This is a genomic window from Glaciihabitans sp. dw_435 (assembly GCF_018449675.1).
GTDB lineage: Bacteria > Actinomycetota > Actinomycetes > Actinomycetales > Microbacteriaceae > Glaciihabitans.
The window spans coordinates 54,939-108,387 of record NZ_JAAVUZ010000010.1; the positions used below are offsets into that span (position 1 = coordinate 54,939).

Below are 53,449 nucleotides of genomic sequence, written 5' to 3' on the forward strand. Positions count from 1 at the left end.
TACCCGCGGTACACCTGTGAGGTGATGGTCGCGTTGACGGGGGCTGTGCCACCGAGGATGTCTTGCAGAGTGGAGAGATTTACGGTGGCCATCGGGGATCCTTACTGGCAGCTATCGCATTGCAGGTCGTCCATCGGATCTACCGGGACGTCGTACTCTTCGGTGGGATCCACCAGGTGTTACTCGTCGAGGTCGTTCGGGAGGGTGGATACGTCGACGGGGACTCCAGCGGTTGCGGTGCCCGCGTCGATGGGCTTCGAGGTCGCGCTCTCCACCGCGGCCGCGGTCTTCTTCGTGACGAGGGTGTAGGACGCCTGGCTGACAACGAGGCCGAGCAGCAGCAGCGCCCACCACGCGGGGATCGGATCGCCGGAGGCTGCGTAGTAGATCACCAGGGCGATCGCGCTGATGAGCAGCGAGACCACCACGGAGACGATCTTGCGCTGCGGGACCGTCCATCGCGGCTGGTTCACAACGGCGATCGCATACGGCGCGAAGAGGCCGAGCAGCGCGATGATCGCGACGGGGACGGTGGGGATATCAATGTTCACGGTGTTACTCCTTGATGTTGGCCGCGGCACGCAGGGCTGCGAGCTCGTCGGCTGGGATGGTGGCCTCGTTGGGATCGAGGTCGAGACGGTCCATGTCCATCACGGACGGCAGCGGCATCTCGCCGTGCCGGCCGATTCGGTCCCACCTGAGCAGCTCGTGGAACCAACGGCGGACAATGGCCTTCGTGGTGCGGTCGCTGCTCTTCAGCGTCGCGATCTCTTTGTCTTGCTCGTCGAGTCGGAGGTACACGCGCTCGAGCTCTTTGGCCATGCGTGCGTCGATGCGTGCGTCGACGGCGTTCTTGTTCTCCCCGCGACCCTTCACGAATACGAACACAAGGCCAATGAAGGTGACGCAGGTACCGATCAGACCAAGCCATGTTTGAGCGGTCATCAGTCACCCGCCCGCTCATCGAGGGCGGCCCGCCGGGCGACGTGCTCAGCCCGGCGGGTGCGACGCTCCGCACCCAACATGCCGAGCCGCCACGCGGGCAGAAGACAGAACCCGATGGCGATCGTGGAGACGAAGCCTCGCGTGGGGTCACCGTTGGCGGTGAGTGAAATAAGTGCACCCACGTATGACGAGAGCAACCCGATAATCGCTGCCTTGGCGATGACTTCGGGGAGCCACAGGCTCGGGAAGGCGATGCCCAGCAGTGCGAGTAACCCAGCGAGTGCGAACAGCTGCGAGACGGTGTCGATCATCGAGCTCGGGTAGAACTCTTCGACTGCGGGGACGCCGAAGCGGGCGCCAAGGATCCCGCCGATGATGATGAGGACGTCGTAGAGCGGGAGCACGACGCGTTTCAGGCTGCGGTACTTCCATTCATCGGGAGGGATTGCGCCCTTCGCCCAGATGGAAGCGGCCCACACCCGCGCGATGGGGTTCGTCACGGCGGCTAGACCGGGATGCCGTAGGTGGCCCAGACGGCTTTGCCGTCCGCATCTTTGACGACCAGGTGCGCGTCAGCCTGGAACTGAAAGACCCCGTCGGCGGTGTTGGGTATGCGGTTCGTTCCCGACACAAAGGCGGGGATTATCTTGCCTTTTTTATTGGTAACGAACACGGCGAAGTTGCCGTCGCCGATCTTCTTGATGAAGGCCTTGGAGCCGAACTGCTTGGTGCCGAGCTTGGCGATCGGGACGCCCTTGTACTTGATGACTGTCTCACCATCGAACTGGGGCGAAAGGGTGCAATCGCCAGACACCATCGTGCCGCCGGTCGGTATGACTTCGCCAGCACGCAGAACTGCCGCGGCCGCGCCCTTCTTCGGGGCGACGACGGTGCGCACGGGCTTCTTCACGGGTGCGACATAGCCGCCCACATACATGAAGTGATTGGGATCCGCCGCGCCGAACTCCCGTGTAAGGCGGAATCGGGAAGCGTTTTTCAGCACCCATGCGGCGCGCGCGCCGGTGAAGTCGGAGATGTCGACGCGCGTTCCCCAGCCATGGGTGGAAAATCCAGCGTCAGCGAGACCGATCGTTGAGGCCTTGCTGAGGTTGTGCGCTCCGGGGTGGACGTGCATGTCGACCTGAGTCTTGTAGTTCCGGTACCCGCCATCCGGTTTCACGAAACTGATGGTGATGTTTGCCTCTGCTTTTGCTGCGGCGATCAGGGCTTTCAACGCGGGTGCTGCACTCCGGGCGACTTTCACACCGCCCACTTTGGTTACTTCGAAGATGGTCAGTTTTCCGTTGGCACTCACGGGTGTCTCCTTAAATGACGAAGCCGCCCGGAGGCGGCGGAAGGGGGTTGAGCGAGGGAGGTTATGCGGCCGGGTACGTGGCGGTGAGGCTGACCTGAACGTTGCCGGTTGTGGCGCCGTACCCGGTGATGAGCCCGGTGGCCTGGGCGAGGGTGGCCGCGAATGTTCCGGGTGCGCCTCCGTTGCCCTGCCATGCAGCGAACCGGACGTCGAACGGGGGGCGGTAGGGGGCTGCGATCGTCGCGATGCTGTCGTTGCTGTTCCACGCTGACGTCTTTGCGAAGTTGAGGTTCAGGATGATTGCGCCGGCGGCAACCGACGCGGAAGATCCGATGTCACTCCAGTTGGGCGCCGCGGTCCAGAAGGCCGTCGTTACCCGGGTGAGGTTCCAGAGCTTCCACCCGGCAGTGGTGCTGATGTACTTCCACGTTGCCTGGGTATCGGCCTGCATCACCTCGAGGCCGGGGAACACATCGCCGGCCGTAACCAGGGCTTGGCGCCCAGCCGCGTCCGCGACGTATGCGGTTCCGGATCCGCCCATCTTGGCCATGCGAGAAGCGAGCGCGAGGAATGCCCCCGGGCCGTCGGGGATGTCCGATCCGTTCGGGTAAGGGAGTTGCGGGGCACCGGTGTTGGGCATCAGGTTCCAATCGGGATGATGAGCGGGAGTGCGGGCGGCTGCCAGATGGCGAGCGCGGGGCCGAGGGTGTAGAAAGCGCCGGGGATGCTGACGCCTTTGAGGTCGTCGGTGCCGTCGAGGGCGACGAGGATCGGTGTGAGCTGCGTGACGGTGCACAGTTTGAGTTGTGCGAATGGTCCCGACATCTCGCGTATGGCGGCGACGCGGTTGGATCTAGCCATCGAATTCCTCCTGGCTGCGCGTGGCTGCGGTCATGTCTCCGGTGAGGAGGTCGAAGCTGAGGGAGTCGATGAAGTGCTGGAAGATCACGGCGGGCTGGGTGTTGATCTTCGGCGTGATGGCACGGATGACGTCTCCGCCGTCCAACGCGGGGTTTGCCACGGCGCCGATGGAGAGGGTCTCGGTCGTTCCGAGTACTCGATCGAGAAGGCGGAACGCGGCCGCCAGTGCTTCGGGGCCGGTAGCGATCGTGGGTGATGCCCACGTGTATGGGATGACGCCGACCTTGGAGGGGTGTCGCGGGTGGGTGGGGTCGGTGACTTGGGCGATCTGCTGGGTCCAGAACTGGGATCCGTCGCTGGCGGAGGGACGGACGACAACCGTGTTGTACATCCGGTCCTGGGTTCGTTTACGCGTGGCGGCTTTCATCGTTCCGCCGTCGCCGGCTGCGATCGTCCACACCGACTGATCAGTGGTGGAGGGAGCATCCCTGATGGTGAAGGTGCCGTCTCCGTCGAACCGTGCGACCGTTCCTCCGTCTCGGCAGAGATCCTTGATGGCGGCGACGCGGTCGGTGTCCCAAACGACGTTGCCGACTTTGCCGGTGTCGGTCGAGATGTCGACCACGAGCGTGTTGGGTTTGGAGTCGAGGACGATCGCGCGGATGACGTCGACGCGACGCATTGTCGGAGGTGGGGAGTAGGGGCTGAGGAAGTTGGTTCGCGCCAGCCATGCTCCGTCGTCGGCGAGGGTGCAGCTCACTGTGCCGTCCCCGAAGCTCTGTGATCCGTCGACGAGTCCGCCGGAGAACATGGGCACGAGCTCGGAGGCACCGCCGAAGTCGATGCCGTGGGTGATCTTCACGTTGGCGCCCGGGGTGATCAGCGAATCGAACTGTGCTGGCGTGGAGGTCAGGGTCAGCGTTGACGTGCGCCGCGGCGAGGTACCGTCCGCGACCGACACGGAGCCGGCGGTGATCGGGATCTCTCGCGAGTCGTCACCTGGTGGCGTCACGGTGACGACGGTGACGAGGGTCTGAGGCTTGCGGAGCGCCTCTTGGAATCGATCAGATATCGGATACATCAGAACCCCGGTCTGCGTTTGTTGATCGCCATGTCGTTCCATGTGGCGAAGGCGGCTTTTACCTGGTTCCAGGTGGGGAAGTCGGCGGCGAGCTGCGCCCACGACCATCCGTTGTTGGCGACGTCGACGACGGGTGCCTCCACCTCGACGTAAGGAAGATCGATGTCGCGGTGCGGGTAACGGACGCCGGGCTTCAGCCGCCGCGGTGCGACGTCTCCGATCTGGTAGAAGGCGTACTTGAAATACGTCATCCAGTCGGCGGGAATGTTGACCAGGATGGGCACCTGATCACGGAGCAGCTCGAGCACGTCGACCTCTGCTTGCCGCGTGTAGGTGCGGATCTTCAGCACACCCTCGTCGGATCCGCGGTTGCCGGGGATCGTGGTGAGTGGCTTGGATGAACCGAGGATGTCGTGCCGCGTGGCCGTGGCTTTGTTGACGATCGGGTCGAAGTCCGTTAGCGATGCGTAGTCCGTTGAAGCGGATGCGATCCGAACGGAGCGCGCGGGCGTAGCAGGATGGATCAGCCAGGCGTCGACGGGGCGGAGCCAGACCGTGGCGGACTGTTCCTCGAGCGTGGCGATCGTGGCGTACGCCTGGACGCGGATCGCGCCCACGACCATGGCGCCTGCCGGAACTGGGGCTGGGAGAGGCGCCAGCTGCACTTTTGTCAGGGTGAGCGGCGAGGGCACTGACAGGCTGCCTCCCGTGCCCTTGATGGTGACGGAGCTCTCTCCGATGTCGATGGTGAAGGGCTGTGCCGGATTGATGGTCGTGACGTAGAGGGTGTTCCCCGACGTCGCTGTTGCCAGCGACGTGACCGACAGTTTCCCGCTGGTGTCGACGTACACAGCGACGGAGTACCCGCCAACGTCTGTGAGCATCACCTGTCGCCCAACCAGCGACGCGATCGTCACCCGGTACTTGCCCGGAGCGACGTCGCGCGCGATCCACTGGTTGCCGCCGTTGCGTGCTGTGCCGCCAGACACGGTCCACGGCGCGCTCACGGCGGGTCCGTCGGTAGCGGCGGTCCACGCCGCCGTCGACGCCCACGTCTCGTTCCACAGGTCGGTGACCGCGGTGGAGTAGGTTGCCGACCACCCGTAGGTGACTGGCACTCCGTAGGGGCATTCAAAGTCGTCGACAGGGCGCGAGTCGAACCCCGCCTGCGGCTGTTCCCGCAGCGGGATCTGTTCGCCGTCGACGTTGCGCCACACCGACAGCGTCGACATGACGCTGCCGGCGGGCGTCGCGACGACGATCCGGGTTCGGGGTGGTGCGTTGGTGGGATCTGCGGTGACGGTGATCGTCATTAGTTGTCCTCTCCGCCCTGCAGCTCGACGGTTTCCCACACGCCGTCGACCTGGATTCGCGCGTCGACGAACTCTTTGAGTCCCACGCCGGTTTTGTTGATGATCTGGACGACGACCTTGCCGTCGTCCCCCGTCGTCGGCCGCGCGGGCGTGGTGTCTTCGGCGAGGCGCTTGTTGAGGAGCCCGGTGTCGACGACTGACTCCGCGTGGCCAGCCTCTGCAACGCGCACCAGGGTGCCGCCGGCGCGCGGAAGCACGGTGGCGCCGGCCGCCAGTCCGGGTACGTGAGGGATCTTGCCGATGTGGACATCGATCACGCCGGCCGTGATGGTCTTCACGTTTGCGGCGAGCTCGTTTATGCCACCGATCGCCCCGTTTATCAGGTCGATGATTCCGTTGATGATGCTGCCAATGAAGCTGACAACTCCAGTGAAGGCACCCTTGATGACCTTGCCGACACCGTTCTTGCCGAACACCACCCCGAAGGCATCGCCGACGTCACCGATTCGGTCAGAAATGAACTTCGAGACCGGCTTGACTGTGCTGGTCCAGAAGTCAGCGAAGATGCTGCCGACGGCCGACATAGCGGGGGCGATGTAGGTGTGCCAGAGGATGTTGAAGCCGGCACCCATGTTGGAAATCGCGCCATTCACGAAGTCAGCGATGGGCTTGATAAATCCGGTCCAGAACCCATTGACGATTACCCCGATGGCGGCGATTGCCGGAGCCACGTAGGTATGCCAGAGGATGTTGAACCCGGCACCCATATTGGTAATCGCCCCACCGATGAAGTCAGTGATCGGCTTCACGTAGGTGTTCCACAGCCCCTGCACGACCTGGGCGATACCGGCGATCGCCGGAGCCACGTAGGTATGCCACAAGCCACTGAAGACGTCGCCAACGACCGTTATCGCGGCAGATATCCAGTCAGCCACTGGCTTGATGACGTTTGACCAGAGCCAGTTGAATACCACACCAATGCCCTGGCCCACCGTGGTGAAAAGTGCACCGAATTCGTTCAGCGCCTTGCTGCTGTCACCAGTCATCACTCCGATCAGCAGATCGATGATGGGGAGCAGGATGGCGGAGATGACATTGGCCAGCCCAGCTATCACGGTGCCGACCACATCGAACACGGGAGCCAGGGCAGCGAGCACCGGACCGAGCGGAGCGAGCACGGCAGCCAGCAGACCGAAGACGGGTGTTAGCAGGCCGATCAGGGGGGTGGCGATCGCGACCACCGCGCCAAGCAGGGACGACAGAGGCGGAAGCACCGACGAAATGAGCGGCATCAGTGCTTTCACCAGCGCGAGGGCCGGTGGCACTAGCGAGATGATCAGGTCCATCAAGGGCGGCAGGAACTTGGTCGCGACATCGGAGATGATCGGGCCGAGCTCGTCGAAGATCGAGATAAGCGCGTCGCCGAGGATGGGCAGCAGTGGCTGCACGGCGCCAAGGATCGACGACAGGATCGGCGCGAGGATCGATAGGGCGGATCCCAGTACCGGGCCGATCGTGGCGGCCAGGGTCCCGACGAAGGAACCGAGCGTGCCGAGCGCCGCGGCGATCGCCGGCAGGGCCGGTTCGATACCAGCAAGGCCGGCTTGCAGCCCGGTGAAAAGCGCATCGAGACCTGTGGCGAACGCGGGTGAGGAAAGCGCGGAGGCGATGCTGCCGAGCAGAGATCCCACGGCCGAGCCCGCGGTGCCGAGCACGGAGGCGATAGTGGGAGCCAGGGCGGAGAACATCCCACCGATCGGGCCGAGCGCCGAGCTCAGGCCCTTCACCCCGTCGACGGCTCCACCGAAGATCGTGCCAAGTGCCTTCTGGAACGTGGGGCTGTTGACGATTGTCGCGACGGAGCCGAGCGCGCCGGCGAGGATCCCGAGGGCGGTAGAGCCTGAGGACGCGATCCCGCCGAACAGCCCACCGATGATGCTGCCGGCGGCGATCGCGATGTTGCCGAGATCTCGGAACCCGTCGAGAGCCAGCTGGATCCAGCCCTGCAGCTGGCCATTCCCGGCCGTCGTCTGGATGAAGGCATTGAAGTCGCCGGCGACTGTGGAGATCGCCGAAGACAGCTGAGGAAGGAACCCGACTCCGACCGAACTCAGCGTGACCAGACTGGCCACGATGGGAGCGATCGCCGGCTTCAGTGCGTCAAGCGCGGAGGCGAAGGTGATGAGGAACGACTGCAGAGCTCCGCCGCTGAGCGACGTCTTGATCGAGTCGAAGGTCTCGCGCACGAGGCCGCCGAGCGACGTGGCCACGGCACCGAGTCCACCCTGCAGCTGAGGCAGGAGAACACCGCTCACGGCGAGAAGCGAGGTGGCGAATCCAGCGAAGAAGTTCTCCTGGATGGTTTTGCGAACCTCGGTGAGGCCGTCCCGGACCAGCAGCAACGCGACGACGGCCGCGCGGGCGTTTGGGGTGAGGCCGGCCATGGCGGCGGCGTAGGCGTCGACGGCGCCGGCACCGCCGGAGCTGGCGGTGTTCACGCCTTCCTGCGCCTGGCGAACCGCATTCTTCGACGCGATGACCTTGGCCTGTGCGTCGACGACGGCCTGCTGCGACGCGACGAAGTCCTTTTGGGAATCGGTGACGCGCTGCTGGGCTAGTGCCTGGTCGAGTTTCGCGTCGACGACCCCCTGCACGGCATCCTTGACGGCGTCCTGAGCGTCGGCGATGTCACGCTGGCCACGGATGACCGCGGCCGCGGCATCGGCCGCGGCCTGCTGTGCGTCGGTGATGCCATCCTGCGAGGCGGCGACCTGGTCGTTGGCCCGCACGATGTTCTGCTGCGCGGCCACAACAGCGTCAGAACCCTCGACACCTGCGGCGTCAGAGGCGGCTTTCGCGCTGGTCAGGTCGTTGACGTGGGTGGTCTGTTCGGCCAGAGACTGCTTGGCCTTATCCAGCTGCAGCTGCGCGAGCTCGATCTGCTTCTGCGGTGCCTCCGGGTTACCGGCGAGCTTGTCGTACGCGGCCTGCGCGTCGGTAAGGTCGATGACACCCTGCCGCTGCGCCAGCTGCGCGTCGACCAGGTTGTCGGACAGATCCCGCATAGCCTTCGCGCCGTCGACGCGAGCCTGGGTGAGCGAAAGCTCGGCAGCTTTCGCGGTGTCCTGCGCGGCGGTGAGAGCTTTCTGGGCAGAGGCAAGCGAGGCAACCGCTTGTGTGTAAGTGCGGGTCGTGGCGACGAGCTGCTGCTGCTCGTCACCGACGTTCCGCTGCGCGAGGGCGACGCCATCCTGCGCGTCTGTTACGTCGCGTGCGGCGTCCGCTGCGGCGCGCTGAGCGGCCGTCACAGCCCGTGAGGACTGCACGACGGCGTCCTGGGCGGAGACGACGTCCTTCTGCGCCTGGACGACACCCTGCTGCGCGGCTTCCACCGCGGCCGCGGACTGCGTGACGCCGGCGGCGGACGCTGCAGCGCCTGAGGTGATCCCCGACGCTTTGAGGGCGTCACCAACGCCGGCGAAGGCACCCGCGAAGGTGCCAATGGTGGCACCCAGCCCACCCAGCAAGGAAGGGATGAGCGCCGCGGCCGCGCCGAGCTGAGACACGGCGACAACCAGCGCCCCGATACCGCCGATGCTGCCGATCGCGACAGAGCCCAGCGATGCGATGCCGAGAGACATCGCGGTGATGCGCGGCAGCGATTGGTCCAACTTGGACAGTTGGGTGGCGAGTCCCTGGACCATGTTGCCCGCCAGGCGCGCTCCGGAGAACGTGGCAAAGAACGCGAGCAGCTTCACCTGCGCTTCGCGAGTGTCGATCGCGACCCGGACGGTCATAGAGCGGATTCGGGAGAACGCTGAGATGTGGGCGGACGCCTCGATGGTGCTGGCGTCGACGTCGATTTCCGCTGTCTTGTTGTTGACCTCGTCGACGAGCTTCTCGATCTTGGATCGGAACTCGGCCGCTGCGCCGACGTCGACAGGGATCGTTGCTTTCAGCTGTGTCTGCAGCGCGGTGAGCTTCGCGTCGAGATCTCGGCGGAGGTTCTCGCCATCGATCGTCGCGGGGATGTCCGCCTCGAGCGCCTTCGTTGCCGCTTTGACCTGGGCGCGGATTCGCGCCTGCCACTGCTTGTCGAGGTCGCTGACGACGGTCGGGATCTTGACCGGATTCTTCTTGGACTTTTCGTTCTGCTCGTCGGTGGTCTTCTCGGTGTCTTCGGGCAGCGAGCTGTCGTCGATGACGACGCGGAGGAGTAGCCGCAGTTTTGCCTCGAGCTCGTCGAGCATCGGCTTGAGCTCTGCGCTGAAACGGGAGACGTCGGGCACGCCACGAATTGCGACGCGCCCGACTTCCTGCCCACCTGGAGATTTCGCCATGCTGGTGCCTCCTAGGGCTGAGCGATCACCTGCATAAAGGCGTCGATGCTGAATTCCGCGATCGTCGGAGCGAACAGCTGGGAGCCGTCGTCAGCGGGCGCTGCGGGTGAACCCGCCTCGCGCTGAGCGGCCGGATGGCTGGCTCGCTTTGGCAGGGGGTAGAGATCTTCGGTTGACGCCTCGAGGCCGAGCATTTTGGTGACGAGGACGAGCCGGTCGTGCATCGCGGCCATGAGGTATTCCGCGTTTCCCCAGCCAGCGAACTGGCTGCCGCCGCGGCGAAGCGCGCCGTAGCGGGAATCGGTGATGGAGACGAGCTGCTCCGCGAGAACGCGCGCGCGGCGGACAGAGAGAGTGCCTCGCCACAGGTCGGCCAGGTCGATCCCGTAGAACTGTTGAAAGTCCGCGAGAAGGACCTGACCGTGCTCGTCGATTAGGTCGCGGAGCTGTCGGCTTCCCCCAGGGCAGCCATGTACGCCCCGGCGAGCATGATGACCTTCTCGTACCGATCAGCGAACGGGAACGACTTGATCCACGTGCGGAAGGCGGTGGCGTTGACCGCGAGCTCGGTCTGCATCGTCTTCACGAGCACACCGTGCATTTCAAGCATCTGGGAGGCCGTCATTCGGGTCTCGCCGCTGAGGCTCATCACCGCGGCGGTGAGTGCGGCCGTCTCCCACTCTTCAGTGTCGACAGGATCGCGCAGCAGCTCCCAGCCGTCGGGGTGCTGTTCCGGCTTGACGTGCACCGACTGGTGGTCTTTCGGCGCCTTTGCGCCTTCAGGGATTTCAGGCATTGCGGACCTTTCGTATTCGCGGACCTAGGAGGGGTGAGCCCCCGGCTGGGCGGTCCGCATGTCCTGACCCAGCCGGGGACGTGTGGGAACGCGCGCGGGTTAGACGACGCGCGTGTAGGCCTTGGCAGCCGAGGCGCCAAGGGGCGTGGTGACGATGAACGGGGTGGAGCCCGCGGCACCGGCCGGCAGAGTCACGTAGATCAACGTGTCGTTGACGATAGTGTAAGCCGACGCCGGAAGTGCCGATCCGCCAACCGATACGGCCGTCGCCTGGGCGAAACCAGTACCGACGAGGGAGACGATGTCGCCGGCGCCCTTGCTGGCCGGGAGGATCGTGGTGATCGTCGCGGCAGTTCCGGTGAGGTTCGTCTTGTAGAGCTTCATGATTCCGGGGAGGCCGGTGGGGCCGACCGGAATCGCGGTCGTCGACGGGGCGAGGATCGTGGCAACGAGGGGTGCTTCCACGAACTTCTTCGAGTCGATCGACAGGGCGTCGCCGATGGTGACGGTGTTGTTCGGGATGTAGAACCCGAGCGCACCGGTGCCGTCGGTGAGGTAGACGAACAGGGCGCGGCTGATGCCGTTGTTCGACGCCGGGATGATGTAGCCACCATCGGTGTCGAAGTACCCGTTGAACGCGAGGTTCAGGGTGTTCGCGTCGAGCTGCACCGAGTTAACGTTCAGCGACCAGTGCACGGCGTCGTAGATAACGCTGACGCCGTCGACGAGGTAGGTGTCGAGCGTGGTCGGAGCGCCGCCGTCGCGCTTGAAGCTGAAGAGGTTGTCCTTCGACGTGTGGCCGAGGTTCTCCCAGTTGGCGGGAGGGGTGCCCATGAGCGAGAACGCGCTCAGACCGCCGGCGGGCATTGCCGTGTTGGCGGGGGCCTGGAAAATGGATCCGTGACCGGGAACGATCAAGGCGCCTGTGTTGACTGACATGTTTCCTCCGTTGGGTTTGCGGACCCACCGGGATTCCGGTGCAGGAGGATTTACTTTCTGAGCGCCAGGGTGAAAGACCCCGCGTATTGGGTCACGGTCCGGCTGGGTACTTCCAGCTGATTGGTCCGTGAGATTCCGGTTTCCCGGAGTAGTGAGTTCACCCAGCCGAGATTCGGAAGGTTGTAGCCCACGGGGGCAAGGAAGCCTGTGTTGTTGTCATCCCACGCGTGTACCAGGTCGTAGAACGCGGAGACGATTTCGAAGCCGTCTCCCTCGACGAGGAACGTGAGATCGAGGTCGGCGGTGTAGAGCCCGGGTCCGTTCCCGTCTTGGACGGCGGTCACGGAATACAGGACCAGGGGCAGCTCGCCGAGCACTTCGATGTCCGCGTCCTGTTGCAGCCGCACCTCAGCCGGCTTGTCGCGGACCATGAGCTGATAAAGGAGGGTTTCTGCGTCGATCACACTGACATCCGAGCTGCTCGAGTCATGGAGAACTGGCCCTTCACGTAGCCGATCTGGTCGCCGTTGCGGACGAGGATGTGGCCGAATTCCTTCGGGATTGCCAGGGGGTCGGTGTTGATGACGAGACGGTCGAGGCCGCCGCCGGCCGTGATGACCTTGATGCTGTCGGCGAAGCGGGGCGCACTGGGGTCAGACCAGCTGCGGCCGTTGTGAGCTCGCGCCAGGGAACGGGCGTTGTTGGCCACGCGCTCCATGATTTGTGTCATGGCCGATGAGGTGCCAACGATTTCGGCCGCGACGCGTTGAGCGGACACGTAGACCTCAGCCAAGGCGTGCACCTCTGACGATTCGCGTTTCCCAGTGCTCTGTGCGGGGCGACATTCCCATGTGGAGTGGGTCGCCGATGGTGTCCCACTCGTAGCCGTCGTAGATCACCAGACTGAGCGCTGCGCCGGGCCACGTGCGCGACGTGATCTTCGATACGGTGTCGGTCGTCTTCACCGCGCCGCCGAGAGCGATGCGGTCTTCTGACGAGAGGGGCTGGACCGAGACCCCTTTCATGGGTATCGGTTCACCGGTGGCTGTGAGGACGAGTTTCCCGCGGACTGGATCCGGCTCGTTCTTTCGCAACTGCACGATGACGTTGTGAGGCCCGTTGTCGAGGATCCCCATCAGTGCCACCCCCGGTCGAGGCCGATGCTGACGCTGCCGGGCATCATGGTTTGTTCGACGCCGCAGAGCGTGGCGATGTCATTGGGTGTGAACCACAGGTTTCCGGAGGCTACTTCGCCGCGGGTGGCGTACCCGTAGTTGCCTTCGTTTTCGCTTGCGAAACCATCGGGGTTTCGGATTACGCGCAGGACCGCGTCAGCGATCACCCGGCGGTAAAGGTTGGGGGTGAGGACGCCGGTGGAGAGGCGCATTTCGATCTGCGCTCTCCACCGGCTGTCCGCATAATCCACGGCATCCTCGATCTGTGAGTCCAGGTAGTCGGGCCTGAATCGAGTGTCAAGATCGCCCTCGTAGCGCTTGATCAGGTCGTTCCTGGTCACAGATACGGATGCCATCGGATTACTCCTGTTCTGCTGCGCGCTCGACGTCGTCGAGCGTCAGGCGCTCGATGAAATCGGGCTTGTTCCCGCTGACGGGGAGGTCGCGGTTGCGAAGCTCTTCCTGCAGCTGGGGGTTCGTCCACTCGGCATAGCCGCCGTTGGTGGGCAGTGCGCTTTCGGCCTCGTCTTCACCGATGACGTAGGCCTTCGGGTTGGTGACGAGCTCCTCGAGCTCCTTGGGCACGCGATCACCTGCGTGCAGCACGTGGATGACGTTGGCGGCATCCGTGACGTGGACATCGAACGCGAGAACGCCGCTCATCAGAGCACGTCCAGCGACACGGTCTTCTTCACGCCCGCGGTGCTGGGCACCGGGAGGAAGATGGCCGACGCGAGGATGTCGATGCCTTCGGGGTCGCTGCCATCGAATGCAGCGGCGAAGATTCCGGCGCGATCGCTCTCCGGGATGCCGTATTTCTCCTTGAAGGATTCCGCCGGCGCACCCCAGATCGTTTCGCCCAGAACACCACCGTCGCCGATGACGACATCATCCTGCGACGGGACCAGGATGAAGCGGTCCTGCGGGATGACGCGGCGGGTGACGCCGAACATGTCCTCGTACTGCTTGTCGTACCGAGTGATCTCGCGCACGTTGTAGTCCGAGAGAACCGACAGGACGTCTGCCTGACCGATGCGGGTCAGTCCCGAGCTCGATGTGCCGCGGAACGCGGTGATGAAGCTCGTGTTCGTCGACAGCGCCTGCAGCACCGCGGTGGAGAGGATGACTCCTCCCGCCTGGCCACCATTGACTCCGTCGAAGTACGCCTGCAGCGCGATGATGTCCGCGATGGCATCAGCCGCGGGGTTGGTCCACGGCGTCTGCGCGACGATCGAGTTCCCGGTGGGGCGGCCGAAGTCGATCGACACGGACAGGCCGTTCTCGGCCTGCAGGTCGACCTTGCCGTCGGCGATCGCGGCACCTCGAGCGAAGATCGCACGAATGGCAACCGACTGGCCGTTCTGGCGGGCCTTTCGCTCGTACGCATCGCCGAGCGCTTCGTCACTGGCACCGCGGAACAGAAGCTGGTCCAGCTCACCGATCCGCAGCTTGATGCTCGACGCCGGCAGGGAGCCCTTTCGGCTACCGACCGACTTCTCCTTGCCGTACGGCGCAGTGGCGTCGTACGCACGGAACGAGGCCGCGCGGGGCAAGCCCAGCGTGTCCGCATCGAGGTCGTAGTCGAGGGTCACGTCCTCCCGGCTGGGCAGGAAAGGGGTGAGCGCGTCCGCGAGCTCGACGGCGTCGGCCGCTCCGCGTGCAACGGCGGAAAGGTCCTCCGCGTTGCGGATCTTGTCTTCGTAATTTCCCATAGTGATCTAGTTCCTTTACGCGACGATGAAGGCGAATTTGCCGTTGGACGGGGTGAAGCGGTTGATGGACCGCTGTGCCGGAACCGGGAGGTTCGCGGGGATGACGACGGCGTCGACGATGCCGGCGAAGATGACTACCGGTGCGAGGGATCCCGATGCCTGCAGAAGCGGGATCGGGTAGGCGACGATGCGCTCGATGACGTCAGCACCGGAGGCGGATCCGCCGGCCGTGGTCGTCGCGTGAGCGATCGCCGGAGTGGTGCCGCCTGTGAGCGCCGGCGTCGACGTCAGCTGCGGGACGTTGCGTCCCGTGAAGGCGCCGCCGAAGGCGATCGTGTACACGGTGCCGGCGGTGCCGGTGACGATGATGTCGCCGGGGTTGATGTTGCTCAGCGCTTCGAGCGACGCCTGCACCGCGGCGGGGGTCGCGTTGTACGCGATCGCCGCTGTGGTCTGGCCGTCGTACGTCAGCTGGAAGGTGCCACCGGTGGGTGCGCCGGTAATTGTCACCGACTGCACCTCGCTGATGCCGGAGAAGGGAACGAAGTAGTTCCCCACCTTCGACACGACGAGGCCGGCGGGGATGACCTTGGTCACCGCGTCGTAGTGCACTCCGCTTGTCAGCGAAGCCGTCTGGATCGTGCCCGACTGCGCGGTGTCGAACGCGGAACTGTCACCGGCAAGCCAGGTGTGATCCGCGGTCGCGCGCGCAGGGATGGACTGGATCGAAAGATCAGTCATTGCGTTGCCCTTCTAGGCGTTGTTACTTCTTGGTTTTGGACATGGACTTACGGGTTTCTTCGCGCCTCTCGGCCATGGAGCTGCCTGTTCCGCCGTGAGCCTGGCGCCCACGAGCGAGAGCAGCTGCGACCGGGTCCGGGTTGGCACCCTTCGCGTCCTTCGTGCCGAAGGTCGCCGCGAACTTGGTGAGCTTGTCGGTGTCGATGACACCTTCTGCGTCGGTGAACGACTTGGCGTCGACGTGCGCGAACGCTGTCGCGACGTCGTCATCGCTCTTGCCGGTGAGGAACTGGAATTTCGCCGTGACGGCGTCGATCAAGTACTTGTCTCCGACCGAACTTTTTCCCTCGAGGACGCCCGCAGCGCGTGCGTCGTTGAGGTCTTTTTCCTGCTGGGTCAGCTGGTCCTTCTTCAACTGCGTGAGCTCGTCGGCCTGGGCCTTGAGCTCGTCGTAGTTGTCACGGGATTTGCTGACTTTCTCGTGCTTGTGTGCCTTGTGGCGCCAGTACTCCGAACGCTGCTCGGGCGTCATTTCCGCCGTTGCCGTGTTCGCGGGAAAGTCGAAACCTTCCTCCTGTGGGGTCTTCGGCGTGGCGCCGTCGCCCCCGGGGTTTTCGTCGCCTTCGAGGAATCGAAAGCTGGGCAGGCAGCGAAGACGCTGCCCAAATGCGTTGAAGTGGTTCATGGTGATTTCCTCCGTGTCGGTGGGATGCGTCCCGTGGCGGGACTAAACCGGTGTGGGAACCGGTGATCTATGACGCGGGCGACGCCGCGAGCTTCTTGTCGAGCACCGCGAGGTACTCGCGCATGTACTTCGCCGAACGGAAAAGAGCGATCGCCGCCGAGGTGGTCGACCCGTCTGCGCCGAATTTGACCGAGTCGGTCATCGCCGCGTAGCGGTCGTCGGCATCGGTGAGAGAAGCGGCGACCTTGGCGCGTTCGCGTTCGTAGCCGGCGCGGATAGTTGCTGGCGTGGGTGCGACATATTCCGGCCGGCCGGCCTCTTTAGCCGTCTTGAAATGGTTGCCCTGCTTGATGAGCACCGGGCCTAGTTCGCCGTGTTCCTCGATCGAGATACGGACGTTCTGAAGGTCGGCGGCCGCGGTGGAGCCGGCGGTCGCGTAGATCTTCTTGAGGTCCGCATCGTTGAGTCGATAGCCCGGGTCATCGCCGGCGACGATGCCCATCGTCGTGCAGTTGCAGGATGGCCCGTGCATCTGCATCAGGTCGTCGGTCGTGTACACCCGCTGTGCCGCGACGACGCACAGGCCACAGGTGCCGCTCTTGGACAGCTCGGGGTGGATGACGCGTCGCCAACGGTTGACTAGCGGATCCGCCTGGAAGATGCGGAGTGATTCCTCGCGGTCGGCGAGCTTCACGTCCTGAGTAGCGACCTCGGTCATTCGCTTCGTGAACGCGTCCATGGACTCGTCGAAAGTGAGGCCGCTGCGGCGAGCAAATACGAACTGCGTTGCTGGCCGCGAGTACACCTCCGTGGCTGTCACGTTCGCCCGCGGGTAAGAATTCAGAACTGCTGGCAATGCCTGCTTTGCCGCGCCGAGCTCACGGAGAACGGCGGTTTGGAATGACCTGGTGAGCAGCCGAGAGCTCATCGTGGACGAGTCGACCAGAGTGGCCGATCGCGCGGCCATTCCAAGAATGGTTTCGGGATCGTCCCAGCGGTCGAATCCGTCCCAGAGGCCCAGCAACAGCTTGAGCAGTTTGACGATAATGGCGTCTCGCTGCTGAGCCTGTCGTTCTGTCATACCTTGGATGCGGTCCAAGCTGGCCATGAGCGCCCCTAACTGAGAGCTGTTTCGAATGCCTCATCGGAGCGGGCTTGACGGGCTTGCGCGATCTCTGCCGGGGTGAGGCCCCAGATCTTTTCGTCAATGAGCAGCTGCGGCAGACCACCGGCTTTGGCTTGCGATGCGGAGCTGGACTTCTCTTGCGTGGAGGTACGGGCGACGGGGGCCCAGATCACTTCGATTTCTCCGACTGCTGACCGGACTGTGTCCCCCATTGCGGCGAATCCCGTGCTCAGTGACTGGACAATCGGGATCTCGCCGCGTTCCATCCACTCTTCGACCGAGTCCATGAACGCTTCGCCTCCGGCCTTGGCCCCTTCGGCCGATGCGTTGGCAGCGTCGGGCGAGAGGATGTAGATCGGTGTCGAGGTGACAGCGGCGACGTGCTTCGCGTCATCCTTCGTGGCGGTCAGGATCGGCGTGATGTCTGTGACGGCTGATTCCCACACCTTGGCGCCGAGCGGCAACATCCAAAGTGCGGCCGGGCCAGCCTTGTACATCTCGTTGTAGTCGATCTTCTGCCCGGCTTTTGCATGTCCCTCCGGGTAGAACTGTGGCAAGCTCCCCTCGATGCCACGCTGGCGGAACGCCTGCATCGCGCTGATTGTCAGACCGTCGCGGATCCTGTTGGTGAGCCGGTCGAGGCTGTCCGTGTGCTTCTCGAACATCCCCATACCGCCGGGGCCCGACAGTTTGAAGATCGGGTTGGTGTCGGTGTATCCCAGCTGCAGTGGATCCGACACCCACTGCCATCCGCGACCAGGCTGCCAGCGGCTACCGTTGGAGGGGATGCTGGAGCGCTTTTCTGCCTGGCGCATCGCTTGGCGCATCGTGCCATCGCGGAACAGTGTGAGAATGTCGACGCCGTTTACCGGATCGTGCCCGACCTGCATCGACGCTTCCGCCAACCAGGGGCGCAGGGCGTACTGACGGGTGACAGTCGTGAAGCCGTTGGACGGCAGGATGAGTGGCTCAGCCTGCGGAGACGGATTCTGCGGCCCGGTGGTCGTGAGGTATGCCGCACCGAGCACGCCGGCGTCAGTGAGGAAGTCACGGACGCCGACTTTCATGCTTGAGCGTTTCCACATTGCGTAGGCGGCTGCGTCACCGTCGGTGTCGCCGGGCGCCGCGGTGCGGAAGCCCTGCGGCTTCATCCTGGCCACCTTGGTGGAGACGATGAGGTCGGCCATGTTGAGCCGGGACATGTGAATGAAGCGGCGGTAGGCCTCCTTCATCCCGGCGTCGCCCTCGTCGGGAAGGGCGTTGGTCCCATCGGCGTATGACTGCAGCTTGTGGAGGCGAGGCAGGTCGTTACCGAAGTCGGTAGCGAGCTGCATCACCCACCAGTCGTCGGTGCCGGGGGTACTCGTTTGCGTGAGCATCATGACGGACACCACCTTCTTTATCGCGCGCGGAATGGGACGTACTCAGATGAGATGTCCCGCTCGGCAGGTTTGCTGCCGCGGTAGTCCGCTGCAGCTTCGAATGCGAGAGTTGCCGCCATCGCGGCGTCAATCTTTCGGACTGAGTTCTTGGCTTCTTTTTCAATGACGGTGCCGCCACGCCGGTTCTTGTTGCGAGCGTTCTGGAAGTGCCGCGTCATCTTCTTGCCAAGCAGGGTGTCGTCGTCGTGCGCTGCGTCGCCGTTGAGAATCGCGGTGTGCAGGCGCTCGAGCGCGGCGTCCATCATGATCGTGTTCTTCGTGTACCAAGCGATCGAGTGCTTCTTGCTCGAGTGCACTTTCAGCTGATCGCCGAAGTCGCGCGACCACTTGTCGAGGTACGTGCGCCAGTACGGCGGGTCGGCATAGAACCCGACCACTTTGTATTTCTCGAACGTGGCCGCCACGGCCGCGTCGAACTTCTCGAAGTCGACGATGTAACCATCTGCCTCCGGACCATCCGGAGTTTCTTCGATGAGGATCGGGAAGATGAAGTTGTCCCGGACCCGGCAGGCGACCAGGGCTGTGGCGTCGTTCGTTTCCGCGCCGTCGAAGCCGAGCGTGATCTCGTCGCCTCGCCATGGTTTGACGAAGCCGGAGTCGATGCCGGTTTCGCGTTCGACCGTTCGCAGGTAGCGGCGGCCGCGCGTGGTCCATTCCTCGACTTGGAACCACGCGTTTGCGGATGACACAAGTGCGTTGAAGAAGTACCGGCGGGTCTCGGCCTCGGATTGTCGAGTATCGAAAACACCGTCGATGAGGCCCTCGATCGAGTTCCACTCGATCGCGTCTCCGTAGGCTTCGCGGAACGCTTCCGCCAGCGCGAGCTCGTGGATGCGTTGCGACTCTTCCGTCGACGGGTTTGCCGGGTCGCGTAGTGACGGGATCTCGCCCCATCGGTGGTTGAACAGCATGCGCGGTCGGCGCACGAGCCCTTCCTCAACAGCGTCCGCGAGGCCGTAGGTTTCTTCTGCGATTGACGCCTCGCCTGGTGCGTACATCGTGGTTGTTTCGAGGTACCAGGTCTCCGCGATTTTCTTTCGCTTGCGGAGGTTCTTGGAGACGGTGCGGAACATCGCCTTCAGCTGAGGGGTGATGTACAGATGCGACTCGTCGAAGACGACGAACGTCTCGATACCGCCGTCCTTCGACGCGGATCCGGCTGTCGACGGTTGGATAACGCCACCGCCCGGGAGGGCGATCTTGCTGACGCCAGGATTCATCCCGTACGCCTGCAGGGCGAACAGCGGTGCGCTCGGAGACGTCAGGTTTAGGAAGATCGTGTCGAAGACGTTTCCGGTCTGGGTCTCTTCCGTCGCCATGATGCGGATGAAGGGCGACTTGACGCGGCGCCCCATCGGCTCGCCGGCCTTGTAGGTGTAGATCCGGCCGAGGAACTCGTAGGTTTCCCCACCCTTGGCGAAGCCAAGGAAGCGTGCGGGGCCGAGCGCCTCGAATAGTGCCAGCGCTGCAGCAACACCCGACTTGTCGCAACCCTTCGGTCGCGAGAAGAACGCTGAGTCGTACAGCCTGCGCCCGTTGCCGTCGAGCGCGTAGCTATCGACGATGAAGCCGGTGTACTCGTCGCCGTAGCGGACGGGTGTGCCGGCGACGTCACCCGGACCGTGGACGGTGAATGTTTCGATCCACCAGACCGCGAGCCACCCCAGTGACTGGATTCGGGAATGTCCGGGTGCGGTGATCACCCGGACGGGCATCAGCCCTCCAGGGCGAGCCGGGTGCGGCGATCGTCGATCGACGTGACGTTGCCAACCGTCGGAGCCTCTTCGCTTTCGCCAACTCGATCCGGCATCGTGGCCGCGACCTCGACGCCAAGGCTGGTGCGATCGGCCGGGGTGGCGCCGAACTTCTGGAGTCGCAACCGGAGTCCGGCCTCCAACCCCATATTTCCGGTGCTCCAGAATTCATGGTGAAGCCGCGCAGTGTCGAGCAGGTAGTCCCAATCGGGGCCCGTAATCATGCGAACGGCCTGCGGAGACTTACGCCAGTTGTTCCACCATTTCACGGTCATCGCGTGCCACTTCTGGGAGTTGCCCTCAGCGTCAAAGAGCACATTTGACGGCAATGGCTTTCCGCGCGTTTTTCCATCGGAAACGAGCTGGATCAGCTTTGTGTCGTTCCGCTTTCGCGTGTGCGTTACCGCCTTCGCTGGACCTCGCCCAGCCATCAGGAAATTCGCGCAAACACTGGGAACGACTGGGAAAACATGGCAACCTCCGTGACGGATGCGCTGGGCCGTGGCGGCCTCAGAGCGTGGTGTGAAAAAAGCCCCCAGACTCCTGCGCACCGCGAGCAGCAGAACGCGAAGCGGTCTGGAAAGGGGGGTGGGGGGAGGGTGGACCCCCCGTGTGCGGGTCAGACGGTGTCGGCCTCGGGCGCACTGTATTCGCCCTCGATGAGGCCGGAATGGAAGATCACGTCATCGAAGATGACGACGTCGGCCTGCAGCGTGAAGGTGACGAACGAGGGCGTCGACGGGTTCACGCTGATTTCGACCGGCCGGTGGTAGGCCAGGCGCAGCTCGGTACCGTCGACGGTGACTGTTCCGTTCTCCCTGTCGACGATGATGATGGATCTCTTGCGAGCCATGTGGACTCCTCAGAACGGGAACGGCCCTTCGCTGTCCCGCGAGGCAGGCAGAGGCGGGCGGCTCGGTGTGGATGGTGATGGTGCAGGTCGGGCCATCAGCCCGGGGTGGAGCGGCTTGGCTGCTGCAGCCTTGGCCGCACGCACACGGCCCGATGCGCGGCCGCCTTCGCCGCCGCTCTTCTTGTTGTGGTGGTAGTCACACAACGACTGGAGGTTCGCGTCCTCATCGCCTCCACCTTCGCCATGGCTGACGATGTGGTCGACTGCCCGTGCCGGCGCCAGGCACCGCTTGTCCGTGTCGTACCGGATCCACTGGCACCGGTGGAAGTCACGGTTGAGGATCCTCAGCTGTGTGGCTGGCCAGTTGGGCGGCAGCGTGTCTCGGCGATCGGAGCCGATCCAACCGCTGGGCACTAATCGTCCGGGTCGTCTGCACCGGCGATGGTGTCGCCGATGCGCGATGAGACCCATGCAGAGACCGAGCTGAGTGTGTTGGGGCTTGAGTCGGACGCGATGTAGTCGTTGGCATAACCGATGACCGCATCACCATCGACCTGCACGATGTTGGAGATCTCGTACCCGACCACCCATGCACTGATGACAGCCCTGAACCTCTCAGGCTTTTGGTCAGCGTCCGTCGTGTCGCGATGGTGAGCAGCGATCGCATCTTCGATCGCCTGCAGCGTGGCGGCGCTCACGAGGTTGCCTTGCAGTGGCTCGATGCCAGCGAGGGCACCACGCATGCTTGACCGCAGGACGGGCAGTGGTAGGCGTCAGCGGTCATCGAAGCCTCAGCCTCTCGACGAAGTTCCACCAACGTGGGACCACTGCGCAGGGACCAGCGTGCCGGAGCGGCCTGATGCAGCGCCATCCAAGCGGCGGGTGTGCATGGGATTTGAGCTTTGTCATCAACAGATCCTTCATTCTCGGGACTCGCGACCGTCCAACGAGTGGTGAACGACAACCCAGCCGTTCGACCCGTCGGGACGCATGCAGGCTTCCGTGGTCGGACCGCAGATGCAGTCGGTTGGTGCGTGAATGACGCGGTCGCGGTTCGGCACCACGTGAACCTCCCCGACCGTGTTGAGGGGTTCCAGCGTCATCCAGTAACGCTTGTGAATGCGGTGCTGCACGAAGAGGTGCAGCCATCGGCGCACTGACGCTCCTGTGCTCAGACGCGGGGTGGCCAAGACCAGTGGCCCGGTTTGGGCTCGACGCTGAAGGGGACGTTCTCGTCGAAGAACATGCCAGTCGGGTTCAGAACGCAGAGCGAAACGTTGACGATGTACTCCGGAACGTCTTCCTTGGTCGTCATCTCGTTGTGGTAGTTCGACCAGTACTCCTCGGCGTACTGGCGTCGATCGAGCCAGTCTTCGTCGTTCGGGGTGGTCGAGAGGTGGACCTCGGTGATGATCGCGGCGCGTGCCTGCGAGAGGTACTCGTGGCCGGGTGTGCCGTAGGACTGGTAGTGCACGGTGCGGCCGACGCTGGGCGCGGGGATGAGGCTCAGCGGATCGATGGGGCTGGTGTCGACTGACATGGGATCTCCTCCGGAAGCTTGGGGCGGGCGACGTGGGACCTTCGAGTACCGTCGTCGCCCGCCTGGTCGGCAGCCGTATTGGCTCAACCGAGTACCGAGCGGCGCGCAACATGTCGCTCGGTGGGATGCACTGCGATTCGCGGAGACCAGGCCGCGGGCCGTGTGCCGGCCCTATCCGACGCGCACCACCAGGGGCGTCGGAAGCGTGTTGTCGTGAGATGACAAAGGCCCCGACTGAGCGGGGCCTGCGTTCGGGTGAGCAGCACCAAGAACTTAGTGACAAAGAATCCACGCATTTGTCAAGGATGTTGGGAGGCGCGTTATCGGCGTGTCGGATTCAGTGCCCCTTGGGACGCGCTTAAGGCATGCACAGAGGGCCGAACGGTGCCTAGAGCGGGTCCGCACGTGCGGGTGCTGGTTTCCGCCTGTCTACTGGCAAGCAGGGGCATCCGCGGAATGGTGAAGTGAGGTTGCTCCACCGGCGGGTAAGCAGCCGGGGGAGCGCTCAGAACTAGGCCAAAAGTTTTTCTTTTTCTTCGGCGCGGCGGCGTGTTTCATCCGCGATTCGCTTAGCCACGAACGACTTCGAGCGACCGACGAGGCTCGCGACGGCCTGATACGAGTGGTGCTCGGCGTAGAGATCCATCAACTCGTCGTCCGTCGGGGCGGGGATGCCGGCGACGAGGCTGGCTGGACGCTCGACGGGGGCGATTTGCTGCGGCGAGCGCGGTATCTCTTGCGTCTGGGTGGTGTTTGCGGGTGTCGGTCGTGTGTGGGTGATGGCGAGGTGCGCGGCGATGAGGAGCGCTATGGGGGCGACGGTGTTGATGGCTAAGGCGAGCGCGGGTGCTGCTGTGTCGCCTGGGGCGGCTGCGGGGATTACGGGGTTGTGGAGTGCGTTCCCGGCGATGCTGATCGCTGAGAAGAGGGTGAAGGCTACCCATGGGTAGGTCTTCTGCCATCTGGAAGTTTGGGTGATGGTGAAGTCGTGGGTGTCACGGCGGGCTGGTCAGCTGACGAGCAAGGTGCTCTCCGCTGCGCTGATGCTGCGGAGCTCTGGCAGTCCTTCGACCGACATCCCCGGGCTGGTAATGAGGAGTTCGGTTCCGACTCGTTTGATGGATGCGCTGTAGTTCAGGTTGAAAGCGTATTGCGCGAAGTCCGGATATAGCTCCTGGATTTCGGGCGTGAAGTCGTAGGTAAGGACCCAGGGCTGCTCGAGGCCGGAAATGGTTCTCGCGAGAGCGGAGTGGTCTTCCGGAGTGTAGAAGTTTGTGTAAAGGCCTGATCCCTTTCGGAAATACGGTGGATCGATGAAGTACACGACCCGGTCATTCCGAGTGGACATGCCGGTGAGGAAATCGAGGCCATCTTCTTGGTGTATCGAAATCGAGTTCCGGTATCGAGCTATTCGCCGGATCTTCTCGACCAGGGAATCGGTGGGGTATCGACAGTCGAGAAGGTAGTCGCCGGACTGTTCGAGACCTCCGATAACGCCACCCTTGATGACACCAGAGCGGTTAGTGCGGTTCAGGAAGAAGGTGGCGAACCCGAGCTCAAGCGAGGGATCCTGCCCTGCAGTGCGGTAGACCTCGCGCTGTCGGTGCCACTCTGCCATCGTCACGGGCGTGTGCTCGATCATGTCCACGAACTGCTCGTTGTGATTCAGGACAGCGTCCCAGAACGAGTAAATACCGGCATCGATGTCATTGAGTACGATGCGCCGGACTGCGCCCTCGAACAGGAGCGAGAGCGCAAGCCCGCCGCCACCTGCGAAAGGTTCGGCATAGGTGGATTTACCGAGACCGTTCTTCTTCAGCAGCGAATCCGCGAGCTTGAACAGCGCAGTCTTTCCGCCCGGATATCGCAGCGGAGATGGTGTAACTGGCATAGGCGTCGACTAACTCCGATTCGGGTTCTCTTGGACTTTACCGGTGTCGATGCGTTTTGGCCAGCATGGCTATGAAGGCTCGATTGGGGGTTCCGAGTTGATCGCGACATAGCGGAGGATCGGCTCAATCTCGTCCCATTTTGAAGTGAGCGTTGACCATTCCGGGAACGCCGATCCGTGAGCCACCAGCCCGAGATAAGCCGCGCTGTAGACATACTCTTGTTGCGCAACCTGATTCTTCAATTGCGCCAATGCACCATTCTCCGCCTTGGTCAACACGACAAGGGATGCGGTGCGATCTATCTCTATTCTGGTGAGGACGCCATGGACCGTCATGTGGAGCTTGTCGTTGATCTTAACTACGACGCCGCGTGTCTCGAGATACGTGACACATACCGATTCGATGAAAACCCGGACGAGCAGGGCCGCCGCGATGGGAGTCACTTTCTGAACCGCTCTCAGCTCAGCCAGCACGCGCTTCAATCGCTCGGACCGGACGCTCGGCGTAAACGTTGACGGTACAAGGAATTTGCGGTCGTTTGGATGAACGGGTTTGCCACCCGTGCCGGCGCCGCCCCCACCTGGCGCAGCGCCTTGACCGCCACCGGTGCCCGTCCCTCCGCCGCTTCCACCGCCACCGGCCCCGGTCTCTCCGCCGCCGCTGGTCGGGGTACCAGTAGCACTCGTTTCCGGATTTTCAGTATCGGTTTCAGCTGACTCACTAATGGGCACGAGGAAGTCCTGCGCATACTTCGCCCGTTCCGCACTGTTGGTTCTCGATGTGGCCCCGTTCGTTCGGCCGACTATGTCCCCCATTAGCTGCCCAAGCCTCAGGTCGAACAGGGACTGCGTGCCGAGGAAAGCGAATTCGGGATCGGCGGCGCCAGTAGTAATCCCAAGCCCATATTGCCGAACGAACGGGTTCGAGATGAAACGAGTCACTGTGGTGATGACGCCTGAGACATCCTTTTTTCCAACCAGCTTGTTATCGACGGCGTATTCGATCAGCCTCAGCGCGAGAGCGTTCCCGGTCTTTTCGCGATAGTGACGCGCCTGCTGAGTTGCCGTCCAGGAGCGCGGGCCGATGCCTCCCCCCTGTCCGGAATGCTTTCTTTCAATCCACAAGTTCGCCTCGGTCGCGTCTTCGAAGACGGCAAGCTGAATATCGAGCACATCGGGATCAAAGGAGCTGGCGATCCGAGAAAAAGATTTCCGCTCCTTCGCAGGCGCCAGAGAGGGGTCATGAAGGAGGATGAGCGCGCAAAGACGGCGGTTGCCTTCCATGATCGTGTAGCCACCCTCTGGCGTGCGGATAGCACCAAACGCATCCAAAGGACTAAGCCCGACGTCGGCAATGTCCCGTGCCAGCCCGAGGACGCTTTCGTTGCCGACCAAGTAGTTGATGATGTCTCGTCGCAGCATCCCTGGCTCGTGACGCGGGTTGTCGGTATCGAAATCCAGATCCGCGAGGTCATCCCACCTGATTGGTACGCGCTCTGGCATGTTTCTCCCTTGAATGAAGTGATTCTGACTCACCATATCCGTTTGGAACTACCGCGCGCTATGACCTATCCGGGGCACGTCGTGCCGAATGAGCGACAGTGGCCTGCATAATGAACCTCCGGTCGATAGAGTCAGCGCCATGATCTCAGTTGAGGGCGCCTCACTCATCGCCCAAGTGTTCCCCGTCGGATTCATCGTGCTCGCGCTCGAGGCGAGGATCCTGCGTGTCGATCCGAGCGACATCCTCGGGTTGCGGATATCCAAGATCGTCACCGCGGCACTCGGATACGTGGGCTTAATCGGTGGTATCACCGTGGTGGGCTTTTGCGTGTACGCGGTAAGCGAGAGTCGGCCACTCAGCGAAGGTGAGTCCTGGGGGGCATGGATATTCGGTACTGCGCTGTCAATCGCAGTCTCGTCGCAGCTGGGGCTCATGTACTTGGACAAGGTCATTCCCCCTCGCCGCACGAAAGCAACCGATTCACAGAACTCCGCGAGCTGAAGTACTCGGCGAGCGCGTTGACTCGGGCTGCGGCGTGGATGGCGCGGAGTCCGTTGGTGTCGACCTGGTAGAGGGCGCTGGTCGACGCGGCGCCTTGGGCGTATTGGCGGTGGAGGCTTGCGTCGCTGGCGGTGACGACGGATGGTTCTGCGTGTCCGCTGATGACGCCGTCGGATTCGCCGGCGTCGGCTGCTGCGCGTTGGCGGATGGCTTCTTCGAAACCTTCGTTGAATGCGGCGAGAAGGTCTTCTGGGTCGCCGGTGTGGATGGTGATGGTGTGGCGCGGGTACCTAGGCTCCCTGCTTGGGGGTCCTTCGAGGAAGGCGCGGTGGGCGGGGTTGAGTTCGGTCATGATCGGCAGACCTCCCAGACGCCGCGGTCGAATTTCTCTTCGATGCCGGCGACGAGGACGGTGATGGTCTGGGCGTCTCGCGCCTGGTAGGTGCCGTCGATGATTTCGAAGGTCCACCCGTCGTTGGCGGGCAGCCAGCGAACCAGCTGAAGGTCTTCACCGACCCGCAGGGTGAGCGGTGTCGGTCTGGTGGTGGCGGTCTGGTCACTTGGTGTTGCGCTCACTGGTCGATCCCCCCAGCCGGCTCGTGTTCCCATTCGGACTGCCCCTCGCGTCGACGCACGATGATGGGATGCCCTGTGGTGCTCTTAAGGCCGGACTGTTCGGCGCTTTCAGCAGTGTCGTAGGTGAGGAAGCCGAAGACGTACCAAACGATGGCGGGGCTGATAGCGCGATCGGCGCTGTCGTACCACCCGTACTTCCACGTCGGCTCGGCAATAGCAACTTCGGCGAGCGCGGTGGGTGGTGTGGTCCAGGCGGCGCCGAGAGCTTGGTTCATGTGGGTGGTGTGGGGTCCTGTTTGGTCGCATGCCATGCGTCCGGGTGGGACGCCGGGGCCGAAGTAGAGCACCTGGTCGAAGGTCTCGGTGCAGGGGGTTTCGTCGACGGGTGGGTCGATTAGCGCGTCGTATGGGGCGGTGACTTCCTCGAGGACGCGGATGATGATTCCGTTGATGCTGGTGCGCTGGTCGAAGGCTTCCTGGCGGAGGCGTTCGTGTAGTTCGTCGGGGAGGCGGAGGCTCATGGTCTTGGTCATCGGGTGGCTCCGTTGAGGGTGAGGGAGTCGGCCGCCGCGGCGAGCAGGGCGGCCGCTTTGACGATGTTGACCTGCGGATACGGTGACGGCTTCCAGTAGCGGGCCGCCCATGGCCACATGGAGGGCACGTTGTTTTCATCGACGTCGAGCGGCCACCGGTTGGCGGGGTCGATCAGGCGGGCGGCGAGGTCGGTGTAGCACTTCGCGGCCCAGAGCAGTTCGGCCTCTTCGCCGGCGTCGTTCTCGGGGGTGTAGCCCTCTTCGGTGATCTGGCGGGTGCGTTCGGTGGCGAAGCGCTCGATCGCGGACGGGACACCCCCGGTGGCTGCCGGCAGGGTGTTGACCAGGTGGGCGGGGCACACCGGTGTCCACTCGCCTGCAGGTGGGAATTGGCGGTAGGCGATCGCGTCTTCGGCGCAGTCTTCGAAGTGGCAGACGTCGCCCGGCTCCAGATGAGGCTTCTCTGCGATCGTCGGGGTGTACAGGGCGATCCTGTCTACGCCGGAGCGGAGGGTGACTCGGCGGGTCTTGAGAGTGTCGTTGATGGTCCTGCCGGCATCGGCGGCGAGGGTCATCACGTAGGCGGTGCCATCCGAGTTGCTTGCAACCAGGTGCAGGGCGCTCGTGATCTCGCGCTCCTCGTCGACGGGCGGGGTCGTGGTCTGTTCGTTCATCAGGTTCTCCTGGTCTGTGCGTGGGTGAAGCGGGGTGGAGGGCGGCACGCGATCGCGCGCCACCCGGTGGAGCTACTCGGCCGGTTCGGTGACGACAGCGGTCTTCGTGAGCCAGGTGTAGAACTTGTCCGCGCTGGCCACGATGGTCTCGGGCATCGAGTTCGGCGATGAGAGTGAGAGAGCGGTATCTAGCGCGGTCTGACGCGCGGCGTAGTCGTGGGCAGCGATCGAATTGCGGTCCCACTCCTCGACGTCGGGCGCAGCGGCACCTTTCTGGATCGCCCGTATCAGTTCACGATCGAGCTGCCGGCCGATGACGAGCTCCGCGAGACCCTCGTCGAAATGGGCCGGCGCTGGGAGTTGGTGCTTCAGATCAACGATCAGCTCGTCTCCCCGGGCAATGCGCTTCTCCAGATAGGCGATGGCGATCGCGTCGTCGGGTGACATCGGGCGAGGGTTGGTGATGTTCGACAGTCGCTCTTGAAGATCGACAGGGAGCTGCGGCCGGTCAACCGGTCGGCGATTTGCTGTGCGCGACGTTCGCGCCCGCGAAGTGCTGCAGCGGCGATCGGCTTGATGATGAAGGCGTAGATGACGCCGTACGCGAGGAGGAGGGCGAGGAGCACGAGGATGCCGAAGCCGATCCAGCCGAGCGCGTTTCCGATGAGGATCCAGGGGTTCATTTCGGTGAGGCCTTTCGTTTGAGGTAGGTGGTGTGGACGTCGGTGAATGAGTACTGCTTGGGGTGGGTACCAGGGGCGGTGCGCCATTGCTCCGACTTGGCCAGGGCGAAGGCTTTGGATCGCTTCACGTCGAGGGCGGTCATCACGACGTCGATGGCGACCCACACGCCGTGGTGTGGTCCGTCGTTGAGTTCGTCAACGGGGTTTTGCATGCGTGCGCAGCTCCATCCACTGGTCGCGGGTGAAGATGCCGTGCGTCTTCGGATGTGCGCTGCAGACGACGACGGAGGGGCGGATGCTGTCCGCCTCGTTGAGGATCCCGACCATCGGTGCCATGCAGATCAGGGCACCGAAGACGGTGTCGTCCACCTCGTGCGCGCACACGCTATTGCTGATCCCGACACGGCGGACGGGGTCCGTGTCGAGTGCGCGGATGATGTTGCGGCGGTGTTCCAACGCGTCGTCCAGGAGGGACGCGCCCAGTGTCGGGTGGTGGGAAAGCCAGTTGGCCTCGTGCACGGCGAGGCTGGCGAAGATCATTCGCGGGTTCTCGGTGAACTTCGTCCGCCGCGTGTACGTCGTGGTCGATCGGCCGATTTCGTCCACGTGCACGAACGTGGACGGCAGCTCGTGTTCGGTCTTCACCGTGCGCACGATGAACGCCAGCCACTCCTCCACCTCGTGCATAACCTCGCTGATATGGGGGTTCCACATCTGCGCGATGTCCGACACCCCGGACGTCTGGACGGCCGTGTTTGCCTGCCCGGTTCCCTTCCGGTAGAGCCCCGTCTCCAGGTTCGGCCACAGGCTCGACAGATCCTTCAACACCTTCGGGAACTGCTTGTGATGCCACGTGCACAGATCCGAACCGGGCACCGCTGTCCGCGCCAGGAACGCCTCGCCTTCCTTGCGGAAGATCGCCGCCAACAACCGCTCCTCGTCCGAGAGGTTCGGATTCTTGCAGCCCGGGGCCTGGCAATATTGCTCGGTGCTCGGCTGGGCGTACGCGGGGTAATTCACTACTGGTTGCTCCTTCGGCGAGCGCGGGGGTTGTTCTGGTGTGGCGGGTGGGCGGCGCATGGTGGGTGCGCCGCCCGGGTGGGGCTAGTTGGTGGGTTTTGTGAGTCGGAATCCGGTGGGGAGGTGGGCGTCTCGGTCGGGCCAGATGGCGTCGAGGATCGCGATGCGGTCTTTGTAGTACCGGTAGAGGGTTCCGATGGAGCAGCCGGCGATCGCGGCGACGTCGGCGGTGGTGAAGCGGTCGCGGCCGGCGAGGTTGATTGCGGTGACGGCCGGCGAGGTTGATTGCGGTGACGGCGGCTTCGTTGATCTCTTTGAGGGTGTGGACGGCACGCTTCTGGATGGGAGCGTGGCGGGTGATGGTGGCGGTGGACATGGTGGTCACTCCTTGGTGGTGTTGGTGGTTGGTTCGGTGGGGTTGGTGGGTGAGAGGCCGAGTACTTTCTCGGCGAGGCGGCGCGCACGGTTGGGGTCGGCGGCTGCGGGGGCGAACATCTTGCCGTCTTTGGAGAGCATGGGTTCGGCTTGCTGGCGCTTGTGCTGGAGGGCTTCGAGGATGATCGGGTCGGATCCCTCGGCGCTGTTGAGGAAGTAAATGACGGCTGGCTCTTCGCCCATGCCGTCGCGGCGAAGTCGGCCGATGGCCTGTTCGTGGACGGTGGGTGACCAGTCGAGTTCTCCGAAGACACCGACCTGGGCGTGCTTCTGGAGTCCGTCAACGCCGGCTCCGGAGCGGAGCGACATGATGAGGATCCGACAGTCCGGGTTGGGGGTGGTGCTGTTGGGGTCGGGATTCAGGGTCGCGGCGGTGAGGGGTTGTGAGAAGCGGTCGATCGCGGCCTGCTTCTGCTTCGGGGATTCGCTGCCGGTGTACATGACGGGGTTGAAGTCAGCTAGGTGCTCCATCCAGATGTCGTAGACGTCGCGGTGCCAGCCCCAGAGGACGATCTTGTCTTCGGACTCGAGCAGCAATCGAACCCATGCGGCGACGGCTGGTGCCTTGTCGACGCCGGTCGCTTTCCGCATGATCATCTCGATGACACCGCCGGAGGTGAACTTCTCCTGATGGGTGGTCGTGTCGTCGAGGATGAGTTTGGCGAGGGCCTTGATGTCCTTCATCGCTTCGCCGAGGGCGATACCTTCGCTGTCGACCAGGCGGGAGATCTTGATCGTGGCGGGGAGCTCGCGGCCGACTTCGGCGCGGGTGCGGCCGAGCATGAGGCCCTGCTCCCGCAGATAGTTGCCGAGCACGGACGGGTCCTTGACGGTCATGCGGCCGTTCGACATCTCGGTGCCGCCCCATTCGCGGGCGAATTCTTCGCGTGTACCGAGGGCACCTGGGGCGACGATGTCGTAGATGTTCCAGATTTCGCCGCCGTAGTTGTGGATCGGGGTGGCGGTCAGGCCCAGGACGTAGGTGGCGTTGTCGCAGACCATCGCCGCGGCGGCGCCCTTGTCGGTCTTCGCTCCGTGGCGCAGCTCCTGCACCTCGTCGAAGATGACCGACTGGATCTGGTTCTGCATCTCCGGGGCCCAGCCGGGCAGCTTCGAGTAGGACACGATCGTGACGTCGGCGAGCATGCCGGCCTTCACCCGCGCGGAGGGCTTGCCTGTCTTCGCGATCTCGAATGACAGCCAGGGGAATGCTTCCTTCATCTCGTCTACCCAGCGCGGCGGCAGGTGGGTGGGCGGGACGATCAGGGCCGGCAGGGCGTCGCTGTGCGTGAGGGCGAGGAGACCGGAGAACGTCTTGCCGAGGCCGACCTCGTCGGTGAGGAGCATGCGGTACTTCGCGCGCAGCAGATCGATGCCGGCCAGCTGGTACTCACGCGCTGGTTTCGTAGGCGTCATGTCGCCGTGGGTGCGCTCGTAGGTGCCGGCTGCGATCGCCCCGATCAGCTCGTCCTGGCGCACGTGTTCGGCGGCGCCCTGCTCGAGCCAGCGGGCTGAGCGGTCATCCTTGGGGAGCAGCGGGAAACGCTCCATGAACCAGGTGATGTCTCGTGCAACCTCGATCGTGTCGGCCATCACCAGAGAGGTGGAACGTGACGGAGCGAGGCGGGCAAAGACGCGCTTCGCACGCGCGCGGACGGCGGGCTCCAGATCAAGAACCCACCACCCTCGCGAGCGAGTCTCTGCCCATTTCGGCGGCCTGTATTCGTAGGTGCCGTAAGTACGATCGTTCACAATCCGCCTTCGAGGAGCGGCACGATGGTCAGCGTTTTGCCGAGGATCTCGTGCGGGAGTTTGGTGTGTACAGCCTTCGTCGTGATCAACACGAGCTCACGGATTTCTGGGCACTTCGCGTACCTGGTCAACTGACGGAGGACGTCGGCGGCAGAACCTTTGATCTTCACTTCGATCCCGAGGTCGAGCGCAGGCAGGCCGTGATCGTCTGCGGTGGAAAGCATCATGTCAATGCGGGAGATGTCATCGGACAGGCGCACCTCGCGAGCGCACGGCACGTTGTGCAAGGCGAGCAGCTCCTCGAGCGCGCCCTGCAGAACGATCTCGTTGGGAACGACCCACGTGCCGATCTGTGCCTGGTCGAGCAGTGTCGCGACGTCGGCGCCTGTCCGGATGATCACTTGGCGATCGCCGCCTTCTTCACGAGTGATTCCTCGAGCTCGGACAGCGAGTAGCCCCACGACGAGAGCTGGCGCAGGTACAGCGGGAACTTCGGATCTACCGTCGCCCAGCCTTTCTTTTCGTCGTTGCCGGCTTCGATGGAGGCCGCGGCGATCGCGAGAAGAACGTGGGGAGCCTGTCCGGGTGAGGTCGTTACGAGGGGGCTGAGCGCGTTGTACGGGTGGGCAGCGGGCTTCACCAGGCCGAGCAGCTCGTGCGCGAGATTTGTGATGCGGTTCCCGTAGTCGTTGGGGAGGGATGAGAACCACAGTGCGGGGATGACGGCGTAGTCGACGGGAAGGGTGCGGCGCTGCAGGAGTGCTTTGATCCAGTCCTGTCGAACCGTCGTGGCCGAGACCCAGAGTTTGGCGTTTACACGGGCGAGTGCGCGGGCGTCCTTCTCGGCCTGGTCTAGCGGTCCTTTCTTGGGCCCGCTGGAGTCCTTGTACACGAACCAGCCGTGCTCGGCCCAATTCGCGACGGCATATCCGATCGAGTACTTCTTAGGTTCGTTGTAGCCCTGGTACTCGACAGCGACGTAGGCGCGGAGAGAGTCGCCCGCTTCGGCCAGCGCCTCCTTCTGGGTGAGGTGGGTCCGGTTGTCGTCTTTGCTGTACAGGCTTTCGACGGTTCGAGTGGTCGGGTCGTCGTAGGAGGGTCGCTCGATGAGTGTGATGCCGGAGGCGGTGATCTCATCTCGAATGGGCTGCTTGGCCTGATCGGCCAGTCGCTCGTCGCGGGCGACCTGGACGGCGTGCGCGAATCCACCAGGGCGGGTGGTGAGTACTTCGGTGAGGTTCTCGATGACGGAGGCGTCGTCTTCGAATTCGGCGAATGCGAGGGCGTCGTCGATGGTCAGCTGCAGGTGGGTGAATTCGTCGAGCGCGGTGGTGGCGGAGGTGGACTTGCCGACCTTGATTGCGTCGTCGACGCGGGCGAGTTTCGTGTTGGTGCGCTTGGCGATCTGTGCTGCGGGCACGCCGAGGAGTGACAGCTGGACGAACACGCCGGCTTCCTCGCTTTGCTTGAGCGGGGCGCGGTGTTCGTTTTCGGTGTACTGGTGGGCGATGCGCTCTGTGGCTTCGGCTACGGCGGCGTCGATGACCAGGGCGGGGATGGTCTTGACCTTGCCCTCGACGGCGGCGAGGGTGCGCCGCTGGCCCATGTAGACCATGTATGCGTTGTTGGTGGGGTGCCAGTAGATGCTGATCGGGGAGAGCACGCCGTACTGCTTGACGTTGGCGAGGAATTCGGGGGTGAGGTTGGCGTCTTCGCGGACGTTGATGTCCACGACGAGCTCGACGGGGTTGATGTGGAGCAGGGTGCCGGGCTGAGCGGGTGTTGCGGTGGTGGTGGTGGTGGTCATGGCTGGTCGGCCTTTCTTGGGTGGGTCAGTTGGTTGGTGGTCGGTAGGTGCGTGAGGCGCGCTGCTGGGTTTTGCGGTCCCGTGCGGAGCGGAGGCGGTTCACGAGCTGGGGATCCAGCTCGAGGGCTTCGGGGGTGTCGATCATGCGGTTGAGCAGCTGCACGTAGCGGACGATGCTGTAGCGGAACGTGACGAACATCGCGGCCCATTTGGTGCCGTTGGTGGTCGGGTACTTGTTCTCGAAGGCGAGGACCGCGGCGATGGTTGGTGTCTCGCCGCTGCTGCGCGACCGGCTCTCGTGAGGCGTAGCCGGGGCGAGGATCCGCTCGAGGCGGCGCTCGTGTTCGGCCTCGTCTTCGTTGTGGCGTCTCACGCGGACACCTGCTCGCGGTGGTGGTCGAAGTTCGCCGGCAGTTTCAGCTCGCGCCGGATCCGGAGTGAGGTCTGCACATCGAAGTGGAGGCGGGCGGCGATAGCGTGGTCGCTCAGCTTCATCGCGTGAAGGCGAGTGACGGCGACTCGGCGTTCCGTGCTTGTGAGGGAGACGTCGATTCCCTTGCAGGCGAGTTCAACAGCAATCTCGTCGATGACTGGGTTGCCGTCCTCGTCGACTTTGACCGGCTTGTCAGCCTTCGCTGGCTTCTCGTCGTTGTCGATGTCATCCCAGGCGATCGCGGGAACGGCGCCGCGGCGTTTTGCCGCCAAGATGGTGCGTGCCGATCCGTGGCGCGCAGCGTCCGTGTGGTGAACGGGTGTTTGATTCCAGAGTTCGTCGTGGAGTGCGACGATTCGGCGCGCCATCTTGGCCGTCACTTTGGTGGCGACGTTCACGCGGGACAGGGCAGATGACCGCATTCCCAGGTGGTCGCACAGCTGTCGTTGTGACCATCCTTTGAGAGCGAGGTCATCAAGTCGGCGACGCGTGCCGAGCGCGGAGATCTGTGTTCCGGGGGCGAGGGCGTCGAGAGTGGGGCGAACCGAGAGGATCGCTTCCGAATTTTGCCGGAGCATCTGTTTCTTGGGCTTGTGGTGGCGCGGTCCGGGAACACCATTGATGTAGTGCGTGTGCCCGACGAGCAGCGTCACGACGATGTGGACGTTGATGCCTGCGTGCTTGGCGATGGTCTCGGGGCCCATGCCGAACGCCTGAAGCATGAGGGCGTGTTGGCGGGCGTCGTCGGCGGGAACATATCCGCTGTCGTAGGTGCCGTAGGCAATCTGGCGGCGGCGCAGCGCTTCGCGTGCTGTTCCAGCCTCGCGGCATGGCGTGCAACCACACCGGTGGGTGTGGTAGCAGAGGGCAGTCGCACCGTGCTCGTGATCGTCGGGGCACACTGCACGGGGACGGGTGGTGGTGTTAGTCATCGCGTGGTCTCCTGGTCGAGTTCGCGTTCGATGGTTTTGTCGAACCAGTGGATGGGGCGCCACACGCCGGCGTCGTGGCCGGCGTTGGTGAGCGCGGCGAGCCAGATGTTCTGCGCCTTGCTGGTCTTGCCCTTCATCGTTTTGAGCTCACGGAAGAGCGAACGACGTCGGGTGGTGTGCACGAGGTGAAGGTCGGGGTAGCCGGCCTGTGAGCGGCGCGAATCGTGCGTGTGGTAGACGAGGAAGCCGCGGCGTTCGGCGGCGGCGATGACCACGTCCTGGAACTGCTTCTCGCTCATCGTCTCTGCCTGCATCGCGTGGTATTCAGCGAGGCTGATGCTCATGGGAAGGCTCATTTGCCGGTCTCGATATCGATGTAGCGGATCAGTTCGCGGATCCGGCCGGTGTGCCCACAGACCAGGCGCACGGGGTTGGTGATCGCTAGGGCTTCGTTGCGGTGGGTGGTGCACACGTAGGGGATCCGGCGGGCTACCTCGGTGCACGGGTGAACGACGAGCCATTGTGCTGGGTTCTGGCATTCGCCGACTTGGGTGTCGGAGGCGGTTGCGTCGGTTCCGTACTCGCAGTTCAGCGGAACGACCCAGTCGAGGTCATGGATGATCTTGTTCCGGAGAGCCATCGATGCCTGGTTATGCACGGCGTCGAGCATTGCGTTGAGGTCGAGAGGTTCTTCGGTGGGCATCAGATCACGTGTCCGATCGGCTTGATGGTGCCGAGCGGGACCATGACTGGCTTGCGGCCCGGCGTTCCGTCGAGCTCGTCCTGCCGGCAGGCGTCGCAGGGTTTCGGGTAGTGCTCGTGGGTGGCGCACATGCTCGCCTCGAGCGGCGTTGCTGCAGCGCGAGCTTGGCGGGTGCGCTTGACGATCGCGACCAGGTGCGCCGGCGTGACGTACTCCGTGCTCGAGCGGCGGTGTTCGGTGAGCGCGGCCGAGAGGTCGGAGTACTCGAAGTCCTGGAGGATCTGGTGCCAGGCGACGATGGCGGGATCGGAGACGATCCGGTTATCGATCGCTGATGCCACGATCAAGAGCTGCGCGGTTTGCATCTCGTTCATCGGATTCTCCGTATCTGGCTTGGAAGTTGGCGTAAGCGATTTCGGCATTGGTGAGATGCCGTTGCGGCGGAGATGGTGGTGTGCCCGGCGCCGGTAGTTCGTCGTTCCACCGCTCACCGTTGAGCCAGGTCGCGGCGTGGGGCGTCTTGTCGAGCGGGCGGTGCTCGACGGTGTCCCAATGGCGGGCGGCGGCGACGGCCGCGGCGACGATGCGAACGTGCAGCTCGGCGGCGGCCGGGGCCGGCAGCTTGGTGAGGATCCGGTCGTAGACCTTGCGGGCGGTGAGGCGTTCGACCTTGCGCGGCCACACCTTCCAGAACTCGTCGAAGAGAGCGTCGACGGAGGCAATCTGAGGTGCTTCCTCATCCTCGATGAGGGTAAGTATTTGTTCTTTTCTTAAAGAGTTCTTAATAGACAGAACATTGGGGATATTCGCCCGGTCCTGTGGTGTGTTTTCGCCCGGTCCATTGGGGATATTCGCCCGGTCGACTGGGTTGGTATCGATCAGTGGTCGGTAGCTCTTGGCACGGTCGAAGTTTCCGCCCAGACGGTGCTCCTCGGTGTCGATGAATTCATTCGTAACCAGGTGCTTGATGGCGTGCTTGACCTGCTCGGCGGAGAGCCCGGTCTCGGTGGCGATGTCCTCGCGGGTTGCTGGCCACCACACGTTGCCCTGTGCGTCGACGTGGGTGAGCGCGTTGGTGGTAGAGCAGCGGAACTGGATGCGCGTCCAGACGAGGGCGTTATTCGCCCCTCCGAGGGTCTTGACGAGGGCCGCTCTGACCATGATGAAGTCAGAAGCGGTTACCTCGTGCTGTGGTACGCCTGTCACTTGCCGTAAACCTTTCGTAGTGCGAATCGCATAGCGTCGTTCCACTTTGCGAAGTAGATGTTTTTCTGTCGGAGGCGGAGGTCGGCCATCACGTGGTCTTCGACCGGGGTGGCGAACCATGCCATCGGGTTGTGGCCCGGTTCCTTGGCGACCCTCCAGCGGTCCTCACGGGTCGCGTCACGCTTCGGCTGGTACTGCCGGGCGTAGGCGCGCGGTGGGGTGCTCACGGGGTCAGCCGCCGACGACGATGGTGATGGTCATGCGGGCGCCGGGTAGATCGATCACGTGTGCGGGTGTGGTGAGGTCTTCGACGTCGTTGGCGTTCTGCTGGCGAAGGCGCTTGTTTTCCGCTTTCAGTTCCCCGGATCGCATGCGCCAGTGGGCGAGTTCCTCGCGCAGCTCGGTGAGTTCGTCGGGGGTGACGCCTGCCACCAGGTTCTTTACGGTGCGGGCCTCCGCGTACAAGTGCGGCTCGAGGTCGATGTCTGGCCACGGCTCGTTGATGGCCGAGTCCCAAAGGTCCTGCGACAGCATTGGAGCTGCGACGTTTGAGAGCGCAGTGGCCATCACTGCATCGAGCGGGTGGGCAGACGCCACGTCGAACTGCTCAGCGGTGAATGCGCGGGGGGCTTCTTCGTCCGAGTCGGCCACGGGCGTAGGTTCCACGGCTTCCGTTGCGATTGTGGTTTCGACGACAGCCGCAGCCTCAGCGATTGCGAGCTGCTCGGCTTCCCGGAGCTTCTTGGCCTGGTTCCGTTCCCTTGCCGCGCGAGAGGTTGCCTCGCGGCATTCGGGCCGGCGGCAGCCAGATGCGTAGTGACTGCGCAGCTGGGCGTCGGTGGCGGTTTCGTGATTGAACTCGGCGATGGCCGGCTCTGCGGTGGGCGCGGGCTCAGGGGCGGGTGGGGTGGGCTTGGGCGCCGTAACCGGTGCTGACGCGACCGCGACCTCTTTCAGGACTGCGGCCGGCTTGGGGTCGGCAGGAATGGGGGTGGGCTTCTCTACGCGGCTCTTGGCAAGCTTGGGCACGGGGGCGACGGTAGGTCGTTCGAAGCGGTGGCTGCTGGGCAGCTTGGCGGCGTTGTAGTCACCGCGACGGAGCATGGATGCCTCGACGCAAGTGAGGTACGTCGTTGAGCCGTGGTAGAGGCACTGTGCTGCACCCTTGCAGCCCTGGTCATACCCGTTGGCGGTGCCGTGGGGGAAGTCGTCGGCATAGAGGTCTTTCATGGTGGAGGACTCCTAACGGTTGATGCGTGAGCAGCGCGGGCAGAATGCGGTCTGCTCGCTGTAGTTCTCGGCGGTGTTGGTGAAGAACGCCCAGCCGAGCTGCACGAGCTGGGCGGATGCGGCGGTCGGGGTCTTGGCGTGAACCGCTTGGGTCTCTCCGCACAAGAGGCAGAACACCGCGTGGGTTTCGTCGGCGATCATGTCTTCCCAGTGCGCGCGTGGTGGTGCGTCGACCTGGTCGCTATCGGTCACTAGGACCGGCTCGTTTTGCGAGAGATAGCGACCAGGAGGAGCACCAGCAGAAGGCTTGAGATCCCGGCGAGTGGGAGCGCATCTGCGGTCATGGCCTGGACTCGTGAGAGCGAGTACCAGATGAACAGGAGGAGGGCGGTGAAGAGGGTTCCGCGCACGACGGTGCGGAGCTTGAGGGCGAGGTGGTTACGCATCGGTGGTCGGCTCCAACAGGGTCAGTGGTGATGGTGTGGTGAGGTCGAGAGTTGCGACGCCGCCGAGCTGGCGGTGGAGTTCGTGCATGCCGCTGTGGGTGATGCGGATCTGCGGGTAGGCGGTGAGGGTCTTACCGCGGTAGACGGCGACCTGCTGGCGGGCAAGGAAGCCGGCGGCGAGGGGTTCGGGCTTTGGTACCCAGACGTCATTGGGGCCGCGCTCAATCCAGTTGAGGCTGCGACGCATGACATAGAAGAGGCTGTCGCGGCCGTACTGCAGGACGGGGTCGCGTGAGAGGAGTCCCGCTGCGCGGCGGACGGAGAAGGTGTCGCCGGCGATGAGTTCGGCGGCGGCGGGTTCGCGAGCGATCTTGAGCTCGGTGACGTTAGTGTCGTTGAGCGCGGCGAGCAGCCCCTCGAAGAATTCGAGGAAAGCGTCGGTGAAGTCCTGCGCGTTGGCGTAGGCGAGCTCGCGCACCTGGTCGGCGGTGTAGAGCTTCTGCAGGGGGGCGTCGCCGTCGGGCGAGTCGCGGACGTCGGGCAGCGTCACGGGATGCCCGGGGTAGCGGTTGATGACGGGGTGCCAGTGGGTCTCGCGCGTGTAGGGCACTTTGATGTTGAGTGCAGTGCAAATGTCGTTGGCGAAGAACAGGACGCCGTCGGGGGCGTCGGTGATGGCGCGCAGATCTATCCCATACCCGCGCCAGCGGAAAGGGACGATCGGTCGGCGGGCCATGGTGATCACTGGAGCCCGTTGTCGCGGGCGAACCGCACGAGGCGAATGATGATGAGACCAACGCCCGCGGCGAGCGCGATGGCGATCGCGGAAATGAGGATGTCGGTGGTCATCGGGTGCCGCCGTGGGGTGTGGTGTTGAGCGCGGGGACTGCCAGCACTGCAGTCCCCGCGCTCGGTGCCACCGGTGGGCGCTGGGAAGCTGCAGCGCGCTTTGGGCCGGTGGTCTCTCCTGCGCTGGGTGTCTCTAGCACCTGTGTGGGGACGGCAGGAGAAGTGTTTGCGTGGTGCCTGGCGGCGGCGATGGGCGCGTTCATGCGACTGACTCGGCATCTGCGAGGTCGTTGATCGTTTTCTTGAGGGCGGCGACTACTTCGGGGTCGAAGAACATTTCGCCGGTGGCGCCGCTTCCCCGGAGTTCCGGGGTGATCTTCTCGGATTTGACCCACCGGGTGAGGGTGGAGCGGTCAATGCCGAGCTCATCGGCGGTCTTTGCCGATCCGATCAGGGGTGTTTTGCGAGGTGCCATGTGGTGAACGATTCCACAATGCACAACGTATTGCAAACCTGAATATTTGGGTCGTGCCCAATTAGTCCTAAAATAGATGCATGAGCTTTTGCGTTACGGATTGCATTTCGCAAAAGCTTGTGCGAAGCTCAGGTTATGTCAATCGCATACGACGACCTCGCCAGCAAGCTTTCGTTCGGTCTCCCCGACCGCTTGGGGAAGGCCCTTCACGTCGCCGACGTGACCACCACGGACATGGCCGACTACTTAGGTGTGACGCGCAACACGATTAGCAACTACACCAGCGGTCGCACTCCCGTGAAGAAGCAGACGCTCCGCCTATGGGCGTTGAAGACCGGCGTTCCACTTGAGTGGATCGAGACCGGTGAGATTGGCGAGACTTCGCCGAGCGGGCCTGGTGGAGTCAAAAGTCACACCAAGGATTAAAAGTCCGATGCTCTACCAACTGAGCTAGAGGCCCGCGCATACAAATGTAGTGCCTTTCGCGAGCTGGTTCGTTCAGCGCGGATGGGGCGCGGCAATCGCGGCACTTCCCGGGTAGGGCGCCGAAGTCTCGCCTAGGCTGGACGGCGATGGCTGACGACTTTCACAAACCGACCCAGTACTCCAGCGACAAGTTCGACACGTACGTGGGAGGAAGCGATCCCGCGCAGATCCTGCGCGTCGCCTCCGAGACCGCGCATGCCCTCCTCGACCGCGCCCGCACCAACACCGATCCCGAGGTGCTCGACCGCCTTGTGGCATACACCGATGAGCACGGCATCGACGAGCTCGCCGAACTCTGGGCCCGCTCGAGCCCGCGCAGTCTGCCCGGGGCGCTCTGGCGCATCTACCTCGTGCGCGTGCTGATCCGTCAGGACCCCACCGGAATCAGCTTCCTCTTCCAGCGTGGCACCGAGGTGCTGCAGACCATCGACACCGTGGTCGTCGGCGCGACCATCCCCACCGGCCCGGGTGAAATCACCGAACTGGCCGACCAGATTCTGCGTGGACTCTTCGTGGGCGACTTCGCCATCGCGCTGGACCGCGCCGCCGCGTTCTGCCGCATCACCGCGTCGGGTGCGACGAGCCTTGCGGATGACTCGGAGTTGCTGAACCCCGCCCGAGCGAGCGAGCTCACCGCCCGCGCCGCCCGCCTGGTGCTCACGGCGGAAGAATTCCGCGCCTGCGCCCGGCTCTACCGCGCCGACCAGCTCGAGTAGCACCGCCCCGGGTGGGGACCTGCCGGGAACGAGAGACCGCCGGAATGGGGACTCGGTAGCAGCACGAGACCCGCCCGGGGTGACCCCGAGGTGAAGCTCGGGCCGAAGTCGAGTAAAATGGTTGTTCCGGGCCGCAGTAACCCCGGGCTCCACTAATAGCCGCTTCGAGCGGCCTCGCGCCGAGAGGCGTTCTGCGGCCCGGGCTACTTCCCTCCGGGTCATCCGCCCCGCCCTCTCGTCCTGCCGGTGGAGGCCATCAGCGGGCACACAGGTCTGTTAAAGAGTTTCTGCGTTAACCAATCCGGGCGGCTCTCCGCACCGAATCGTTAGCATGTCCATGGCGTTCAGGCCCTCCCGTGTCGAGGTAGTTGCCTCCGCGCGAGCGAACCGAGAACGACTCAGATCGCGTGCACCGGGCGAACCTGCGATGCTTAAGCTTGTGCCCCGTGATCCCGACAGCAACCAAGAGCTTGGTTCCGCGCTCCCGGTTACGCAAGACGACCTGCTCGGTCGTGTCGCCACCGGCGATCAGGCCGCGTTCGCGGAGCTGTACGACCAGATTTCCCCGCGCGTGCTCGGCCTCATTCGCCGCCTGCTCAAGGACCACGCGCAGTCAGAAGAGGTGACCCAGGAGGTCTTCCTCGAGATCTGGCAGAACGCGGCTCGCTACGACGCATCCAAGGGCGGCGCATCCACGTGGATCCTCACGATGGCGCACCGCCGGGCAGTCGACCGCATCCGTGCGTCGCAGTCGTCACGCGACCGCGACACCAAGGTCGGCATCCGCGACTACAACCCGGCCTACGATTCGGTCACCGAATCGGTCGAGATCAAGATCGAACACGAAAGGGTGGAGAAGGCCATGTCGCGTCTGACAGAGCTGCAGCGCCAGGCCGTCACCCTCGCGTATTACGGCGGATACAGCCACAGTGAAGTGGCGACGATGCTGAGCGTTCCCATAGGTACCGTGAAAACGCGCCTGCGAGACGGCATGATTCGACTACGCGATGAGATGGGGGTGGCTTCATGAGTAATGACAGTCCCGACGAACCGCTGAACCCCGAGACATCCACCAGCACCAATGATCCTGCACTCAACACCGGCGCGTACGTTTTGAACGCGCTCGATGCACACGAACGAATCGAATTTGAGACTCAACTGGGTGAGTCCGAGGCTATAAGAAACGAGGTGACTGAATTGACTGATACAGCTGCGCTGCTTGGTCTTGCGGTCGAACCCGTGCAGCCCTCGGCAACTCTGAAGGCGAACATCATGTCGATGATCGCCTCTACCCCGCAGCTTCCGCGGGAAGTCGCCCCGGTCCGCACCCTGCAATCCGTAGCCTCGCTCGCCCCGGAGGCTGTCGATGCTCCCGCCGCGAGTGCGGAGACGCCGGATGCCCCGACCGCAGTGACCCGCAAGGCCCAGGCCCGCTGGTTCTCCCGTCCCGTCGCCGCACTGACCGCTGTTGCGGCCGCAGTGGCGATCATCGTGTCGGGCGGACTCATCGCCAACAGCCTGAGCAGCAGCAACTTCCAGCAACAGCAGGCGAGCCAGCTCGCGGCGATCACCTCGTCCGCGGACATGCAGCAGGCTGCTCCAACCCCGGTCTCGACCGGGGGAACCGCGACGCTCGTCTGGTCGGAGGATCTCGGCAAGTCGGCGATGATCCTGAACGGCGTGAAGTCGCTTCCCGACAACAAGACGTACGAACTCTGGTACATCGATGCTGCTGGCGCCGCGACATCCGCTGGCCTGCTCGACTCCGACAGTTCTGACAAGATCTGGCGCGTTCTCGACGGCACCGCTTCGGCTGGCCTGACGGTCGGCGTCACGGTGGAACCGAACGGCGGGTCGGATGCCCCGACCACGGCTCCCATCGTCGCGATCCCGGTCGCGTAGTACAGCACCCGGTCATATCGACCAACGCGAAAGGCCCCGACAGTTGTTACCGTCGGGGCCTTTCGCGGTGTGTCGATGGATGCGTGACTATCCGAACTTGCCGGAGACGTAGTCCTCGGTCGCCTGAACCGTGGGGTTCGAGAAGATCGTGTTGGTGTCGTCGTACTCGATGAGCTTGCCCGGCTTGCCGGTGCCCGCGATGTTGAAGAACGCGGTGCGGTCGGAGACGCGGCTTGCCTGCTGCATGTTGTGGGTCACGATGACGATCGTGTAGTCCTTCTTCAGCTCGCCGATGAGGTCTTCGATGGCGAGCGTGGAGATGGGGTCGAGGGCCGAGCAGGGCTCGTCCATCAGGATGACCTGGGGGGAGACGGCGATCGCGCGCGCGATGCACAGACGCTGTTGCTGTCCACCGGAGAGGCCGGAGCCCGGGAGGTTCAGGCGGTCCTTGACCTCGTTCCAGAGGTTGGCACCCTGCAGCGACTTCTCGACGAGGTCGTCGCCGTCGGACTTGCTCATGCGGCGGTTGTTGAGCTTGACGCCGGCGAGCACGTTCTCACGGATGGACATCGTGGGGAACGGGTTCGGGCGTTGGAAGACCATGCCGACCTGGCGGCGAACGAGCACGGGGTCGACGCCGGGAGCGTAGAGGTTGTCACCATCGATGAGCACCTCACCCTCGACATAGGCGCCGGGGATGACCTCGTGCATGCGGTTGAGCGTGCGCAGGAACGTGGACTTGCCACAACCGGAGGGACCGATGAAGGCGGTAACGGTGCGGGGCTCGATCTTCAGGGAAACGTTTTCTACGGCCTTGAACTTGCTGTAGTAAACGTTGAGGTCGTTGACTTCAATGCGCTTGGACACGGGTTTCCTTTGGGTCTGTCTAACGTCGCTTTAGCGGCCGAGCTTGGGGGAGAAGAATCTGGCGATGAGGCGCGCGATGAGGTTCAGCGCCATCACGATGAGGATGAGCGTGAGCGCTGCGGCCCACGCACGGTTGAGGTAGTCCGCGCTGTTGGGGCCCTGGTTCGCGTATTGGTCGTAGGCGAAGACCGAGAGCGTCATCATGCGGTCCTTGAACAGGTCGTAGTTCATGCTCGAGGTGAAGCCCGCAACGATCAGCAGCGGGGCGGTCTCACCGATGACACGGGCGATCGCCAGCGTGATGCCGGTGGTGATTCCCGCGATGGAGGTCGGAACGACGATCTTCAGAATGGTGAGCCACTTCGGAACGCCCAGGGCGTAGGACGCCTCGCGCAATTCGTTGGGCACCAGCTTAAGGATCTCCTCGGAGGAGCGCACCACGACGGGGATCATCAGCACGGCAAGTGCAATCGACCCGCCGAAGCCGGAGCGGTAGCCCGCCTGGCCGGTGAGGAGCACGAAGAGCGCGAGGGCGAACAAGCCAGCCACGATGGACGGGATACCCGTCATCACATCGACGAGGAAGGTGATGGTGCGGGCGAGGACGCCGCGGCCGTACTCGACGAGATAGACCGAGGTCAGGAGTCCGATCGGCACCGAAATGAGCGTTGCGAAGGCGGTGATCTCGACGGTTCCCACGATGGCGTGCAGCACGCCTCCGCCGGAGTCGGTCACGTTGCGCATCGAGCTGGAGAAGAAGCCGGGCTCAATCATCCGGGCGAAACCGTTGAGCACAACCGTGTACAGCAGGGAGATCAGCGGCAGCAGCGCGACGATGAATGCCGTCGTGACGAGAGACGTGACGAGCCGGTCCTTGGCGCGACGAACGCCCTCGACCAGGTAGGAGATGACGAAGACCAGAATGTCGAACAGGATCGTGCCGAGGAAAATGGCGCCGACGAGGTTGAACGTCGTGGTCCCACCGGCGAGCTGCACGAAGAGGAAGACGAGGGCGAGCAGCGCCCAGCTTCCGAGCAGCAACATCCAGATGGTGCCCTTGGGCAGCCTCCCCGTTGTCAGGGAGTTGGTCATCGTTCCAGCGGACGCAGCAGTCATTAGTTCGCTCCCGAGAAGGCCTTGCGGCGATTCACCACGTACCGGGCGATCGCGTTCACGATGAAGGTGATGACGAAGAGGATGAGGCCGGTCGCAATCAGCGTGTTGACTCCGAGACCGAACGCCTCGGGGTACTGCAGCGCGATGTTGCCGGCGATGGTGTTGGGGTTCTGCGAGGTGAGCACCAGGAACGACACGACGGCTGCCGGCGACAGCACCATGGCGACCACCAGGGTCTCGCCGAGGGCGCGGCCGAGGCCCAGCATCACTGCCGAGATGATGCCGGGGCGGGCGAAGGGCAACACCGCCATCTGGATCATCTCCCAGCGGGTGGCTCCGAGGGCAAGAGCGGCCTCCTCGTGCAGGCGGGGCGCCTGGAGGAAGATCTCGCGGCAGACGGCGGTCATGATCGGCAGGACCATGACACCCAGCACGATGGCCACAGTGAGGATGGTGCGTCCGGTTCCGGTGACGTCACCGCTGAAGAGGGGGAACCAGCCGACGTTGGTGTTCAACCACTCGTAGAAGGGCTGGATGGTCGGGGCGAGAACCTTCGCGCCCCAGAGTCCGAAGACGACCGACGGCACAGCGGCGAGCAGGTCGACGATGTAGCCGAGCACCTGCGCGACACGGCGCGGTGCGTAGTGGGAGATGAAGAGGGCGACACCGATCGCGATCGGCGTCGAGATCAGGAGGGCGAGGAGTGCTGCCCAGAGGGTTCCGAATACCAGCGGACCGACGTAGTCCCAGAAGTTGGTGGTGATTCCCGGAAGCGTGCCCTGCTTGGCGACGAGAGCGGGGATGCTCTGCGCGATGAGGAAGAGGGTGACCGCGGCGAGAACGGCGAGGATGATCGAGCCGGCGACGATGGTGCTCGACGAGAAGATTCTGTCGCCGAGGCGGACTGTCGTCTTTCGCTTGGGGAGCGTGAACGGTGGGGTTGTCATTTCCGGCTTCCTGACGATCTCACTGGGGAAGGGCGGCTCGTGCGAGCCGAGTTTCTTACGGGGCCGTGCGAACCGGCCTGGACAACGCGAGAGCGCAGCCAGGCCGGTTCAGGTGAAGCGTTGTTACTTGATGGTAGCGATCGCTGCGGCAACCTTGCTCGAAAGGTCGGTCGACAGCGGAGCGGACTTGGCTGCCGTGGCGGCGGCCGTCTGGCCATCCGCGCTGGCGACGTAGCCGGCGTATGCCTTCACGAGCGTGCCAACGGCCGGGTCCGTGTAGGTCTGGCAGGTGATGAGGTAGCTCACGAGAACCAGCGGCCAGGCGTTGGCCTCGGTGTTCTTGCGGTCGATGTTGATCGCGAGGTCGTTCGTCTCGCGTCCCTCAACGAGCGGGGACTTGGCAACGACAGCGGCAGCACCCTCGGCGCTGATGGTCGAGAACGCGTCGCCGACCTTGAGCTGAGCCTTGCCGAAGTCACCGGCGGCCGAGTCATCGATGTAGGTGATGCTGTTGGGCGAGCTCTTGACGGCGTCAGCGACACCCGAGGTTCCCTTGGCAGCGTCGCCGACCTTGTAGGGGTAGGTCTGGGTTGCTTCTGCGTCCCACACGGTGGGGGCGTTAGCCGAGACCCACTGTGCGAAGTTCTGCGTGGTGCCCGAGTCATCCGAACGGTGGACGACGGTGATCTTGGCGGACGGCAGCGTGGCGTCGGGGTTCAGAGCGGTGATCGCCTTGTCGTTCCAGGTCTTGATCGTGCCCTTGAAGATACCGGCGACGGTGTCAGCGTCGAGCTTCAGGTCCGTGAGGCCGTCAACGTTGTACGCGATGGCGATCGGTGAGATGTAGACGGGAAGGTCGATGGCCTTGGAGTCGGGTGCGCACTTGCCGAACGTGCCCGAGAGCTCCTCGTCCTTCAGCGCGGCGTCGGAGCCGGCGAAGTCAGCAGCGCCCGAGATGAAGGCCGTGCGGCCAGCGCCCGAACCCTGGGGGTCGTAGTTAATGGTGACGTCGGGGTTCTCCGTCTGGAAGTTCTTGATCCAGTTGGTCTGCGCGGTGCCCTGAGCGGACGAGCCGATGCCGGCGAGCGTGCCGGTCAGTGCTGCGGCGGAGTTGGAGTCGCTGGGAGCAGCGGCCTCGTTGGACGCGCAAGAAGAAAGAACGATGGTGGCTGCGACTGCCACGGCAGCGATGCTGCCGATACGCGAAAACTTCACAGGGTTTCCCTTCGGGAATGTTTCATTTACAGGATTGGGCCGGTGCGACCCAAGGAATGAAACTATGCGGGCAGGGTGGCCGGTGCCGTCCCGGCGGGTAAACAACAGGTAAACGACACCTAAACAGTTCAGTAGAGTGCTGGACTCGTCGTCTCGATTGCCACGATTCCGGCCTCCGGATTGGCGCGCGAAAGATGAACGGCTGTGTACTCGCCGGGCGACAGCATCGCGGCGTGACGCAGCTCTGCGGTGACGGGCGTGTTCGTCAGCCGGGCTATCTCCTCGATGAGGTCGGGGAGCACGGGACCGTGGGTGCAGAGCACGGCCGTCTCGCGCCGTGCGACGCGTTTGGCGACGAAGTCCCAGACATCCGCTTCCCCCATCTCATGGGCGTCCTGGCTGAGCGAGACCTTTTCTTTGACCTTGAGCCCCGTCAGTCGCACCAGCGGCTGCACCGTGGCGATGCAGCGGGCAGCGGTGCTGGCGAAGATCTTGCGCGGGTTGTACGCCGCGATGCCGGGGGCGACGCTCTGGGCCTGCGTGACGCCCGTGGCCATGAGCGGGCGGGTGGAGTCCGGGCCGTCCCAGCGGTCCGGCGGCGTGGTCTTCGCGTGCCGCAGCACGATGAGGGCGAAGGTGCGCACGAGACCGGCGGTGAAGCGACGCTCGAACTCGTCGAGGATCTGCAGATCATGCTGGTAGGTCAGGCGCTTGCGGGCCTTGCCCAGCGACAACCACTCGACGGAGGCGATCTCCGCGTTGGGCTGGAAATTCGAGAGCTCGAGGGCGTCGTCGTCGACTTCGGCGGCCCAGTAGAAGACGAGCTTTTCCCGCCCACTGGGCATCGTGTAGCGAACCTCGCCGAGCGGGGCGCCGAGCGAGATCGAGAGTCCCGTCTCTTCCTGGATTTCGCGCACCGCGGTGTGGGGGAGCGTTTCACCCGGGTCCAGCTTGCCCTTGGGCAGCGAGACATCCGAATGGGTGTCGCGGTGCACGAGGAGAACCCGTGCCTTGCCGTCCACAAGCCGCCAGCACACTGCGCCGGCGGCCAGCACGGGAGGAAGGCCGAGCGAACTCATCGAAGCTTTCCCACCCTCCTGCGGGCGGAAATATCCTTCTGCAACACGTTCTGCAGGTCGGCAAGCGGCTCGCCGTCCTCGTTGCGTGCGTGGCGGGTCCAGGTGCCGTTCTCCTCGAGCCACCACGACGACGTGTCATCCGACATCGACAGCGTGAAGAGCGCGTCGATCTCGGCGATGTGGTCGGGCTCGGTGAGCCGCACGAGGGCCTCGACGCGGCGGTCGAGGTTGCGGTGCATCATGTCGGCGCTGCCGATGTACACCAGTGGGTCGCCTGCGTTGACGAAGGCGAACAGGCGGGAGTGCTCGAGGTAGCGTCCGAGGATCGAGCGCACCTTGATGTTCTCGCTCACTCGCTCCTGGCCGGGCTTCAGCGAGCAGATGCCCCGCACGACGATGTCGACGGGCACTCCGGCATTGCTCGCCCGGTACAGCGCGTCGATGATCGCTTCGTCGACGATCGAATTGACCTTGATGCGGATGCCACTGGGCAGTCCAGCCCGGGCGTTGGCCGTCTCCACGGCGATGGCCTTGAGCAGGCCCTTGCGCAGGTGAAGGGGAGCAACGAGCAGACGCTTGAACTTCTTCTCGATGGCGTAGCCGGAGAGCTCGTTGAACAGGCGGGTGAGGTCCTTGCCGACGGTGTCGCTGTCGGTGAGCAGGCCCATGTCCTCATAGATGCGGCTGGTCTTCGGGTTGTAGTTACCGGTGCCGATGTGGCTGTAGTGCTTGAGCGTGCCGTTCTTTTCCTGACGAACCACCAGCGCGAGCTTGCAGTGGGTCTTGAGTCCGACGAGGCCGTAGACCACGTGCACGCCGGCCTTCTCCAGCTTGCGTGCCCAGCTGATGTTCGCGGTTTCGTCGAACCGCGCCTTGATCTCGACGAGGGCGAGCACTGCCTTGCCTGCCTGCGCGGCGTCGATGAGTGCCTCGACGATGGGGCTGTCACCGCTGGTGCGGTACAGCGTCTGTTTGATGGCGAGCACGTTCGGGTCGGCGGCCGCCTGCTCGAGGAAGCTCTGCACGCTGGTTGCGAACGACTCGTAGGGGTGGTGCAGCAAAATATCGTGCTTGGTGATGGACGAGAAGACGTCCACGACCTCCGTCGGCTCCCCCGGCAGCAGCCCCATGCTGGTCGTGGGAACGTGCTTCGGGTACTTGAGCTTCGGTCGGTCGAGCTTGTTCATCTCGAACAGGCCACCGAGGTTCAACGGCGCCGGCAGGCGGTAGACCTCCTGCTCGGTGATGTCGAGCTCCTGCATGAGCAGGCTCAGCGTCACCGCGTCCATATCGTCGGTGATCTCCAGGCGGATCGGCGGGCCGAAGCGGCGCTTGAGCAGCTCCTTCTCGAGGGCCTGAATCAGGTTCTCCGACTCGTCTTCCTCGATCTGCACGTCCTCGTTGCGCGTGACGCGGAACTCGTGGTGCTCGAGAATCTCCATGCCCGGGAACAGGTCCTCGAGGTGATTGGAGATCAGGTCTTCGAGGGGGATGAACCGCAGCTGGCCGGTTCCGTCATCGGGAAGCTGCACGAACCGGGGCAGAACCGATGGCACCTTCAGGCGCGCAAACTCCACCCGGCTCGTCTTGGGATTGCGAACCCGGATCGACAGGTTCAGCGACAGCCCCGAGATGTAGGGGAAGGGGTGTGCGGGGTCGACGGCCAGGGGCATCAGTACGGGGAAGATCTGATTGGCGAAGATGTCGGCAACGCGCACGCGGTCGGCCTCGTCCAGGTCGTTCCACGACTCGATGTGGATCCCGGCCTCGTCCATCGCGGGCTTCACGAGGTCGTGGAAGGCGCGGGCATGACGGTTCTGGAGGTCGTGCGCGGCGGCGCTGATGTCGGCGAGCGACTGGCTGGGGCTGCGGCCGACGTTGGTCGGAACGGCAAGGCCGGTGACGATGCGGCGCTTGAGGCCGGCAACGCGCACCATGAAGAACTCGTCGAGGTTGCTCGCGAAAATGGCGAGGAAGTTTGCCCGCTCGAGCAGCGGCAGGTCGGGGTCTTCGGCCAGTTCGAGCACGCGCTGGTTGAACGCGAGCCAGCTCAGTTCACGGTCGAGGTAGCGCTCTTCTGGCAGAGTTCCATCGTCTTCTGCGGACGATTCATCGTCGTAGTCGTCGAGGTAATCGGCGCCAACGGCGGCGTCGCCCAGGTAAGTCTCGGAGTCCATGTCCCAATACTTGCACCAGTACCGGCCCGGAGAGACGGCTGCGCGTGAACGTTGCGTAAACCAGTGCCGGGAGAGGGTGTCTTACGCGGCGAGTATCGTGTGCGGGGAAGACTTTTGTACCCAAAGGGGATGTCAATGCGCCTGCTGCTGATCCGTCACGGACAGACTCCGTCCAACGTGGAGGGGCTGCTCGACACCCGGATCCCCGGGCCGGGTCTCACCGAGCTCGGGTTCGAGCAGGCGGCCGCGGTTCCGGCGGCGCTCGCCGGCGAAACAGTGGACGCGATCTACGTGTCGGTTCAGGTGCGTACGCACCTGACATCCGCTCCTCTGGTGGATGCCACGGGGCTGGTGCCCGCCGAACGTGCGGGTATCCGCGAGATCCAGTCCGGCGACTACGAGATGCTCGGCGACGAGAAGTCAGTGCACGGCTACATGTCGACAATCTTCGCGTGGACGCAGGATCCCGACACACGGATGCCCGGGGGCGAGTCTGGCACCGAGGTCATGGACCGGTACAACGCGGTCATCGCCGAGGCCTACGAGGCCGGCTACGGCACCGTGGCGATGTTCTCGCACGGCGCCGTGATTCGTGCGTGGGTGGGACACAACGCCCTCAACGTCGGCCCGGACTTTGTGCGCGACAACTCGCTCGGCAACACGGGCATCGTCGTGCTGGAGGGCTCACCCGAGACCGGCTGGACCGCCATCAGCTGGATGGGCGCGGCCGTGGGCGGCCCGTCGGTCGACGATGTCGCACACGCCGGTCCCACCGGCGAATCCGCCTAAGTCCGTGCTGGCGACCGCGGGGAATTCCCCGCGCAGACGGAGACGCGTCATGATCGGCCGCTGGGTGGCGCGCGTACCTCCCACGGTGCTTGTGCTGCTCGCGATCCTGTCGTCCCAGTTCGGGGCGGGACTCGCCCGCACGCAATTCGACGCCGTGGGCTCTCTCGGAGCGACGTTCCTGCGACTGCTCTTTGCCGCGATCATCCTGCTCGCGGTGCTGCGTCCGCGGATGCGCACGTGGACCCGCCGCGCCTGGCTGTCCGCGCTTCTCCTCGGCGTCGCGCTCGCCGGAATGAACACCATGATCTACCTGGCGTTCGAGACGGTGCCGCTCGGCGTCGCGGTCACGATCGAGTTCCTCGGTCCCCTCGTTCTCGCCCTCACCCAGACGCGCAGGTTCACCGATGCCCTGTGGGCGGTCCTCGCGCTGGTCGGGGTGGTGCTGCTCGGCTTCGACCTGCACGGATCGATCGGCTTCATCGGGCTCGTCTTCGCCGCGGGCGCCGGAACGTTCTGGGCGGGCTACATCCTGGCCAGCGCAAACGTCGGCCGGAACATCCCGGGCATCGACGGCCTCGCGGTCGCCATGGCCATCGGCGCCGTCCTCGCGGCACCGCTCGGCTGGCACGGTGCCGTGGCCGCCGTGCAGCAGCCGCTCGTGCTGGTGGCGTTCGTCGGGGTGGCCGCACTCTCCAGCGCGCTGCCCTACGCGCTCGAGCTGACGGCACTCCGGCGCATCCCGACGCGCATTTTTGGCGTGCTGTCGAGCCTCGGCCCGGCCGTCGCGGCAATCGCCGGCTTCGTGGTGCTCCGGCAGGCGCTGGGGCTGCAGCAGATCACGGCGCTGCTGCTGGTGACCATCGCGAGCATCGGCATCACCCTTGCGGGCGGGCGGCGGGAGAAGCCGCGTCTGGAGCCGCTCGGCTGACACCGCGCGCCCAGGCGTGCGTTAGCGGGCGGGTGCCCGGTACTGGATGTCGATTGAGTCGTCGGTGAAGCCGAGCGAGCGGTACAGGCGCACGGCGGCCGTGTTGTCGCCCTCGACGTAGAGGTGGGCGAAGCGGATGTCGCGCTGCCGCAAACGGGTCAGCCCGGCGGTGGTGAGAATCCGTCCGAGGCCCATTCCCTGCGAGTCCGGGTCGACCCCGACCACGTAGAACTCGCCGGAGTCGCCCTCCACCTTGAGCCAGCAGTAGCCGACGAGCTCGTCGCCGATGTGGAGAAGCAGGAAGTCGTCCGCGCGAAACCAGGGCTCCGCGATCAGCTCGTCGAGGTCGGTGCGGGTAACACTTCCCTGCTCGGCGTGGTGGGCGAAGGCGCGGGCGTTGAGGTCGAGCCAGGCCGCCTCATCGGTGCCGACGCGGAAGGTGGAGAGGCGGGCGTCGTGGGGGAGAGGGGGCGAGGACGCGGGAGCGGCGGGAGCGTCGGCGGGTGCGGGTGCGGGTGCGGCTGCGGGGTGCGTCATCTCCATGCGGAGGTGCAACAGTTCCCGCACGGGGGTGAGCCCGTGGCTGGAGGCGAGAGCGCGGGCGGCGGGGTGATCGCCGTGGGCCCAGACGAGCAACCCGGTGCTGGGGTGAGCGTGTGCGAGCAGGCGGTCAAGCAGCTGCGTGCCGAGACCCGCGCCCCTGGCATCCGGATCCACCACAAACTCGGCCTCGGTCGCAGACGCGAGTGCGACAGCGGAGGTGCCGATGCTGATCAGCTCGCGTTCGCCGGTGCGCAGGTCGACGAGGCTCTGGTCAGAGAAGGGCGGCTGTCCGTCGGTCGCGCGCGCGCGCTGAACGAGCGGCGCGAACCAGTCAGGAACCGACGGAGTTGAGTCGCTCATTGTCGTCTTCGTAGACGTTGAAGCGATACCCCACGTTGCGCACGGTGCCGATCAGGGATTCAAGGTCGCCGAGCTTGGCACGAAGGCGACGCACGTGGACGTCGACGGTTCGGGTG

Annotated in this window: 73 protein-coding genes (2 of these 73 only partly in view); 8 read left to right on the forward strand and 65 right to left on the reverse strand. The window is 64.2% G+C overall.

What is annotated here, in order from left to right:
- From HB677_RS13315 to HB677_RS13365, 11 genes are all read right to left on the reverse strand, one after another.
- A protein-coding gene (locus HB677_RS13315) for a hypothetical protein (RefSeq protein ID WP_213816213.1) crosses the window boundary here: on the reverse strand, positions 1–92 show its beginning. 718 nt of this gene lie to the left of the window's left edge; the window shows 92 of its 810 coding nt (coding positions 1–92); the start codon lies at positions 90–92; its stop codon lies off the left edge, out of view.
- Positions 93–179: 87 nt separating this feature from the next.
- Complete coding sequence (locus HB677_RS13320) at positions 180–551, reverse strand: hypothetical protein (protein ID WP_213816214.1); 372 nt, start codon at positions 549–551, stop codon at positions 180–182.
- Positions 552–555: 4 nt separating this feature from the next.
- The gene (locus tag HB677_RS13325; protein ID WP_213816215.1) at positions 556–945 is read right to left on the reverse strand and encodes a hypothetical protein; all 390 of its coding nucleotides are present in this window, start codon (positions 943–945) and stop codon (positions 556–558) included.
- Positions 945–1,445 carry a hypothetical protein gene (locus HB677_RS13330; protein WP_213816216.1) on the reverse strand — a complete coding sequence of 167 codons (501 nt, stop codon included), beginning with the start codon at positions 1,443–1,445 and terminating at the stop codon, positions 945–947. The genes HB677_RS13325 and HB677_RS13330 overlap by 1 nt, the downstream gene beginning before the upstream one ends.
- Before the next feature lie 5 nt (positions 1,446–1,450).
- A complete protein-coding gene (locus HB677_RS13335) occupies positions 1,451–2,260 on the reverse strand; it encodes a D-alanyl-D-alanine carboxypeptidase family protein (protein WP_213816217.1) in 810 nt (269 codons plus the stop codon).
- A 61-nt stretch (positions 2,261–2,321) separates the two neighbouring features.
- Complete coding sequence (locus HB677_RS13340) at positions 2,322–2,900, reverse strand: hypothetical protein (RefSeq protein WP_213816218.1); 579 nt, start codon at positions 2,898–2,900, stop codon at positions 2,322–2,324.
- The gene (locus HB677_RS13345; protein ID WP_213816219.1) at positions 2,900–3,121 is read right to left on the reverse strand and encodes a hypothetical protein; all 222 of its coding nucleotides are present in this window, start codon (positions 3,119–3,121) and stop codon (positions 2,900–2,902) included. Before HB677_RS13345 ends, HB677_RS13340 begins: the two co-directional genes overlap by 1 nt.
- Positions 3,114–4,133, reverse strand: a complete 1,020-nt coding sequence (locus tag HB677_RS13350) for a hypothetical protein (RefSeq protein ID WP_213816220.1) — start codon at positions 4,131–4,133, stop codon at positions 3,114–3,116. Before HB677_RS13350 ends, HB677_RS13345 begins: the two co-directional genes overlap by 8 nt.
- Before the next feature lie 68 nt (positions 4,134–4,201).
- Complete coding sequence (locus HB677_RS13355; RefSeq protein ID WP_213816221.1) at positions 4,202–5,515, reverse strand: hypothetical protein; 1,314 nt, start codon at positions 5,513–5,515, stop codon at positions 4,202–4,204.
- Positions 5,515–9,855: a hypothetical protein gene (locus tag HB677_RS13360; protein ID WP_213816222.1), complete on the reverse strand. Its 4,341-nt coding sequence runs from the start codon at positions 9,853–9,855 to the stop codon at positions 5,515–5,517. The genes HB677_RS13355 and HB677_RS13360 overlap by 1 nt, the downstream gene beginning before the upstream one ends.
- A gap of 11 nt (positions 9,856–9,866) precedes the next feature.
- Complete coding sequence (locus tag HB677_RS13365; protein WP_213816223.1) at positions 9,867–10,088, reverse strand: hypothetical protein; 222 nt, start codon at positions 10,086–10,088, stop codon at positions 9,867–9,869.
- Between HB677_RS13365 and HB677_RS13370 the strand changes: the two genes are divergently transcribed.
- A complete protein-coding gene (locus HB677_RS13370) occupies positions 10,074–10,292 on the forward strand; it encodes a hypothetical protein (protein ID WP_213816224.1) in 219 nt (72 codons plus the stop codon). The two genes, HB677_RS13365 and HB677_RS13370, sit on opposite strands and share 15 nt — an antisense overlap.
- On the opposite strand, the gene HB677_RS13375 is transcribed toward HB677_RS13370, so the two are convergent.
- The 22 genes from HB677_RS13375 to HB677_RS13475 form a co-directional block, all read right to left on the reverse strand.
- The gene (locus HB677_RS13375; protein ID WP_213816225.1) at positions 10,289–10,651 is read right to left on the reverse strand and encodes a hypothetical protein; all 363 of its coding nucleotides are present in this window, start codon (positions 10,649–10,651) and stop codon (positions 10,289–10,291) included. The genes HB677_RS13370 and HB677_RS13375 overlap by 4 nt on opposite strands.
- A 99-nt stretch (positions 10,652–10,750) precedes the next feature.
- Complete coding sequence (locus HB677_RS13380) at positions 10,751–11,590, reverse strand: IPT/TIG domain-containing protein (protein ID WP_213816226.1); 840 nt, start codon at positions 11,588–11,590, stop codon at positions 10,751–10,753.
- 50 nt (positions 11,591–11,640) lie between these two features.
- Positions 11,641–12,054 (reverse strand): hypothetical protein, encoded by a 414-nt coding sequence (locus HB677_RS13385; protein WP_213816227.1) that lies wholly within the window; start codon positions 12,052–12,054, stop codon positions 11,641–11,643.
- Positions 12,051–12,383 carry a DUF5403 family protein gene (locus HB677_RS13390; RefSeq protein ID WP_213816228.1) on the reverse strand — a complete coding sequence of 111 codons (333 nt, stop codon included), beginning with the start codon at positions 12,381–12,383 and terminating at the stop codon, positions 12,051–12,053. Before HB677_RS13390 ends, HB677_RS13385 begins: the two co-directional genes overlap by 4 nt.
- Positions 12,376–12,726: a hypothetical protein gene (locus HB677_RS13395; protein ID WP_213816229.1), complete on the reverse strand. Its 351-nt coding sequence runs from the start codon at positions 12,724–12,726 to the stop codon at positions 12,376–12,378. The genes HB677_RS13390 and HB677_RS13395 overlap by 8 nt, the downstream gene beginning before the upstream one ends.
- Complete coding sequence (locus HB677_RS13400; RefSeq protein ID WP_213816230.1) at positions 12,726–13,106, reverse strand: phage Gp19/Gp15/Gp42 family protein; 381 nt, start codon at positions 13,104–13,106, stop codon at positions 12,726–12,728. The genes HB677_RS13395 and HB677_RS13400 overlap by 1 nt, the downstream gene beginning before the upstream one ends.
- 19 nt (positions 13,107–13,125) lie before the next feature.
- Positions 13,126–13,428, reverse strand: coding sequence for an SAP domain-containing protein (locus tag HB677_RS13405; protein ID WP_213816231.1), 303 nt, complete (start codon positions 13,426–13,428; stop codon positions 13,126–13,128).
- Positions 13,428–14,477, reverse strand: coding sequence for a major capsid protein (locus HB677_RS13410; protein ID WP_213816232.1), 1,050 nt, complete (start codon positions 14,475–14,477; stop codon positions 13,428–13,430). Before HB677_RS13410 ends, HB677_RS13405 begins: the two co-directional genes overlap by 1 nt.
- A gap of 15 nt (positions 14,478–14,492) precedes the next feature.
- Entirely contained in the window at positions 14,493–15,218 is a 726-nt protein-coding gene (locus HB677_RS13415) for a hypothetical protein (RefSeq protein WP_213816233.1), read from the reverse strand.
- A 22-nt stretch (positions 15,219–15,240) separates the two neighbouring features.
- On the reverse strand, positions 15,241–15,903 hold the full coding sequence (locus HB677_RS13420; protein WP_213816234.1) for a hypothetical protein: 663 nt from the start codon (positions 15,901–15,903) through the stop codon (positions 15,241–15,243).
- 67 nt (positions 15,904–15,970) lie between these two features.
- On the reverse strand, positions 15,971–16,984 hold the full coding sequence (locus HB677_RS13425; protein WP_213816235.1) for a hypothetical protein: 1,014 nt from the start codon (positions 16,982–16,984) through the stop codon (positions 15,971–15,973).
- A gap of 35 nt (positions 16,985–17,019) precedes the next feature.
- Positions 17,020–18,411: a hypothetical protein gene (locus tag HB677_RS13430; protein ID WP_213816236.1), complete on the reverse strand. Its 1,392-nt coding sequence runs from the start codon at positions 18,409–18,411 to the stop codon at positions 17,020–17,022.
- Between the two features lie 17 nt (positions 18,412–18,428).
- Positions 18,429–20,186, reverse strand: a complete 1,758-nt coding sequence (locus HB677_RS13435; protein ID WP_213816237.1) for a hypothetical protein — start codon at positions 20,184–20,186, stop codon at positions 18,429–18,431.
- Entirely contained in the window at positions 20,186–20,542 is a 357-nt protein-coding gene (locus HB677_RS13440; RefSeq protein ID WP_213816238.1) for a hypothetical protein, read from the reverse strand. Before HB677_RS13440 ends, HB677_RS13435 begins: the two co-directional genes overlap by 1 nt.
- A 302-nt stretch (positions 20,543–20,844) precedes the next feature.
- On the reverse strand, positions 20,845–21,078 hold the full coding sequence (locus tag HB677_RS13445) for a hypothetical protein (protein WP_213816239.1): 234 nt from the start codon (positions 21,076–21,078) through the stop codon (positions 20,845–20,847).
- A gap of 9 nt (positions 21,079–21,087) precedes the next feature.
- Positions 21,088–21,549, reverse strand: coding sequence for an HNH endonuclease (locus tag HB677_RS18965; RefSeq protein ID WP_374193822.1), 462 nt, complete (start codon positions 21,547–21,549; stop codon positions 21,088–21,090).
- Positions 21,492–21,776: a hypothetical protein gene (locus HB677_RS13455; RefSeq protein WP_213816241.1), complete on the reverse strand. Its 285-nt coding sequence runs from the start codon at positions 21,774–21,776 to the stop codon at positions 21,492–21,494. The genes HB677_RS18965 and HB677_RS13455 overlap by 58 nt, the downstream gene beginning before the upstream one ends.
- Before the next feature lie 222 nt (positions 21,777–21,998).
- A complete protein-coding gene (locus HB677_RS13460) occupies positions 21,999–22,235 on the reverse strand; it encodes a hypothetical protein (protein WP_213816242.1) in 237 nt (78 codons plus the stop codon).
- A gap of 14 nt (positions 22,236–22,249) precedes the next feature.
- Positions 22,250–22,618: a hypothetical protein gene (locus HB677_RS13465; protein WP_213816243.1), complete on the reverse strand. Its 369-nt coding sequence runs from the start codon at positions 22,616–22,618 to the stop codon at positions 22,250–22,252.
- Positions 22,619–23,129: 511 nt separating this feature from the next.
- Positions 23,130–23,264, reverse strand: a complete 135-nt coding sequence (locus tag HB677_RS18540) for a hypothetical protein (protein ID WP_255546611.1) — start codon at positions 23,262–23,264, stop codon at positions 23,130–23,132.
- 363 nt (positions 23,265–23,627) lie between these two features.
- Positions 23,628–24,509 carry a DNA adenine methylase gene (locus HB677_RS13470; protein WP_213816244.1) on the reverse strand — a complete coding sequence of 294 codons (882 nt, stop codon included), beginning with the start codon at positions 24,507–24,509 and terminating at the stop codon, positions 23,628–23,630.
- 69 nt (positions 24,510–24,578) lie between these two features.
- A complete protein-coding gene (locus HB677_RS13475; protein ID WP_213816245.1) occupies positions 24,579–26,012 on the reverse strand; it encodes a hypothetical protein in 1,434 nt (477 codons plus the stop codon).
- 139 nt (positions 26,013–26,151) lie between these two features.
- On the opposite strand from HB677_RS13475, the gene HB677_RS13480 reads away from it, so the two are divergent.
- Entirely contained in the window at positions 26,152–26,514 is a 363-nt protein-coding gene (locus HB677_RS13480) for a hypothetical protein (RefSeq protein WP_213816246.1), read from the forward strand.
- Here HB677_RS13480 and HB677_RS13485 read toward each other — a convergent pair.
- From HB677_RS13485 to HB677_RS13600, 24 genes are all read right to left on the reverse strand, one after another.
- Entirely contained in the window at positions 26,462–26,866 is a 405-nt protein-coding gene (locus HB677_RS13485; RefSeq protein ID WP_213816247.1) for a hypothetical protein, read from the reverse strand. The genes HB677_RS13480 and HB677_RS13485 overlap by 53 nt on opposite strands.
- Positions 26,863–27,090: a hypothetical protein gene (locus tag HB677_RS13490; RefSeq protein ID WP_213816248.1), complete on the reverse strand. Its 228-nt coding sequence runs from the start codon at positions 27,088–27,090 to the stop codon at positions 26,863–26,865. The genes HB677_RS13485 and HB677_RS13490 overlap by 4 nt, the downstream gene beginning before the upstream one ends.
- The gene (locus tag HB677_RS13495; RefSeq protein WP_213816249.1) at positions 27,087–27,623 is read right to left on the reverse strand and encodes a toxin-antitoxin system HicB family antitoxin; all 537 of its coding nucleotides are present in this window, start codon (positions 27,621–27,623) and stop codon (positions 27,087–27,089) included. The genes HB677_RS13490 and HB677_RS13495 overlap by 4 nt, the downstream gene beginning before the upstream one ends.
- Positions 27,620–28,297: a hypothetical protein gene (locus HB677_RS13500; protein ID WP_213816250.1), complete on the reverse strand. Its 678-nt coding sequence runs from the start codon at positions 28,295–28,297 to the stop codon at positions 27,620–27,622. The genes HB677_RS13495 and HB677_RS13500 overlap by 4 nt, the downstream gene beginning before the upstream one ends.
- 72 nt (positions 28,298–28,369) lie before the next feature.
- Positions 28,370–28,744 carry a hypothetical protein gene (locus HB677_RS13505; RefSeq protein WP_213816251.1) on the reverse strand — a complete coding sequence of 125 codons (375 nt, stop codon included), beginning with the start codon at positions 28,742–28,744 and terminating at the stop codon, positions 28,370–28,372.
- On the reverse strand, positions 28,678–28,980 hold the full coding sequence (locus HB677_RS13510) for a hypothetical protein (protein WP_213816252.1): 303 nt from the start codon (positions 28,978–28,980) through the stop codon (positions 28,678–28,680). The genes HB677_RS13505 and HB677_RS13510 overlap by 67 nt, the downstream gene beginning before the upstream one ends.
- Positions 28,977–29,192 carry a hypothetical protein gene (locus HB677_RS13515; RefSeq protein WP_213816253.1) on the reverse strand — a complete coding sequence of 72 codons (216 nt, stop codon included), beginning with the start codon at positions 29,190–29,192 and terminating at the stop codon, positions 28,977–28,979. Before HB677_RS13515 ends, HB677_RS13510 begins: the two co-directional genes overlap by 4 nt.
- On the reverse strand, positions 29,176–30,000 hold the full coding sequence (locus HB677_RS13520) for a hypothetical protein (RefSeq protein ID WP_213816254.1): 825 nt from the start codon (positions 29,998–30,000) through the stop codon (positions 29,176–29,178). The genes HB677_RS13515 and HB677_RS13520 overlap by 17 nt, the downstream gene beginning before the upstream one ends.
- A gap of 84 nt (positions 30,001–30,084) precedes the next feature.
- Positions 30,085–30,333 (reverse strand): TetR/AcrR family transcriptional regulator, encoded by a 249-nt coding sequence (locus HB677_RS13525; protein ID WP_213816255.1) that lies wholly within the window; start codon positions 30,331–30,333, stop codon positions 30,085–30,087.
- A gap of 48 nt (positions 30,334–30,381) precedes the next feature.
- Positions 30,382–32,187, reverse strand: a complete 1,806-nt coding sequence (locus HB677_RS13530; protein WP_213816256.1) for a DEAD/DEAH box helicase — start codon at positions 32,185–32,187, stop codon at positions 30,382–30,384.
- Entirely contained in the window at positions 32,184–32,588 is a 405-nt protein-coding gene (locus tag HB677_RS13535) for a hypothetical protein (protein ID WP_213816257.1), read from the reverse strand. The genes HB677_RS13530 and HB677_RS13535 overlap by 4 nt, the downstream gene beginning before the upstream one ends.
- Entirely contained in the window at positions 32,585–33,994 is a 1,410-nt protein-coding gene (locus HB677_RS13540) for a ParB N-terminal domain-containing protein (RefSeq protein WP_213816258.1), read from the reverse strand. Before HB677_RS13540 ends, HB677_RS13535 begins: the two co-directional genes overlap by 4 nt.
- Before the next feature lie 25 nt (positions 33,995–34,019).
- Entirely contained in the window at positions 34,020–34,367 is a 348-nt protein-coding gene (locus tag HB677_RS18885) for a DUF3263 domain-containing protein (RefSeq protein WP_213816259.1), read from the reverse strand.
- Positions 34,364–35,359, reverse strand: coding sequence for a hypothetical protein (locus HB677_RS13550; protein ID WP_213816260.1), 996 nt, complete (start codon positions 35,357–35,359; stop codon positions 34,364–34,366). The genes HB677_RS18885 and HB677_RS13550 overlap by 4 nt, the downstream gene beginning before the upstream one ends.
- Positions 35,356–35,703 carry a VRR-NUC domain-containing protein gene (locus HB677_RS13555; RefSeq protein ID WP_213816261.1) on the reverse strand — a complete coding sequence of 116 codons (348 nt, stop codon included), beginning with the start codon at positions 35,701–35,703 and terminating at the stop codon, positions 35,356–35,358. Before HB677_RS13555 ends, HB677_RS13550 begins: the two co-directional genes overlap by 4 nt.
- An 8-nt stretch (positions 35,704–35,711) precedes the next feature.
- On the reverse strand, positions 35,712–36,062 hold the full coding sequence (locus HB677_RS13560; RefSeq protein ID WP_213816262.1) for a hypothetical protein: 351 nt from the start codon (positions 36,060–36,062) through the stop codon (positions 35,712–35,714).
- Complete coding sequence (locus HB677_RS13565) at positions 36,062–36,436, reverse strand: hypothetical protein (protein WP_213816263.1); 375 nt, start codon at positions 36,434–36,436, stop codon at positions 36,062–36,064. The genes HB677_RS13560 and HB677_RS13565 overlap by 1 nt, the downstream gene beginning before the upstream one ends.
- Positions 36,384–37,268 carry a hypothetical protein gene (locus HB677_RS13570; RefSeq protein WP_213816264.1) on the reverse strand — a complete coding sequence of 295 codons (885 nt, stop codon included), beginning with the start codon at positions 37,266–37,268 and terminating at the stop codon, positions 36,384–36,386. Before HB677_RS13570 ends, HB677_RS13565 begins: the two co-directional genes overlap by 53 nt.
- Positions 37,265–37,495: a hypothetical protein gene (locus HB677_RS13575; RefSeq protein ID WP_213816265.1), complete on the reverse strand. Its 231-nt coding sequence runs from the start codon at positions 37,493–37,495 to the stop codon at positions 37,265–37,267. The genes HB677_RS13570 and HB677_RS13575 overlap by 4 nt, the downstream gene beginning before the upstream one ends.
- Positions 37,496–37,499: 4 nt before the next feature.
- The gene (locus tag HB677_RS13580; protein WP_213816266.1) at positions 37,500–38,498 is read right to left on the reverse strand and encodes a hypothetical protein; all 999 of its coding nucleotides are present in this window, start codon (positions 38,496–38,498) and stop codon (positions 37,500–37,502) included.
- A 12-nt stretch (positions 38,499–38,510) separates the two neighbouring features.
- Entirely contained in the window at positions 38,511–38,750 is a 240-nt protein-coding gene (locus tag HB677_RS13585; protein WP_213816267.1) for a hypothetical protein, read from the reverse strand.
- The gene (locus HB677_RS13590; protein ID WP_213816268.1) at positions 38,750–38,944 is read right to left on the reverse strand and encodes a hypothetical protein; all 195 of its coding nucleotides are present in this window, start codon (positions 38,942–38,944) and stop codon (positions 38,750–38,752) included. Before HB677_RS13590 ends, HB677_RS13585 begins: the two co-directional genes overlap by 1 nt.
- Positions 38,937–39,680, reverse strand: coding sequence for a hypothetical protein (locus HB677_RS13595; protein ID WP_213816269.1), 744 nt, complete (start codon positions 39,678–39,680; stop codon positions 38,937–38,939). Before HB677_RS13595 ends, HB677_RS13590 begins: the two co-directional genes overlap by 8 nt.
- 312 nt (positions 39,681–39,992) lie before the next feature.
- On the reverse strand, positions 39,993–40,208 hold the full coding sequence (locus tag HB677_RS13600) for a hypothetical protein (RefSeq protein WP_213816270.1): 216 nt from the start codon (positions 40,206–40,208) through the stop codon (positions 39,993–39,995).
- 135 nt (positions 40,209–40,343) lie between these two features.
- Between HB677_RS13600 and HB677_RS13605 the strand changes: the two genes are divergently transcribed.
- The 4 genes from HB677_RS13605 to HB677_RS13620 all read left to right on the forward strand — a co-directional run bounded on the left by HB677_RS13605 (position 40,344) and on the right by HB677_RS13620 (position 43,312).
- Positions 40,344–40,634, forward strand: coding sequence for a helix-turn-helix transcriptional regulator (locus HB677_RS13605; RefSeq protein WP_213816271.1), 291 nt, complete (start codon positions 40,344–40,346; stop codon positions 40,632–40,634).
- A 146-nt stretch (positions 40,635–40,780) separates the two neighbouring features.
- Complete coding sequence (locus HB677_RS13610; RefSeq protein ID WP_213816272.1) at positions 40,781–41,410, forward strand: DNA-directed RNA polymerase subunit beta; 630 nt, start codon at positions 40,781–40,783, stop codon at positions 41,408–41,410.
- 427 nt (positions 41,411–41,837) lie between these two features.
- Entirely contained in the window at positions 41,838–42,440 is a 603-nt protein-coding gene (locus tag HB677_RS13615; RefSeq protein WP_213816273.1) for a sigma-70 family RNA polymerase sigma factor, read from the forward strand.
- Between the two features lie 158 nt (positions 42,441–42,598).
- A complete protein-coding gene (locus tag HB677_RS13620; RefSeq protein WP_307852597.1) occupies positions 42,599–43,312 on the forward strand; it encodes an anti-sigma factor in 714 nt (237 codons plus the stop codon).
- 87 nt (positions 43,313–43,399) lie between these two features.
- Here the strand turns inward: HB677_RS13620 and pstB are convergent, their stop codons facing one another.
- The 6 genes from pstB to HB677_RS13650 all read right to left on the reverse strand — a co-directional run bounded on the left by pstB (position 43,400) and on the right by HB677_RS13650 (position 50,713).
- Complete coding sequence (gene pstB / locus HB677_RS13625; RefSeq protein WP_213816275.1) at positions 43,400–44,179, reverse strand: phosphate ABC transporter ATP-binding protein PstB; 780 nt, start codon at positions 44,177–44,179, stop codon at positions 43,400–43,402.
- A gap of 30 nt (positions 44,180–44,209) precedes the next feature.
- Positions 44,210–45,271 (reverse strand): phosphate ABC transporter permease PstA, encoded by a 1,062-nt coding sequence (gene pstA / locus HB677_RS13630; protein WP_255546613.1) that lies wholly within the window; start codon positions 45,269–45,271, stop codon positions 44,210–44,212.
- Between the two features lie 23 nt (positions 45,272–45,294).
- Positions 45,295–46,242 (reverse strand): phosphate ABC transporter permease subunit PstC, encoded by a 948-nt coding sequence (pstC, locus tag HB677_RS13635; protein ID WP_213816277.1) that lies wholly within the window; start codon positions 46,240–46,242, stop codon positions 45,295–45,297.
- Positions 46,243–46,365: 123 nt separating this feature from the next.
- Complete coding sequence (gene pstS, locus HB677_RS13640; RefSeq protein WP_213816278.1) at positions 46,366–47,457, reverse strand: phosphate ABC transporter substrate-binding protein PstS; 1,092 nt, start codon at positions 47,455–47,457, stop codon at positions 46,366–46,368.
- Between the two features lie 128 nt (positions 47,458–47,585).
- Complete coding sequence (locus HB677_RS13645; RefSeq protein ID WP_213816279.1) at positions 47,586–48,536, reverse strand: NUDIX hydrolase; 951 nt, start codon at positions 48,534–48,536, stop codon at positions 47,586–47,588.
- Complete coding sequence (locus HB677_RS13650; protein WP_213816280.1) at positions 48,533–50,713, reverse strand: RNA degradosome polyphosphate kinase; 2,181 nt, start codon at positions 50,711–50,713, stop codon at positions 48,533–48,535. Before HB677_RS13650 ends, HB677_RS13645 begins: the two co-directional genes overlap by 4 nt.
- 129 nt (positions 50,714–50,842) lie before the next feature.
- Here HB677_RS13650 and HB677_RS13655 point away from each other — a divergent pair, with 129 nt between their 5' ends.
- On the forward strand, positions 50,843–51,502 hold the full coding sequence (locus HB677_RS13655) for a histidine phosphatase family protein (protein ID WP_255546614.1): 660 nt from the start codon (positions 50,843–50,845) through the stop codon (positions 51,500–51,502).
- Between the two features lie 49 nt (positions 51,503–51,551).
- Entirely contained in the window at positions 51,552–52,430 is an 879-nt protein-coding gene (locus HB677_RS13660; RefSeq protein ID WP_213816281.1) for a DMT family transporter, read from the forward strand.
- Positions 52,431–52,451: 21 nt separating this feature from the next.
- Here HB677_RS13660 and mshD read toward each other — a convergent pair whose 3' ends face one another.
- Both mshD and HB677_RS13670 read right to left on the reverse strand, forming a co-directional pair.
- The gene (gene mshD, locus HB677_RS13665; protein ID WP_213816282.1) at positions 52,452–53,333 is read right to left on the reverse strand and encodes a mycothiol synthase; all 882 of its coding nucleotides are present in this window, start codon (positions 53,331–53,333) and stop codon (positions 52,452–52,454) included.
- Positions 53,305–53,449, reverse strand: the 3' end of a protein-coding gene (locus tag HB677_RS13670; RefSeq protein WP_213816283.1) for a response regulator transcription factor. Its footprint extends 545 nt past the window's final position; 145 of the gene's 690 nt are visible here — the last part of the coding sequence; its start codon lies beyond the right edge, outside the window — the gene reads right to left on this strand; the stop codon is at positions 53,305–53,307. Before HB677_RS13670 ends, mshD begins: the two co-directional genes overlap by 29 nt.

Excerpts from the sequence above, each read along its gene's own strand:
- HB677_RS13480 (WP_213816246.1), top strand. The coding sequence starts at position 26,152 with ATGATCTCAGTTGAGGGCGCCTCACTCATCGCCCAAGTGTTCCCCGTC.
- HB677_RS13380 (WP_213816226.1), bottom strand. The coding sequence starts at position 11,590 with ATGTCAGTCAACACAGGCGCCTTGATCGTTCCCGGTCACGGATCCATT.
- HB677_RS13365 (WP_213816223.1), bottom strand. The coding sequence starts at position 10,088 with ATGGCCGCGATGCACGACCGGCTCGTCCTCGTCACCAAAATGCTCGGC.
- HB677_RS13395 (WP_213816229.1), bottom strand. The coding sequence starts at position 12,726 with ATGGGGATCCTCGACAACGGGCCTCACAACGTCATCGTGCAGTTGCGA.
- HB677_RS13555 (WP_213816261.1), bottom strand. The coding sequence starts at position 35,703 with ATGAGCATCAGCCTCGCTGAATACCACGCGATGCAGGCAGAGACGATG.
- HB677_RS13375 (WP_213816225.1), bottom strand. The coding sequence starts at position 10,651 with ATGCCTGAAATCCCTGAAGGCGCAAAGGCGCCGAAAGACCACCAGTCG.
- HB677_RS13465 (WP_213816243.1), bottom strand. The coding sequence starts at position 22,618 with ATGTCAGTCGACACCAGCCCCATCGATCCGCTGAGCCTCATCCCCGCG.
- HB677_RS13610 (WP_213816272.1), top strand. The coding sequence starts at position 40,781 with ATGGCTGACGACTTTCACAAACCGACCCAGTACTCCAGCGACAAGTTC.
- HB677_RS13615 (WP_213816273.1), top strand. The coding sequence starts at position 41,838 with ATGCTTAAGCTTGTGCCCCGTGATCCCGACAGCAACCAAGAGCTTGGT.
- HB677_RS13600 (WP_213816270.1), bottom strand. The coding sequence starts at position 40,208 with ATGGCACCTCGCAAAACACCCCTGATCGGATCGGCAAAGACCGCCGAT.
- HB677_RS13425 (WP_213816235.1), bottom strand. The coding sequence starts at position 16,984 with ATGACAGAACGACAGGCTCAGCAGCGAGACGCCATTATCGTCAAACTG.
- HB677_RS13355 (WP_213816221.1), bottom strand. The coding sequence starts at position 5,515 with ATGACGATCACCGTCACCGCAGATCCCACCAACGCACCACCCCGAACC.
- HB677_RS13415 (WP_213816233.1), bottom strand. The coding sequence starts at position 15,218 with ATGACTGATCTTTCGATCCAGTCCATCCCTGCGCGCGCGACCGCGGAT.
- HB677_RS13560 (WP_213816262.1), bottom strand. The coding sequence starts at position 36,062 with ATGCCCACCGAAGAACCTCTCGACCTCAACGCAATGCTCGACGCCGTG.
- HB677_RS13515 (WP_213816253.1), bottom strand. The coding sequence starts at position 29,192 with ATGCAAAACCCCGTTGACGAACTCAACGACGGACCACACCACGGCGTG.
- HB677_RS13655 (WP_255546614.1), top strand. The coding sequence starts at position 50,843 with ATGTCAATGCGCCTGCTGCTGATCCGTCACGGACAGACTCCGTCCAAC.
- HB677_RS13580 (WP_213816266.1), bottom strand. The coding sequence starts at position 38,498 with ATGAAAGACCTCTATGCCGACGACTTCCCCCACGGCACCGCCAACGGG.
- HB677_RS13410 (WP_213816232.1), bottom strand. The coding sequence starts at position 14,477 with ATGGGAAATTACGAAGACAAGATCCGCAACGCGGAGGACCTTTCCGCC.
- HB677_RS13475 (WP_213816245.1), bottom strand. The coding sequence starts at position 26,012 with ATGCCAGAGCGCGTACCAATCAGGTGGGATGACCTCGCGGATCTGGAT.
- HB677_RS18540 (WP_255546611.1), bottom strand. The coding sequence starts at position 23,264 with ATGGATCTCTACGCCGAGCACCACTCGTATCAGGCCGTCGCGAGCCTC.
- HB677_RS13405 (WP_213816231.1), bottom strand. The coding sequence starts at position 13,428 with ATGAGCGGCGTTCTCGCGTTCGATGTCCACGTCACGGATGCCGCCAAC.
- HB677_RS13360 (WP_213816222.1), bottom strand. The coding sequence starts at position 9,855 with ATGGCGAAATCTCCAGGTGGGCAGGAAGTCGGGCGCGTCGCAATTCGT.
- HB677_RS13650 (WP_213816280.1), bottom strand. The coding sequence starts at position 50,713 with ATGGACTCCGAGACTTACCTGGGCGACGCCGCCGTTGGCGCCGATTAC.
- HB677_RS13435 (WP_213816237.1), bottom strand. The coding sequence starts at position 20,186 with ATGCCCGTCCGGGTGATCACCGCACCCGGACATTCCCGAATCCAGTCA.
- HB677_RS13645 (WP_213816279.1), bottom strand. The coding sequence starts at position 48,536 with ATGAGTTCGCTCGGCCTTCCTCCCGTGCTGGCCGCCGGCGCAGTGTGC.
- pstA (WP_255546613.1), bottom strand. The coding sequence starts at position 45,271 with ATGACCAACTCCCTGACAACGGGGAGGCTGCCCAAGGGCACCATCTGG.
- pstC (WP_213816277.1), bottom strand. The coding sequence starts at position 46,242 with ATGACAACCCCACCGTTCACGCTCCCCAAGCGAAAGACGACAGTCCGC.
- HB677_RS13340 (WP_213816218.1), bottom strand. The coding sequence starts at position 2,900 with ATGCCCAACACCGGTGCCCCGCAACTCCCTTACCCGAACGGATCGGAC.
- HB677_RS13550 (WP_213816260.1), bottom strand. The coding sequence starts at position 35,359 with ATGACTAACACCACCACCCGTCCCCGTGCAGTGTGCCCCGACGATCAC.
- HB677_RS13500 (WP_213816250.1), bottom strand. The coding sequence starts at position 28,297 with ATGAACGAACAGACCACGACCCCGCCCGTCGACGAGGAGCGCGAGATC.
- HB677_RS13470 (WP_213816244.1), bottom strand. The coding sequence starts at position 24,509 with ATGCCAGTTACACCATCTCCGCTGCGATATCCGGGCGGAAAGACTGCG.
- HB677_RS13565 (WP_213816263.1), bottom strand. The coding sequence starts at position 36,436 with ATGAACGAGATGCAAACCGCGCAGCTCTTGATCGTGGCATCAGCGATC.
- HB677_RS13430 (WP_213816236.1), bottom strand. The coding sequence starts at position 18,411 with ATGATGCTCACGCAAACGAGTACCCCCGGCACCGACGACTGGTGGGTG.
- HB677_RS13485 (WP_213816247.1), bottom strand. The coding sequence starts at position 26,866 with ATGACCGAACTCAACCCCGCCCACCGCGCCTTCCTCGAAGGACCCCCA.
- HB677_RS13595 (WP_213816269.1), bottom strand. The coding sequence starts at position 39,680 with ATGGCCCGCCGACCGATCGTCCCTTTCCGCTGGCGCGGGTATGGGATA.
- HB677_RS13605 (WP_213816271.1), top strand. The coding sequence starts at position 40,344 with ATGTCAATCGCATACGACGACCTCGCCAGCAAGCTTTCGTTCGGTCTC.
- mshD (WP_213816282.1), bottom strand. The coding sequence starts at position 53,333 with ATGAGCGACTCAACTCCGTCGGTTCCTGACTGGTTCGCGCCGCTCGTT.
- HB677_RS13510 (WP_213816252.1), bottom strand. The coding sequence starts at position 28,980 with ATGAACCCCTGGATCCTCATCGGAAACGCGCTCGGCTGGATCGGCTTC.
- HB677_RS13445 (WP_213816239.1), bottom strand. The coding sequence starts at position 21,078 with ATGGCTCGCAAGAGATCCATCATCATCGTCGACAGGGAGAACGGAACA.
- HB677_RS13540 (WP_213816258.1), bottom strand. The coding sequence starts at position 33,994 with ATGACCACCACCACCACCACCGCAACACCCGCTCAGCCCGGCACCCTG.
- HB677_RS13660 (WP_213816281.1), top strand. The coding sequence starts at position 51,552 with ATGATCGGCCGCTGGGTGGCGCGCGTACCTCCCACGGTGCTTGTGCTG.
- HB677_RS13345 (WP_213816219.1), bottom strand. The coding sequence starts at position 3,121 with ATGGCTAGATCCAACCGCGTCGCCGCCATACGCGAGATGTCGGGACCA.
- HB677_RS13420 (WP_213816234.1), bottom strand. The coding sequence starts at position 15,903 with ATGAACCACTTCAACGCATTTGGGCAGCGTCTTCGCTGCCTGCCCAGC.
- HB677_RS13495 (WP_213816249.1), bottom strand. The coding sequence starts at position 27,623 with ATGACCAAGACCATGAGCCTCCGCCTCCCCGACGAACTACACGAACGC.
- HB677_RS13325 (WP_213816215.1), bottom strand. The coding sequence starts at position 945 with ATGACCGCTCAAACATGGCTTGGTCTGATCGGTACCTGCGTCACCTTC.
- HB677_RS13505 (WP_213816251.1), bottom strand. The coding sequence starts at position 28,744 with ATGTCACCCGACGACGCGATCGCCATCGCCTATCTGGAGAAGCGCATT.
- HB677_RS18965 (WP_374193822.1), bottom strand. The coding sequence starts at position 21,549 with ATGGGTCTCATCGCGCATCGGCGACACCATCGCCGGTGCAGACGACCC.
- HB677_RS13590 (WP_213816268.1), bottom strand. The coding sequence starts at position 38,944 with ATGCGTAACCACCTCGCCCTCAAGCTCCGCACCGTCGTGCGCGGAACC.